This is a genomic window from Acidovorax sp. GW821-FHT10E04 (genome assembly GCF_059415185.1).
In genome coordinates this window covers 169,615-224,013 of record NZ_JBWKMT010000002.1, presented here as the reverse complement: position 1 = coordinate 224,013, position 54,399 = coordinate 169,615, and the positions used below count along the sequence as shown (strand labels likewise).

Sequence of the window (54,399 nt, the reverse complement as noted above, 5' to 3'; positions counted from 1 at the left end):
AGTTCCGCAACTTCCGGGCCATGGCATTCGATGCGGCGGATCGCCTGCACGTTCTGGGCCTCGACAATTCTGGCTATCCGACCATCCGGCGGATTGACAGCAATGGGACCGCTACGACCCTCGTTCGAGCTCAGTCCTGCACCGTCCAAACCGGCATTGTTGTTGGTGACCCAGGGACCCTGTGCACCGCGAACCAGATGGTGATCAAGGCCACTGGCGAGTTCCTCGTGGCCGAATATGGTTACTACGCTGACTCTTCCCAGCTCGTCCAGCCCTTCAAATACGCGCAGTTGCGCAGCTACACGCAGCAAGGCACCTCCACCGTGGTGGCCGGAAGGCCTTCCGGCGAGGGCGCAGACGATGGACAAGGCAGCGGCGCGCGATTCAACAGGCCAGGTGCGCTGGCCTTCAGTCCATCGGGCGCACTGTACGTGCGCGACAACGGCAACAACACCATCCGGACCGTGCAGGCGGACGGCCTGGTGCGCACCCTGGGCAAGCCAGGCGGGCACTGCACAACGGTCACTGGCATGGACAGCGAATTCCTGGCACTGTCGGGCCCGAACAGCGGTGCACTGCGATACAACAACGGCCCGCTGGCCACCGATGGCGCAGGGAACCTATACACCGTCAATGAGGAGCGCGTCCTCAAGATGAAAGACTGCCAGGTCACGCTCCTGGCAGACCTGAATCCGCTGCTGACAACGTCCAATTACATCTTTATGCCCAACAACGCATCGGGCATAACAGCTGACAGCAAGGGTAACGTCTATGTATCCACCCTCAAGGGCGCCATTTTCAAGATCGACAGCAAGGGCGAAGTCACGCTGTTCGCGGGTAGCGTGGGCAAGGTGGGGCATGTGGATGGGCAAGGCGCAACGGCACAATTTGCAGCACCGGGGTACATGACCACCGATGCGGCAGACAACCTCTATGTGGTCGACGGCCTCTCCGCCGTCATCGTGAAGGTGGGGCCTACCATTCGCAAGATCACGCCGGCCGGGCTGGTCAGCACTCTGGCGGGCAACCCCAACGCAGCCGTCGGCTACGCAGATGGCTCTGGCGCAACCGCGCTGTTCAATGCGGGCGAGGTCAACTCCAGAGAGACCGCCAGCCTCGCTGTCGACAACAAGGGGAATGTGTACGTCGCCGAGCCCGCCAACAGCGTGATCCGCAAAATAACGCCAGACGGCCAAGTCAGCACACCCGTGGGCCAAGCATGGCGGTACGGGTTTGCAGCAGGTGATCTGCCAGGCAGCATCAACCGGCCGACTGGCATTGCCGTCCGCGATGCCATGCTGTACATCAGCGTCCCGAACGCTGTCATTCAGGTCAAGCTCCCCTGATACGAGAGGCAAGGTAAAGCACTCGGACGCCAGGCATTGACACTGCCTCCGGGGGGCTTTTTTCGCCTGTTTAAGGCTAGGCCCGTTCTATTGCAGCCCGGCCCGCGCCACGCGGGCAATGTGTGCCGCATCGACCCCAAAAAACGCCCGCAGCGCCGCCCGAGTATCGCTGCGCCCAAAACCGTCCGTTCCCAATGTCATGAATCGGCGTCCTCCAGGCACGAACGCGCGCACGGTCTCCGGCACGGCGCGCACATAGTCGGTGGCGGCAATCACCGGGCCGCGTGTGCCCGCCAGTTGCTGCGTCAGCCACGCCACGCCGGGCCGCGCCTCCCCCTGCAGCGCACGCTGTTCGCAGGCCACGCCGTCGCGGGCCAGCTCGCTCCAGCTGGTCACGCTGAGCACGGTCACGTCCACGCCCTCGCCTGCCAGCAGTTCGGCTGCCTTGACCACCTCGGTCAGGATGGCGCCGGAGCCCATCAGGGTGACGCTTTTGGATGAAATTGGCCCTTCACGGCCGTCCATCAAGCGCGGATAGCTCCTGAAAACATAGCAACCTCGCAGCACACCTTCTGCCGCATCGGCAGGCAGGTCGGGCTGGGCGTAGTTCTCGTTCATCAGCGTCACGTAGTAGAAGACGTCGCGCTGCTCGGTCACCATCTCGCGCATGCCGGCGTCGATGATCACGGCCATCTCGCCCGCGTATGCCGGGTCGTAGGCCTTGCAGTTGGGGATGGTGGCGGCTACCAGGTGGCTGGAGCCGTCCTGGTGCTGCAGGCCCTCGCCGCCCAGCGTGGTGCGGCCCGAGGTGGCGCCCAGCAGGAAGCCGCGCGCACGCTGGTCTGCGGCGGCCCAGATGGCGTCGCCCACGCGCTGGAAGCCGAACATCGAGTAGTAGATGTAGAACGGCAGCATGGCCAGGCCGTGCACGCTGTAGCTGGTGGCCGCGGCCGTCCAGCTGGCGATGGCGCCGGCCTCGCTGATGCCTTCTTCCAGAATCTGGCCGTCCAGCGCCTCGCGGTAGCTCAGCACCGAGCCGATGTCCTCGGGCGCATAGCGCTGGCCCACGCTGCTGTAGATGCCGACCTGCTTGAACAGGTTGGCCATGCCGAAGGTGCGCGCCTCGTCGGCCACGATGGGCACGATGCGCGGGCCCAGCGTGGCGTCCTTGAGCAGGCTGCCCAGCATGCGCACGAAGGCCATGGTGGTGCTCATCTCCTTGGCCTGCGGCTGCAGCGCGAACTGCGCGTAGCCCTCGATGGCGGGCACGGGCAGCGCGTCGCAGGTGGTGTCGCGGCGCGGCAGGTAGCCGCCCAGGTTCTGGCGGTGGCCGCGCAGGTAGCGCATCTCGGGGCTGTCTTCGGCGGGCTTGAAGAACGCGAGGCTGGTGGCCTGCTCGTCGGACAGGGGCAGGTTGAAGCGGTTGCGGAACTCGATGAGGTCCGTCTCGTCGAGCTTCTTCTGGCTGTGCGTGGTCATCTTGCCCTGGCCGGCCGTGCCCATGCCGTAGCCCTTCTTGGTGTGCGCCAGGATCACGGTGGGCTGGCCCTTGTGGGCGCTGGCTGCAGCGTAGGCGGCGTGGATCTTCACCAGGTCGTGCCCGCCGCGTTTCAGGCGGTCGATCTGCTCGTCCGTCATGCCCTGGGCCAGGGCCGCGAGCTCGGGGTTCTGGCCGAAGAAGTTGTCGCGGTTGAAGCGCCCGTCCTTGGCGGCAAAGGTCTGCATCTGGCCGTCCACCGTGCCTTCGAGCGTGCGCACCAGCGCACCGGTCAGGTCGCGGGCGAACAGGCCGTCCCAGTCGCTGCCCCACACGAGCTTGACCACGTTCCAGCCCGCACCGGCGAACAGGCGCTCCAGCTCGTCGATGATGCGGCCGTTGCCGCGCACCGGGCCGTCCAGCCGCTGCAGGTTGCAGTTGACCACCCAGACCAGGTTGTCGAGGCCCTCGCGCGCGGCCAGGGTCAGCGCGCTCATGCTCTCGGGCTCGTCCATCTCGCCATCGCCGAACACGCCCCAGACCTTGCGCGCCGAGCAGTCGAGCAGGTTGCGGTGCGTGAGGTAGCGCATGAAGCGCGCGTGATAAATGCTGCTGATGGGACCGATGCCCATCGACCCCGTGGGGAACTGCCAGAAGTCCGGCATCAGCCAGGGGTGCGGGTAGCTCGACAGGCCCTGCGCACCCGCGCCCGGCGCCGTGAGCTCCTGGCGGTAGTGTTTCAGGTCCTGCTCGGACAGGCGGCCTTCGAGGAACGCCCGCGCATACACGCCCGGCGCGCTGTGCGGCTGGAAGAACACCAGGTCGCCCCGGTGCTGCCCCTCGCCCAGGCCTTCACGGGCGCGGAAGAAGTGGTTGAAGCCGCTCTCGAAAAGATCGGCCGCGCTGGCGTAGCTGGCGATGTGGCCGCCCAGTTCGCCATAGGCCTGGTTGGCGCGCACCACCATCGCCAGCGCGTTCCAGCGCACGATGGAAGCCACGCGCTCCTCGATGGCGAGGTCGCCGGGGAAGACGGGCTGGTCCTGCACCGCCACGGTGTTCACATACGGCGTGTTCAGGTCCGGCTGCCAGCCGATGCGCTGCGCGCGCGCCAGGCGCACCAGTTCCTGCAGCATGTGCCGCGCCCGCTCCGGGCCTTCGGTGGCGACCAGCGCCAGGAAGGCGTCGCGCCACTCGGCGGTTTCTTCGGGGTCCGTATCGGCCAACGGTGCGGCCGATGCCGGCGTGAGCAGGTGGTGGTGTGCGGTGGGGGCGTTCATGCCGCAACTGTAGCCATTGCCGCCCCGAATGGGATGCCGTTGTAGCCCACCAAAGCGCCCATCACAGCATTTCATGCGGCCAACAGCCTACACTGCAGCACATGAAGCTGGATACCCTGGATTTGCGCATTCTGGCCGAGCTGCAGGCCGACGGTTCCCTGTCCAACGTGGAGCTGGCGCGGCGCGTGCACCTCTCGCCCTCGCCGTGCCTCGCGCGCGTGAAGGCGCTGGAGGCCGCGGGCGTCATCAGCCGCTACGTCGCACTGGCCAGCGCGGCCGCCCTGGGCCTGGGGCTCAACGTGTTCATCAGCATCAGCCTGAAGACGCAGAGCAAGGAGGCGCTGGGCGACTTCGAGCAGCGCATCGCCGAGCACGACGAGGTGATGGAGTGCTACCTGATGAGCGGCGACAGCGATTACCTGATCCGGGTGGCCGTGCCCGACATCGGGGCGCTGGAGCGCTTCATCCTGGAGCGCCTCGCCCCCATCACCGGAGTGGAAAAGATCCGCTCGAGCTTCGCGCTCAAGCAGGTGCGCTACAAGACGGCGCTGCCGCTGCCCCGGGCGTAGGGCCCCTTTTTTTCACTCCGCCCGCGCAGTGCTCGGCGGGTGGCCAATGATGCGCTTGTACGCCCGGCTGAACGAGGCCTCCGACTCGTAGCCCAGCCGGTGGGCCGCCACGGCCACGCGCATGCCGTCGCGCGCGATCCAGCGGCGCGCCTGCGACATCTTCACCTTGGCCACGTAGCGCGCCGGGCTCTCGCCCATGGTGCGCGTGAACGATTCGGAAAAGCTCGAGCGCGAGGCGCCCATCAGGTCGGCCAGCAGCGGCACGTTCCAGTCGCGCTCGGGCTCGGCGTGGATGGCGGCGATCACCTTGCCGATGCGCGGGCAGCGCACGGCGGCGATCCAGCCCGTGGGGTTGTTGCAGCTGCACTCCACCCAGGCGCGGATGATGCTGGCGGCCAGCGCATCGGCCAGGCGCGCGAGGATCGCGCAGGCGCCCATGCGGTCCTGCTCCACCTCGCGCTCCATGGCGTCGAGCAGCACCGGCACGGTGGTGTCGCGCCGGGCCAGGTCGCCGGCCATCATCACCGCCGGCATCATGGCCATCAGCGGGTGCAGCGGGTCGAGGTTGAAGCGCAACGCGCCGCTGAACAGCACGTCGGGGGCCAGCGGCGGAGGTGGCGCGACGGGGGCCCCCAGGGGCGCGTGGCCCGCATCGCGGCCGTCCACCAGGTAGATGTTCTCGGACACGGGCTTGCGCGCCAGCGAGTCGATGTCCACCGGCGGCACGTCGGGCGAGCTGGCCAGCACGTGGAAGCTGCCGTGCGGCAGCAGCACCGCGTCGCCCGGGTTCAGGCGCTGCCAGTCGGTACCCGGCGTGCGCAGCCAGGCTCCGCCATGGCCCACGAAGTGGAAACGGGCCGAGCGCTGCGCCGGGAAGGCGATGGCCCACGGCGGCTGCAGCACGCAGCGGCCATACTCCACGCCGTCCAGGCGCAGGCCGAGCAGGATCTGGGTCAGCAGGTCCGGTGGCTCAGCGAACGGCTGCTGGGGGATCTGGTTGAAGGGTTTGGACAAAAAGTCAAGCATCTCGGCTTTTACGGCATGGAAACGCCGCCATCTTATCCCTACGATGGCTTTCCATCCATCCCTAGGCCTTTCCCGTGTCTTCCTCTCCCTCCTGCTCCGCCTGCCTTGATGCGCCCACTGGTGCCGTCGTTGCCGAGGCTACGCCCGCCCCGCATTCCACCCCCGAGCCCACCGAGGCACGCTGGGCCGCCGTGGCCTCCATGGCGCTGGGTGTCTTCGGACTGGTCACGGCCGAATTCTTGCCCGCCAGCCTGCTCACCGCCATGGCCAGCGACCTGCGCGTGAGCGATGGCGCCGCAGGCCAGGCGGTCACCGTGACGGCGCTGGTGGCGGCGGTGGCCGCGCCGTCGCTGCCGCTGCTCACGCGCCGCATCGACCGGCGCTTGGTGATGATCGCCTTCACGCTGCTGCTGGTGCTGTCCAACGCGATGTCGGCCTTGGCCGGGAGCCTGGCCACGCTGCTGGTGGCGCGGGTGCTGCTGGGCGTGGCGCTGGGCGGCTTCTGGTCCATGTCGGCCGCGCTGGCCATGCGGCTGGTGCCCGCCTCGCTGTTCGCGCGGGCCATGTCGTTCATCCTCACCGGGGTGTCGGTGGCCACGGTCTGCGCGGCGCCCATCGGCGCGTGGATGGGCGACCTGTGGGGCTGGCGCAGCGCCTTCATAGCGGCCGGCGGCATCAGCCTGATCACGCTGGCCGTGCAGCTGGTGGCGCTGCCCGCCCTGCCCCCGCGCGACAACCCCAACCTCAAGGTACTGGGCGAGCTGCTGCGCCGCCCGCCCGTGCGCGTGGCGCTGCTGGCCGTGCTGCTGGTCATCTCCGGCCACTTCGCAGGCTTCACCTACATCCGCCCGCTGATGGAGCAGGTCACGCACCTGTCGGTGGCCACCATCACGGCGGTGCTGCTGGGCTATGGCGTGGGCGGTTTCTTCGGCAACTTCGTGGGCGGCTGGATCGCCGGGCGCAGCGAGCGCCAGGCCATCGTGGCCGGCGGTGCCGTCATCGCCGCGCTGGCCGCCGTGCTGCTCGTGGCCGGGCAGTCGGCGGCCATCACGGCCGTGGCCGTCACGCTGTGGGGTTTTGCGTTCGGCGCCTTCCCGGTGGGCTTCCAGACCTGGATCGTGCGCGCCGCGCCCGACCAGGCCGAGGGCGCGGGCGGACTGCTGGTGGCGGCGTTCCAGATCGCTATTGCCAGCGGCGCCATCTTCGGCGGCCTGATGGTGGACCATGTGGGCGCGCTGGGCGGGCCGGCGTTTGCGCTGGCGGCGCTCACGCTGGGCACTCTGCTGACCCTGCGGCACGGGCCGCGCCCGGCAGCCGCCTGATCGGCCCCCACGACCCGGCAACGGGCCGGGTGGTCCCGCCGCCCCCTCACTGCGCGGGTTTGCGTGCGATCTCGCCGGTCGCCACGCGCTTGCGCAGATCGCGGATCAGCGCCTTGGCGCGGGCCTCGTTGGCGGGCCCCATGCGCACCAGGATCTTCTGTCCGCTGGATAGCGATTCCAGCGCCGGGTCCACGAATTCGTAGCGCACCCAGGGGCGCAGGTTCGGCACATCGGTATTCACCGGCGTGAGCTTCACGCGCAGCGGGCCCTGGGGTTCGGGCGCCAGCAGCAGGTGGTCCAGCACGGCCACCAGGCGGTCGTTGAAGTAGCGCCTGGGGTAGCCCAGTTCTTCATACGCCTGCTGGAACAGCGGATACAGCCGCGCATACAAGGCCACGGCGGACTCCATCGACACGGCCTCGGCAAAGGCCAGAAAAGCGCTGTAGCGCGCGGCATTGGCGGCCGCGATGGTGGTGGGCGCTTCGCCTGTGCCGTCCACCGCAAACCGCTGCGGCATGGGTTGCACGGGCCACATGCGCGAGGGGGCCTGGGCGCGGCCCAGGTTGTCCACCGTGGCCACCAGGCGGCGGACAAAGCCGTCGGTGATCAGGAACGATGCGAGCTTGTCGCGTCCCACCAGTCCAGACAGCAGCTCGACGACGCGCGCGTCAGATTCGGCCAGCGCGGGCAGGGCCGTTTCTGCCGGGGCCAGTGCATCGACCGGGTTCTGCGGCCCCGAGGCTTCGGGCAGGGGCGGTGGAGCCGCGGGCGCTTCGGGCGCGGCGGCCGCCACGGGGGGCGGCACAACCGGCGCTTCCGCCGTGCGCAGCCAGTACCACCAGGCAGCTGCGGCGGCCACCGCGCAGGCCAGCACGGCGGCAATGATCCAGGGAGGGGAGGATGTGCGCTCCGGCGCGGGGCGGAACTCGGCAGTCTCTTGATCGGGCATCGGATCTCCTTCAAAACAGGAACAACCCTTGTCCGAGCGGCTTCGGCGCCGGGCGTTCCCTGTCCATCCCACGTGGGGATGGACTTGATTGGAAACCCGCGGGACACCGCGCCGGTAACGCGATGTAGGCCGCCCGCCGAAACCCGCGCTTAAAACGCCGTGGGGGTGGTGGACAGCGACTCCAGCCACGCCACCGTGGCCGCCAGCTCGGAGGGCCGGATCTCGTGCGCGCTGGGGAACTCGTGGTACGCCACCGTCACCGGCAAGGGCGCCATGTGGTGGGCGATGGCCTGTGCATGGGCCAGCGGGATCACGTTATCGTGCGTGCCGTGGCTCAGCCACAGCTGTTTGCCGCGCAGGGCATCGGGCGGCGCCGCCAGGGGCACCACCTGCGCCAGCAGGCGGCTGTGCCAGACCATCGCCGCCTGCATGAGCGCTGGCCGGGTGAGCAGCAGCGACAGCGCCATGATGCCGCCCTGGCTGAAGCCCCCCACCACCACGCGTTCGGGCGGAATGCCCAGCTGCTCGGCGGCCGATTCGATGGTCTTGGCGACCAGCGCGCGGCTTTCGGCCTCCTGCGCTTCGTTGATGGTGCGTTCCCCGCTGGGCTCGATGGAAAAGTCGAACCACGCATGCGAGCCCGGCCCCATGCGAAACGGTGCACGCAGGCTCAGCACATGAAAGCGCTCGGGAACATGGGGCGCCAGGCTGAACAGGTCCTGTTCGTTGCTGCCCACCCCATGCATCAGCACCAGCAGCCAGGGGCGGGGCGCGGTGGCGGCAGCAGGGCGCTGCAAGAAGGTGAGCGGTAGGTTGAGCATGGACAGGCGCCTCGGGCAGTTTTTATGGAGAACGGATGAAAAAACCTGCGGGTCAATGCGCCGGTTCCAGGGCGAACGCGTCCATCGACAGCATGCTGTACATCACCTCGCGGCTCAGGTAGTGGGCATGCAGGTCGTCGCCCGCGGCGCCCAGCGCAAAAAAGATGGGCAGGAAGTGGTCTTCGGTCGGGTGCGCGCGGCTGGCATGCGGGGCCTGGCTGCGGTAGTTGAGCAGCGCGCTGACGTCGCCGCGCGCCAGCGCTGCTTCGATCCACCGGCTGAACTCCAGCACGTACGGCGCGGGCTCGCGGGCACCGCCAAAGAACTCGGCCAGGTTGTGCGTCATGCTGCCCGAGCCGACCACCAGCACGCCCTGGCTGCGCAGGCCGCGCAACGCAGCGCCCAGTGCATACACCTCGGCCGGGCCGGCGCCCACGGGCAGCGCCACCTGCACCACGGGCAGGTCGGCCTCGGGAAACAGGTGCATCAGCGGCACCCAGGCCCCGTGGTCAAACGGACGGGCCGCGTCGCCCTGCGCGGCCATGCCCGCGGCCTGCAGCAGGCCCAGCACCTCCTGCGCCAGCGCGGGGGAGCCGCTGGCGGGATACTGCAGCTGGTACAGCGCGGGTGGAAAACCGCCAAAGTCGTGCCAGGTGGCGGGCTGCGGCCCGGTCATGACCTGCAAGGAGCGCGCCATCCAGTGCGGCGACATGATCACCACGCCGCGCAGGCCGGGATATTGCCCCTTCAGGCTTTCGCCCCACTGGGTGAGCGCAGGGCCGGTGGTGCCGGCGTCGATGGCAAACAAGGGTGCCCCGTGCGACACGAACAGCGCGGGAATGGCGCCGTGGGGCGCGGCAGTGGCGGGGGTTTGGGCTGTGGCAGACATGGCAACTCCATCCGGTAATGCCTTGAATGTAGGACCGATGGGCCCCGCTACCAAGCCCTATACGCCAGACAGATTGTTCTACCCATGGTGCCAATGCGGCGAGACTCCGCTCACGAACCATCCCCCCCACCGCGCACCCTGCCCCGCAGCGCCTTGGTCTCGCCGCGCTGGGTCTTGCCTTCCAGGCGCCGCTGTTTGGACCCATAGGTAGGCTTGGTGGCGCGCCGCACACGGGGCGGCACCGCGACGCTGTTGACCAGCGCGTTCAAGCGCTCCAGCGCATCATTGCGGTTTTGGTCCTGGCTGCGGTACTGCTGGGCCTTGATGACCACCACGCCTTCCTGTGTGATGCGGGTGTCGCGCAGGGCCAGCAGGCGCTCCTTCACGTCCCCGGGCAGTGAGGAGGCGCCCACGTCAAAGCGCAGGTGCACCGCGCTGGAAACCTTGTTGACGTTCTGTCCGCCCGCGCCCTGGGCACGCATGGCGGTGATCTCCACCTCGTCCTCGCGCACCTCAAGCGGTCGTGGCGCCATGTTTGCCCTGTCTTGCCGGAGCCGGAATGTGCGGTTAACGCGGGAACGGCAGAAGAAGAGTGAACTTCACGGCGGCTCAGGCCGCGGGCGGCTGCTGCGCCAGCAACTGCGCCAGGCCGTCGATGGCCAGTCCGTAGCCCAGCACGCCAAAACCGCACATCACCGCCTTGGCCGCAGCCGCCATGTACGAATGGTGGCGATAGGCCTCGCGCGCGTGCACATTGCTGATATGCAGCTCGATCAGCGTGATGCCCGTGCCCTTGGTGGCATCGTGCAGGGCGATGCTGGTGTGGGTGTAGGCCCCGGCGTTGATGACCACGCCCGCCAGTTCGCCCGCCGCGTGCAGGCGGCCGGCCTCGTGAATCCAGTCCACCAGCGCGCCTTCGTGGTTGCTTTGATGGAACCGCAACGCGAAGCCGTGGCGATCACACGCGTCGGCGCAGAGCTTTTCCACGTCGGCCAGCGTGGCTGCGCCATACACGGCGGGTTCACGCGTGCCCAGCAGGTTCAGATTGGGGCCATTCAGGACAAAAACGGTTTTTTTCTTCACAGACATGCAGCACTCCGGGGCTAGGCACCTGCCACGCTGGCGGGCCAGAGTGCGCGATTATGCGGCGGCCCGCAGGCGCCGGCCCCTTCAGGTACGCCCCACGAGAAAAGCGGCCCCGAAGGGCCGCTGTAAAAGGCAGCCTGTGCAAAGACGCTGCCTGTGAGCGACTGGCGCCCAAGAGGTTGGTTGCAACAATCAGCAGACGGGCCCGCGGGCCCGTCGCCGATCAACGGTCCCAATGGCGATTGTGTCCATGGCCACGATAGCCGTGGTCATGGTGTCGATGGTGGCGGTACCCACGGTCACCGTAGTACACCACGGGTGGCGGGGCGTAATACGCTGGGGGCGGCGTGTAGTACACGGGCCGGGGTGGCGCGTAGTACACGGGCGGCGGGGCCACGTACACCGGGGCGGGTGCGTAGTAGCCATTGCTGGCCCCCACCACCACGCCGGGCACGCCGATACCAACCGACCAATTCACGTCGCCGCGGGCCTGGGCTGCGCCCGTGCCGGCCAGCAATGCCAGCGCCACGCCAGCCGAAGCGGCCATGGCATAGATAGAACGGGTTTTCGTCATGGAAATCTCCTGTTTGAGCGAGGGCAGCCAGCCAAATGGACTCACCTCACCGGTACATAACGCACCAAGTAGCCGAAAGGATGGCATAAAACTGTCTTTACGTTGTGTCTGGACGTATACGCGCCTGTTTCCATGCGTAAACCTTCACGAAACCGGCGCCTAAAATGACCCAATGAGCACCCCAAACCCCGCCAATCCTGCCGCCGGCACCCCCGGCGCTGCCCCCGCAGCATCCCTGGAAACCGCCAAGCCCAGCAACTTTCTGCGCCAGGTCATCGAAAACGACCTGGAAAAAGGCACCTATGCCTCCCGCCGCTGGGGCGGCAGCCCGGGCGACGCCGCCCACCACGCCATCGGCCAGCCCGACCCCGCCAGGATCCGCACCCGCTTCCCGCCCGAACCCAACGGCTACCTGCACGTGGGCCACGCCAAGAGCATCTGCATCAACTTTGGCCTGGCGCGCGACTACGGCGGCGTGTGCCACCTGCGCTTTGACGACACCAACCCCGAAAAAGAAGACACCGAATACGTCAACAGCATCATCGACGCGGTGAAATGGCTGGGTTTTGACTGGAACGGCCACCCCAGCGCCCCGCCCTACCAGGCGAGCGACTATTTCGACTTCATGTACCGCGCGGCGGAGTACCTGATCGAGGCCGGCCACGCCTACGTGGACGAACAGACCGTCGAGCAGATCCGCATCAACCGCGGCGACTTCAGCAAGCCCGGCACCGACAGCCCCTTTCGCAGCCGCACCCCGGCCGAAAACCTGGCCAAGTTCCGCGAGATGAAGGCCGGCCTGCACGAAGACGGCTCGATGGTGCTGCGCGCCAAGATCGACATGGCCAGCCCCAACATCAACATGCGCGACCCGGCCATCTACCGCATCCGCCGCGCCACGCACCACAACACCGGCGACACCTGGTGCATCTACCCGATGTACACCTACGCGCACCCCATCGAGGATGCGCTGGAGCAGATCACCCACAGCCTGTGCACGCTGGAGTTCGAAGACCAGCGCCCGTTCTACGACTGGCTGCTGGAGCGCCTGACCGAAGGCGGCCTGCTGGCCAGCCCGCCCCCCCGCCAGTACGAATTCGCGCGCCTGAACCTCACCTACGTCATCACCAGCAAGCGCAAGCTCGCGCAGCTGGTGTACGACCACAAGGTCAGCGGCTGGGATGACCCGCGCATGCCCACCATCGTGGGCCTGCGCCGCCGGGGCTACACGCCCGAGGCCATCCAGACCTTTGCCGAACGCATCGGCGTGACCAAGAGCGACAGCTGGATCGACTACAGCACCCTGGAAGGCTGCCTGCGCGAAGACCTGGAGCTCAAGGCCTTCCGCGGCATGGCTGTGCTCAACCCCGTCAAGCTGGTGCTCACCAACTGGGACGACGTCATGGGCGCGGGCCACCTGGAGCCCTGCACCCTGCCCTCCCTGCCCCACCCCCCTGAAGGCGTGGAAAGCCCCGAGCGCCACTTCACCATCGGCAAGGAAGTCTGGATCGAACGCGAAGACTTTGAAGAAGTGCCCCCCAAGGGCTACAAGCGCCTGTTCCCGGGCAACAAGGTGCGCCTGAAGGGCGGCTACGTCATCGAATGCACCGGGTGCACCAAGGATGCCGCTGGCAACATCACCGAAGTGCTGGCCACCGTGGTGCCCGACACCAAGAGTGGGACCCCCGGCGCCGACAGCGTGAAGGTCAAAGCCGCCATCACCTGGGTGGGCGTGGCCGACGGCGTGAATGCCGAAGTGCGCATGTACGACCGCCTGTTCCTGGACGCCCAGCCCGACGCAGGCGGCAAGGACTTCATCGAAAGCCTGAACCCGAACAGCCTGAAGGTGGTGACAGCCATCGTGGAGCCGTCATTGGCCAATGCACGGCCAGACGACAAGTTCCAGTTCGAGCGGCATGGGTATTTTGTGGCGGACCGGGTGGACCATGCGGCGGGGAAGCCGGTGTTCAACTTGGCGGTGGGGTTGAAGGATTCCTGGGGGAAGTAATTTCTCTGTGAACAAAGAAGGGCCAGCAGACTGTGAGGTCTGCTGGCCTTTTGCTTTTGGACTGATGACAGCTTGGGGCCCAACGCTGTCATATTCGCTTTTTGAAAGCAGACGCTAAGAGGACACGCATCGTCAATCACCAGACTTCAGGGACGCCGACAACCGCTTGACGACCTCCTCCTCTGCAAGGCCTTCGTCGGAACCTGCGTGAAAGACAGCACAAGTCGCCGTGTTAGAACCGTTGGCTCTGCGATAGACGGCCACCACGCTGCCCGGCCCAGCACCGGTGTGCCCACACAATGTCGGCCCCGTATGCAACACGCCTTGCATCAGCCCGAGGCCGTATGCCGGCGACTTCCATGGGCGCCCAGGAAGAGGTCCGCCAAGGGCGCGTGCAGCTTGCATCTCCTGCACCAGCAAATCAGGCAGAAGGTGTCCAGCCATCAGGCGGTCTAGAAAGAGGGCAGCGTCGGAGAGAGAGCCAACAAGCAAGCCGTGATAAACCCATCTCGGGTCATAAGTCGAAATGGCCCCCATGCACACGCCTTCCAAGTCAGCTGGCGTCTTTGCGCTACGAACTCTCAGCAGGCCCAAGGGCGCCAACGCTTGTTGCATAAGCGCTTCCTCAAGTGCGAGACCTGTCGCACGCTCGATAAGTCTCGCTACGTACAAGTAGCCGACGTTCGAATACTGCCACCCCACTCCAGGGGCGTAACGCAACCTCGTGGCATCGAGGCGTTGCAACATTTCATCCGCCTGCCAGGGCGCATCGCCGCGAGCAACGGCAGCGTGGTACTCGACAAGTTCACCGTAGTCAGCCAGCCCGGCTTCATGTCTCAGCAGCTGACGCAACGTGAACGGACCTTCAAGGACTACGTCATCGAGTCGAACAATCCCATCACGCACCAGTGACAGAGACGCTGCCGCTAGAACTGTCTTCGTAAAGCTCCACCAAGGAACCATCACATCTTGTTCTCCGTGCCGCACTAGTGAACCGTTTGATACGAGAGAGAAATATGTCAAGGGGCGCATTGGACTGAAGAATTGGGTTGACGCATTGAAGGTCCGATCCTGGCCGTTATGAGCCAAACTACCGAAAGATATGGTCTGCGAATTGGCGCGACCTACATTGGGTTGAAGCTATGCCTGAATATCAATGGTCTTGCTTATCCTGCGGGGCATCGAACAGCCCTGCAGCCTTGGAATGCATCGCATGCAGTTGCCCTGCAGCATGTAACTCTGATGAGCTACTGAAATATCGAGAGCAATATGTTCAGCAAGGCGGTATCGTTGGGCCCGCCGCTGCCCCCACCTTGGATGCAACGGACTATGCCGCACTAAAGGTACTTCTGTCCCTTCCACTTTTTTTGCTAGGTTGGTGGCCATTTGGTCAGCAAAAACGGAAGACAAAGTAGCGTTTCAGCGTCTAACCCACCACTCAAGCGAACCAACATTCTGCGGGCCGCTAGCTCAGTTCATTGAGCATCCGCTTTCACGATTCACCACCGGCAGCTTCTGGCCGTAGACAGACTTCTGCCTGCCGATTCCCCGCACGGCACCAGGCGGTGGGCGCCGCGCTTTTACGGTACAAACACCGCCATGCCTCACACCCAGCCCTTGTCGGCCACGTTCACTCCCACCTTCGCCCACGTGCCGGCCGGCCCGGTGGCGGGCCCCTTGCAGTTGTTGCCGCTCAACGCCGGGGTGGTGTCAGTGCACACCGCCGATGGCGCGCATGTGGGTTCGCTCAAGCTGGTCGGCGGGGTCTGGAAGTTCAAGGCCATGGGCTACAGCGCTGCCGGTGGCATGGAACCCGGCCACGGCCCGCTGACCGATCAGCACAACATGCAATTCGCCACGCCCGATGCCGCCGAGGTGAGCGCCCGGTTGCTGGGCGCTGTGGGAAGCCCCCCGTAAGAAACCAACAGGCGAGGCCTGCGTGAGTGCCGAAACGCTCAGTCCGGCGCGTCGGCCAGAACATCCCCCAACCCCAACCGAGCACACCACCGCCACTCGCTCCTCGATGCACTGCTCGGGCTTGGCTCGCGCGGGGAGGTTGTCCAGGTAAGCCAGCGGCATGAACACCAACGTGCGCAAGCACGACTGGCCGACTGTTCCGTGTGGGTGGATGCCAGGCCATCGTGGAGCCGCCATGGTCCGATGCGCGGCCGGATGGCGCTCCAGGTTGAGCGGCACCCCGGGTATTGGCTGGCCGGCCATTTTTTTCTTCAGGGGCGGGCGCCGCTTCCGCGCCCCTTGCGGACATCAATGAGTGCCATCGTTCGTCTGTTTTCCCGTCAATGCGGAGCAAATCAGCTCCACGGCGAAGGCAAGCCCCAGGACGACCCCGCCTGCGGTTGAAGACCCCAGAAAGAGCAGCGCCAGCCCCAGGACGAGCGCAGCCAGCGAGAACCAATGGATGGATTTCATGTGATGTGCTTTCCTGATTTGCCGTTCTTCAACTCGCTTCTGGCTGGATTCTGCCCCAGTGCACCGCGCGCGCAAGGTGGCCCGCGCCGCTGTGGGGATGGCTCCATGCCGCTGGGCCGGGACGAAAAAAAACCGGCTCCGCGGAGCCGGTTTTTCAGAGGAAGCTGCCGGGTTCAGTAGCGCCCGCCGCCGTAGCCACCCGTGCCGTAGCCGATGTCCGAGCGCTTGCTGGCACTGTAGCCGCCCGCGCTGTAGCCACCCGAGCCGCCACCCTCTTCGCGGGGGCGGGCGAGGTTCACGACAATCGCGCGCCCATCGACGGACATGCCGTGCAGCGCGGTGATGGCGGCCTGGGCGACTTCGGCGGACGCCATTTCCACAAAGCCGAAGCCCTTGGAGCGACCGGTTTCGCGGTCCATCATGACCTTGGCGGAGGAAACCCGGCCAAACTCGGCAAAGTTGCTTTCCAGGCTGGAATCGGTCACGGAATAGGGCAGGTTGCCCACGTAGATCTTGGTGCTCATGGAGGAGCCTTTCTGAAGGAGGGCGCGCAACGCAGGGCGCACCGTTGGGACAAGGGTGTGCGGACCGGATGTCCGCCACAACGGGGAAGCGTGGATGGGGTCTGCGGTGGGCAGGCCATCCATCAGCACACGGGGGGATGCGGCATGCACGTTTGCAGCCAGCCCTGGGTAACGGCAAAGAGCCGGGCGGCTTCGCGCGAGGCAAAGGCTTTGTCGAAACGGAAGACACGGCAGTAGCTGCCGTTGCCTTGGGAACGATGGACCGAGAAGGAGGCGCGGAAGCGGCCGCAGTCGGTCGGGTGTGTCGCGGGCGAAACGACGTACTGGCCCATGGAAATGGCGGTCTTTGAAATCTGGTTCATTCAGGATCGCAGGCTTGGAAATCGACCTGCGTGAGCATCGAGGGACTCGGTGGGCTGCAGCTCTACAGACCCACTGGGCGACAAAGGTCGCAAAAGGCGGCTGGCCTGGGGCGGATGGTCGCCACAGAGCAGGCGTTGCGGTGACGGCACGCGTCAAGGGCCGTGACTGCAACCCACTCAGTATATATCAATTCGCATTTGAATTTGAATTAATATTCTTTTTGGTTTTAAAAGGCGCGAAATTGGGCAGTGCCGGAGCATCCGCGCCAGCAATGCGCCGGGTTTTGCTACGCTTGCCGGCGCTGCCTGCGCGTGTTCCCGCTGCGCCGGTGGTTCTTTTTTCCTCCTGTCGCTCCATGCCCCGCCGCAAACTCCACCACCACGTCTATGTCGTCGAGCTTTCGAAGGACGTGCTGAACGAGCCCCGCTTTCGCAAGAACAATCCCGGCTACATCGACGGCAAACCCTGCGTGTACGTGGGCATGACGGGCTTGGACCCGGACGTGCGGTTCGACAAGCACAAGGCAGGCATCCAGGCGAACCGGTTTGTACAGCAGTACGGCCTGCGCCTGCTGCCCGACCTGTACGAAGGCTTCAACCCCATGAGCTACGAAGACGCGGTGGACCGGGAGATCGAGATCGGCATCGACCTGCGCTCGGCGGGGTTTGGGGTGTGGCAGGCCTGAACCGGTGCCCGCGCGCGCAGGGGCCGGTGCGTCCTTCTTCCTGGAATCTGTTGCGCTTCAGTTTTGATAGCTGCCAGCGCTTATCCATCCAGCGCCAGCAGCCCATTTCACTGAAATCTCAGCGCGCTGGCCAGAAGGCCACAAGCCAGCCTCAGTGCACACGCCCCCGCACAAACTGCAGCGTGGTGTGGGCCACGCGTGCCCCCAGGTACCGGGCCGTGGCCAGGTCTGCCTCTGGCGGCACCACGTCGGCACCCTGGTCGGTGTTGGACTGCGCCGCGGCGCCCAGCCAGAAGCCCAGGCGGTTCAGGTCTTCCTCCGACCCGGTGGACGAGCAGTTGCCCGGGGGCAGCGCCAGGTTCACCCAGTGCATGCCGTGCTGCGCGGCGAACAGGGCCATCTGCATCAGGGTGGAAAGCTTGTCCCCCGAGCGCGAGCCCGAGTTGGTGAAGCCCGCGGCGATCTTGTCCTTCCAGCCGAGGCCTTTGGCCATGACCACGTTGGACGTGGCTTCCTGGAAGGCCTTGAACTGCGACGAGGCGCTGGCGACATAGGTAGGCGCGCCGAAGATGATGGCGTCGGCGGACGCGAGGTCATTCCACCGTGAGGGCGCTTCTTCCACGGTCATGAGGAGGGGCTCGGTGCCCTCCACCTGCGCCACGCCTTCTTTCACGGCCTGGGCCTGCCGGGCCGTGTGGCCATAGCCGCTGTGAAAGACGATGGCAATGCGCACACCAGGGGCGCGGGTGGGTTGGGGAGTGGGCGTCGTCAGGGTCATGTTCATGCTTGAGTTCATGGGTTGAGAAACTGTGGGTGAGGGATATGAGGGAGGTTGGCTAGGCCGTGGCAGGCTGGCGTTAGGGGCCTTCGCGGCTGTGCACCACCTGCTCCAGGCGCTCCAGAATGCGCGGCCACAAGCCGCCCATGCGCTCGAAGCTGATGCCATCGTTGGGCCGGAAACCCGCCTGCTCCATGCGCAGCAGCGTGCCGCCGCCGTGCTCCTGCAAGGTCCAGGTGATGTGGGTGATGAGCCCATTGGCCGACTCGGTGCCGTTGCCCCAGCGATAGGCGAGCTGGCTGGGCTCCTCCACCAGGGTCACCTCGCAGTGCGTCACGCCCGACCAGCCCGGCAGCGGCTGCGCGCGCACCGTGAAGCGGTGCCCCACCTCGGCCACGAAGTCGTTTGGCATGAGCCACTCCTGCATCAACCAGGACTGGGTGAGCGCGCGCCAGACCTTCTCGCGCGGGTGGGGTAGCTGCCGCTCGAACACCAGGGACCGGGTGCCTTGCGCCGTGGGGGTGGGGCCATGGGATCGGGTTGCGTCAGCCATGGCGCACCGCCTGCAAGGTGAGCCTGACGGCGGGCACGAGGCTCAGAGGGTGGTGGCGGTTCTGCATGGTGTTTTTGCCGCAGTAGTGGAGTTGCGCGGTCATTGGTCCATGCGTCCGAGCAGGTTCTCCAGGTCATCCAGGCGCTGGTTCCAGAAGCCGGCATAGACGCTCATCCAGTCCACCAGGGGCGCCAACCCTTCGCGCCGCACCTGGTAGTAGGTTTCGCGCCCGGCACGGCGGTCTTCCACCAGCCCCGCGCGCTTGAGCACGGCCAGGTGCTTGGACACCGCAGGTTGCGAAATGTGGGAATGCCCCGTCAGCACGTTCACGGTCTGCTGCCCCTCCCGGGACAGCTGCTGGAAGATGGAACGGCGCGTGGGGTCCGACAACGCCGCGAAGGTCAGGTCTTCAGGGGATTTCACAGGATATAACTCATTGGTTATGAATGACGAATAATAACCAAACGGCTATGGATTGGTCAATCCTTCGTAAAAAGATTCAGGCGCGCTGCGCGGGACACGGGATCGTTTGTGCGGCCCACCGGGTGGCACGACAATGCAGGCCCACACGATCCATCCATTCGCTGCGGGCCGGGGAATCCGCCCGTGGCACCCACCCTTTGTCCTTGCCCATGAATTTCGCAAACCGCCTTCAGCAGCTTCCTTCCACAAGCCACCTCGCCGCCCTGCACCTGCTGGACGCGGGCGGCCAGGTGCTGGCCACCATCGAGAACAAGCCCGGCCAGACGGGTTCGCTGGCCGTGTATGCCGCGCTGGCGGCGCTGTATGGCGGCCGCATCACGCCCGCGGCCGCCACCCTGGGGCTGGAGTGGTACGCCGAGCATGTGGCCGACGCGCAGGCCTTCCCGGGCAAGCACCCCAACATCGACCGGCTGCTGGCCTGGGCCCAGGGCAGCGAGAGTTTTGGGGCCCGCACGGTTTCCGCCTGAAACGAAAAAAAGCCGCGGTGGCAGCGGCGGCTTGTCGAAAACGCGCGGGCCCGTTCGTCGTCAGGGTGTGAACACGTTGAATGAGCGATATGGTTGAGCGGCTCACGCCTTCATCCACCCTGATGTCCACCCCCAAGGAGACCCCAGCATGACCACCAACACCACCCCCACAGGCACCGTCACCCTGCACCGCGTGCTGCGCGCACCGGCCGAGCGCATCTACCGCGCGTTCCTGGACCCCGACGCCATGTGCAAGTGGCTGCCGCCCCATGGGTTCACCGGCCGGGTGCTGAGCCTGGATGCCCGCGTGGGCGGCACTTACCGCATGCAGTTCACCAACTTCAGCAACGGCCAGACGCATGCGTTTGGTGGCGAGTATGTGGAGCTGGTGCCGGGCGAGCGCATCGTGCACACCGACCGGTTCGACGACCCCAACCTGCCGGGCGAGATGCGCACCACCATCCAGCTGAAAAAAGTGATCGTGGGCACCGAGGTGTCCATCGTGCAGGCGGGCATTCCTGCCGTGATCCCCGCCGAGGCGTGCTACCTGGGCTGGCAGGAGTCGCTGCAGCTGCTGGCGCTGCTGGTGGAGCCGGAGATTCCGGCGGAGTAAATCGGTGCCGGCCGGGCCATGCACACGGCCCCGGCGGCGGGGTGAACGGCGGCGCACCGGCAGGCGGTGCCGCGCCACGCGCCCGCCGCCCCAGCCCCTCCCCATCCCTCAATTCACATCACATCACTTCACTTCAGCCACTTGTCGGCGGCTTGCTTGATGGCGCCCCGGCTGTCCACCAGGCCCCACACGAAGCCCATCACGCGCACATAGTCGGCATCGTCGGTGGGCAGCATGAAGCCCAGGTAGTTCTTGAGCGTGAGCGGTGCATCCACGAACGCGGCGTGCAGGCGCGGGTCGGCCTTGGCATAGTGCAGGGCCTCGTACGTCTCGGTGATCATCACGTCGCCCTTGCCCTCGGCGATCAGCGCGGGGATCTCGGCGTTCTTGTCGTGCGTGCTGACCTGGGCTGTTTTCAGGTTGGCCAGCACATAGGTTTCGTTGGTGCCCCCGGGGTTCTTGATGACACGCACCGTGGGCTGGTTCATCGCGTCCACGCTGGTGTATTTGGCCTTGTCGGCCGCGCGCACCAGGGCCACCTTGCCGAAGGGTGCGTAGCCGGGCAGCATGTCAAAGATGCGCATGCGGTTGACGTTGCGCGTGATGCCGCCCACCGCCACATCGAACCTGTCGCCCTGCAGGTCCTTCACCAGGTTGGGCCAGGTGGTGGGCACGTATTCGATCTTCACACCCAGCTCCTTGGCCATGGTCTCGATCACGTCGATGTCATGGCCCGAGTAGCCCGCGTCGGTCTTCATGGCAAACGGGCGGTAGTCGCCGGGCGTGCCCACGCGGATGACCTTGGCCTCCATGATCATGTCGAGCCGGGGGCCGGCCTGCGCGGCCTGGCTGAAGGCAAGGCTGGCCACCACGGCGGCTGCGGCAAGGGCGAGGATTTTCTTGGGGATCATTTCGAGGTTCTCCAGTGGGTGAAAGGTGGCTTGGCGAAGGGTGTGGCAGCACGGTGCACCGGCCACGCGGGCCGCAGCGGCCGGCACACCCCGTCGCCGCAAACATTACAGCAGGCCCGCGGGCAAAAGCCAGGGGCGTTCATCCGGGGTGGTGCCAGCGGCGCAGGACGGGCATTGCACGCGTGCATGGATGCGCGTTGACGGCAGCGTTTGCACAACACCCCAGCGTCGCAAGCGGCGTGCCATGCAGGCCCGCACCGCGCAGGGGCCGGCATACTCAGGCTCCGTCCACGGCCCATGCTCTATTTTTTATAGCATATTGCGCTTGTCCAACAAGCGCTACACGCCCATTTCTTGTCAAACTCGGTTACCCTGCCCGGTTCAGCAACAAGGACTCGCCATGAAAAAACTCAACGTCACCATCCAACTCGAAATGACCGTGCCCGATGACTGGGAGCTGGCCGATACCTCCGAGGGCACGCCCGTCATCAAGCTGCCCGATGGCAAGTACATGGACATCGCCATCGAACCGCTGTTTGCGGCCGACCCCGAGGACCTGTGGGCCAGCACCGACGACGAGGACGTGCTGGACGACATCCTCGACATGGTGGACAGCGAAGCGGTGACGTACGAGTTTGTGACGCACTGAGCGGTGGGACAGGGGGCAATGCCGGCGTGGGGAGCCCCCGCCCCACCCCGCATTCAAAGCAGAGAACTACACTTTTGATAGCGGCCGGCGCTTTCACCATGAGCGCTGGCGCCCTATTTCACTCAAGCACCGTTACAGCTGCGAACGCAGCCAGCCCGTCAGTTTCTCGTGCGCCTTCTCCCGCAGCGGGCGGTCCCGCCAGGCCTCGTACGTCACGCGGCGTGACCGCCGGATGTCGTCTTCAAACACCGCTGTCTGGCGCCTGGCGAATGCCGTGTCGTACACGTTGAGGTTGGCCTCGTCGTTCAGGCGGAACGAGCGGTTGTCGAAATTGGTGGAGCCCACCGACACCAGCAGCTGGTCCACGATCATGACCTTGCAGTGGTACATGGTGGGCGTGTACTCATAGATCTCGGCCCCGGCCTGCAGCAGCTCGCCCCAGGTGGCGCGGGATGCGGCTTTCACCGTCTCGGTGTCGGTGTGTTCGCCGGGGGTGACCAGGCGCACGCGCACGCCGCGCGCCAGGGCGTCCATCAGCAACTTGCGGGTCAGTTCATCGGGCACGAAGTACGCCACCGACAGGTCGATGCTGCGCTCGGCCGCCGTGATGGCCAGGTGGTACATGAGCTGCATGCTCTCGCTGCCGCTCGAAGGCGAGCTGGAGAACATCTGCGCCTTTTGCGTGCCCGCCGGCGCGATGGCCGGGAAGTACGCCTCGCCATGCAGCACCTTGCCGGTGACCTTGAGCCAGTTGTCCAGAAATGTGGCCTGCATCTGCGCCACGGCGGGGCCGCGCACCAGGTAGTGCGAGTCGCGCCAGTGGTCGGGGTCTTGCGCGTGGCCCGTCCACTCGGGCGCTATGCCCACGCCACCGGTGAACGCCACCTGCCCGTCCGCCACCAGCAGCTTGCGGTGGGTGCGGTTGTTCAGGCGCGCCAGGTTGTACCAGTGGGGCTTGTGGAACTTCTCGATCTGCACGCCCGCCTCCTTCATCTCGGCCAGGTAGCTCTCTTCCATCTTGGCGCTGCCCACCCAGTCGAGCAGCACATGCACCGGCACGCCAGCGCGGGCGCGCTCGCTCAGGGCGTCGGCAAACTGCTTGCCGATGTCGCCCGACCAGTAGATGTACGTCTCGAACGTGACGCTTTTTTGCGCTGCCTGGATGGCCGCCAGCATGGGCGGAAAGATCTGGTCGCCGTTGAGCAGCTCGGTCACCGCATTGCCGCCCACGATGCCCGGGCCCAGCAGGCTGCCCAGCGCGCGTTCGAACTGCGGGTGGGCGGTGCTGTACAGGCGCGGCAGTTGTTGCTGCACCTTCTTCTCGCCGGCCGTGAAGTTGAGCGCCAGCAACACCAGCGCGCCCGTGGCCAGGGCCGTGAGAAAAACCGTGAGCAGGGTGGAAGGGCGGCGGCGGTGGGCGGCTTTCGGCATGGCGCGATGGTAGGTGGCGGCCCGGCGGAGCAATGTAGGCGGACACCGCCAACACCGGGGGCACAATCGCTGGTGCGGGTCGCGACAGCGGCCGCATCGCACCGTCTCCCCAAACACACACCACTGCGCTTTTTATCCCTGCCCTGCCGTGTCTGAATCTGCCCGCCCTGCCCTCGTCCACCCCGCCCTCCCCATCAACCGTCGCAGCGCCCTGGTGGGAGCGGCGGGTCTTCTGGCGCAGCCCGCCATGCTGGGGCTGCTGCACGCCAAGCCCTTGCCACCCGCGCCCACCGTATGGCCCCAGGCGCTGCAGGTGCCGGGGGGCGTGGCGCGGCTGTCGCTCGGGCCCGCGGCCACGCGGCCGGTGGCGCAGGTGCGCCAGGGCGATGTGGATGTGCCGCTGCGGGTGGTGGGCGATGCCATCGAATGGACCGCCCTCGTGGGCATCCCGCTGGCCGCCGCGCCCGGCGATGCGTTCATCACCGTGCTGGCCGAAGGCGGCGGCAGCCCGCGCCTGGTGCACTACACCGTCGCGCACAAGCAGTACAAGGAGCAGCACCTGCAGGTGTCGCCGCGCACGGTGGACCTCTCGCCCGAGGACCAGGCACGCTACGAGCGCGAGCGCGAGCACCAGGCCGGGGTCATGGCCACCTTCACCGAGCAGCCCGCGGGCCAGGCGCCGGCATCGCCGCGCATGCGCGTGCCGGTGCCGGGGCGGCGCTCCAGCTCGTTCGGGCTGCGGCGCGTGTTCAACGGCCAGCCGCGCAACCCGCACAGCGGCATGGACATCGCCGCGCCCACGGGCACGCCCATCGTGGCGCCGCTGGCGGGCCGGGTGATCGACGTGGGCGACTACTTCTTCAGCGGCGGCACGGTGTGGCTCGACCACGGCCGGGGCCTACTCACCGTGTACGCCCACCTCAGCAGCAAGGATGTGCGCGTGGGCGACGTGGTGAACGCGGGCGACGCGTTCTGCAAGGTGGGCGCCACCGGCCGCGTGACCGGCCCGCACCTGCACTGGGGCGTGATGCTCAACCGCACCATGGTGGACCCGGCGCTGTTCGTCCCCGCATAGCTATTATTTTGATAGCTTCTTGCGCTTGATGGACAAGCGCCAGCGGCCAATTTCATTCAAACACAATTCCCCGCATGACCTCGAGCCTGATCCGCTTCAACAAACCCTATGGCGTGCTGAGCCAGTTCACCGCCGAAGGCAAGTGGCAGGGCCTGAAGGACTACATCGACCTGCCCGGCGTGTATGTGGCGGGGCGGCTGGACGCCGACAGCGAAGGGCTGCTGCTGCTGACCAACGACGGGCCGTTGCAGGCCCGCATTGCCGACCCGCGCTTCAAGATGGAGAAGACCTACTGGGTGCAGGTGGAAGGCATCCCGGGCGAAGCCGCGCTGGCCGCGCTGCGCAGCGGCGTGGTGCTGAACGACGGCCCCACCCTGCCCGCCCGCGCGCGCCTGCTGGAGCCCGCGCCTGCCGTGTGGGCGCGCAGCCCGCCCATCCGCGAGCGCAAGGCCGTCCCCACCGCGTGGATCGAACTCGTCATCCGCGAAGGCCGCAACCGCCAGGTGCGGCGCATGACGGCCGCCGTGGGCCACCCCACGCTGCGGCTCATCCGCGCGGCCATCGGGCCCTACACGCTCGACGGGCTGGCGCCGGGCACCTGGGCCGATTGAATCGAGGCAGCTACGCCGCCACCGCGTCCATGCGGCGCGACAGTGCCGAGCCGCGCGCCCGCAGGAACACGCGCAGCCCTTCGGCATAGTCCGCACTGACGGCCTGCTGCACCGAGGCGCGCGCGGCCAGCGCTGTGCGCCAGCGCAGCACACGTGACAAGCCTTGCCAGAGACCCAGGCCGTCCACGCCCGGCAACGTGTCGATGACGTCGAAGTACCGGAACACGGGGCCGAACACCACATCCACCATGCCGAAATCCGGCCCCGCAAAGTACGGCCCCGCGCCGCTGAACGCACCCAGCGCTTCTTCGAGCTGCACGAAGCGGCCGCGCAGCTCCTGCGCGCGGGCCCGCAGCGCGGCTTCATCCGGCGCGGCGTAAAAAGCGCCGATGGTGTTGAGCACCGTGGAGCCAAACTCCATCCACGCACGGTGGCGGGCGCGCTGCAGCGGGTCCTGCGGGTGCAGTGTGGGCATGGCGACCTCGTCCAGGTACTCGCAGATCACCGCCGACTCGAACAGGCTCTGGCCGCGCACCTGCAATACCGGCGTCTTGCCCAGCGGCGAGAGGGCCAGGAACCAGTCGGGCTTGTGGGCGAGGTCGATGGTGCGGCGCTCGAACGCCAGGCCCTTCTCGCGCAGCACGATGGCCACGCGCTGCACATACGGGCACAGCGCGTGCGAGACCAGCGTGAGCGCGGGCGCGCCAGCCGCTGCTGCGCTCACGGTGCCAGCCCCTCGGCGCGCAGCGCGGCCTGCACCTGCGGGCGGGCCGCCACGCGTGCCATCCAGGCCTGCAGATGCGGGTAGGCCGTGAGCGGCATGCCCAGCAGGTGGGCCCAGTTGACGATGGTGAAGCCATACGCATCGGCCACGCTGTACGCGCCCGCCAGGAAGTCGCTGCGCGAGAGCACGGCATCCAGCTCCGCAAAACGCGCGGCCAGCTTGGCCTTGGCCGCCTGCCGCGTGGACTCGGCCGTTTCCTTGTGCCACAGCCAGGGGCTGAAGCCCTTGTGCAGCTCGGTGCTGACGAAGGTGAGCCACTCCAGCACGGCCAGGCGCTCGCGCGAGCCGGGCTTGCCGATCAGCGCCTGCGCCGGGTCCAGGTCGGCCACGTACTGCAGCAGCGCCGCGCCTTCGGTGTGGCGCGACTGGTCGTCCAGCTCCAGCAAGGGCACGTAGCCGCGCGGGGAGATGTCGAGGTAGCTGGCACCCGTCTCGGTGGTGTGGTGCGCCAGGTCCACCTTGGTCAGGTCGAAGGGGACGCCGACCTCGCGCAGCGCGATGTGGACGGCGAGCGAGCAGGCGCCGGGGGCGTAGTAGAGCTTCATGGCAGTGGCGGGCTTTCTATGCAAAAAAAAGGGGTTGGGAGCATCGCCGCTGTACACAGCGGTGGCACGGGCGACAGACAGAATTTATGATTGCATTTGCGCAAACAAAATACGCATCTATGAAAACATCCATTGCACCAGCGCAATACCGCCTGGGCGCCGCCGAGCTGGAGGTGCTGCTGGCCATGGTGCGCACCGGCACGCTGGCGGCGGCCGGTGAGCGGCTGGGCGTGGATGCGTCCACCGTGTTCCGCGCCATCCAGCGCATCGAGCGCGGGCTGGGCCAGCCACTGTTCGAGCGCTCGCGCGCGGGCTACCGCGCCTCGGAGCTGGCCCAGGCCCTGGCCGAGCAGGCCGAGCGCGTGGAAGCCGCGCTGGAGGCCGCCCGCACCGCCACGCAGGCGCAGCCCGAGCAGGTCTCGGGCACGGTGCGCATCTCCACCACCGACACCATCCTGCAGGGCCTCATCGCCCCCGCCCTGCAGGTGCTGCAGCCCCGCCACCCGGCCCTGGTGTACGAGCTGCATGCGGGCAATGAACTGGTGAGCCTCACGCGGCGCGACACCGACATCGCCGTGCGCGCCACCAGGCGCCCGCCGCAACACCTGGTGGGCCGGCAGCTGGGCATGATCCGTTCGGCGTTGTACACCGCAGCCTCGAACCCGCTGGCACTGTCCGACGTGGAGGCGGGCCGCGCGGCCTGGGTCGCGCCCGACGATTCCATGCCCGGCCACCCCTCGGTGCGCTGGCGCAAGAAGCAGTACCCCAGGGCGCAACCCACCTACCGCGTCAACAGCCTGCTCACCGTGATGGAACTGGTGGCCCGGGGCGCGGGCGTGGGCGTGTTGCCCACCTTCCTGGCCCAGGGCCGCGGCGACCTGCGCCCGCTCACCGGCTCGCTGCCCGAGTGCGACAACGGGCTGTGGCTGCTCACGCACCCCGAGTCGCGCCACCTGCGGCGCATCGCGGCGGTGTACGGGCACCTGGCGGACACGGTGCAGCTGCCCTGAGGGACTCCGGCGGTTCCTGCGGCCCGGCCCATTCCGCCGGCCGGCTCCAGGGCTTTTGGCCCGGCCTGTTGATGGGCGCGCAGGCCGGGTAGCTTCATGCCCAAGGAATTTTGTACTAATACAATTATTTTTCAAAAGTACAATTTACCTCCACCACCTGCCCTGCAGACAGGTGCGAGGAGTTCACATTGCCCGATACCCTCTCTCCCCCAGGCACGGGCTGGAAGGCGCGCAGCCTGGCCGGCTTCATCCAGCACGCGGGGCCGCTGTGGGCCCAGCGGGAAGACCATGGCTGGGCCTATGGCTTCGCGGTCGGACCGCAGCACCTCAACCCCGCGGGGGCGGCCCACGGCGGCGCGCTGATGACCCTGATGGACCACGCCCTCAGCGCCGTGGCCTGGGAAGCCTGCGGCCGCAGCCCCTGCATCACGCTGCAGCTCGATTCCCATTTCGTGAGCCCGGTGCGGCCCGGCCAGTTCGTCGAGGCGCGGGCCGAGGTGATCGAGCGCACCGGCAGCCTGGTCTTCATGCGCGGCGAGCTGCGCGCGGGCGCGAGCCTGGTGCTGACGGCCCATGCGCTCATGAAAGCCATGAAATGAAGCCGGCCAGCCCCGCACCGGCATCTGCCCGCCGCCACGCCGTGGCCGAAATTCCTTTGTACCCCGACAAGGAGCGCGCCCTGGACATTCCCGCCCACCACAGCCTGATGGCCCTCTTCGGCGCCTGGCCGCACCACGGCGCTGCAGCCGACGCGGCCACAAATGGGTTTACGCTTGCCGGTTTGAAGCTCCAGAACCCGCCCATGGCCTCCCGCTCCAAGCCCGCCCCGCCCCCCGCCGACACCAAGCCGACCAAAGGCGTGCGCGTGCGGCCCGTGCCCGCCGTGACACGCTCCATCGCCATCCTGCGGCTGCTGGGCGAGCACAAGCAGCCGCTCACGCTGAAGACGGTGGCCGAAGCCTTGCACCTGGTGCCCAGCACCTGCCTGCACATCCTGCGGGTGCTGGTGGCCGAAGACCTGGTCACGCTCGACCCGTCGACCAAGCGCTACGCGCTGGGCACCGGCATGATCAGCCTGGCCCGCAGCGTGCTGGAGGGCGGCGGCTTCACGCAGCTGGTGCAGCCGGTGCTCGACCGCCTGGCCGCGCAGTTCGGCGTAACGGCCATGGGGGTGGAGATCACATCGCGCCAGACGGTGATGGTGCTGGCGCTGTCCCGCTCCAGCCAGCCGTTTCGGGTGCACACCGATGTGGGCAGCCAGTTCGAGACGCTGGTCAGCGCCACGGGGCGGCTGATCGCGGCCTACAGCGGCGAAAGCTGGCCCGCGCTCAAGGAGAAATTCGCCCGGGTGGTGTGGGACAAGGCCCCCACGTACACCACCTGGAAGAAGGAGGTCGAGCTCACGCGGTCCCGGGGCTGGAGCCTGGACCGCGACAACTTCATGGCCGGCATCACGGTCGTGGCCGTGCCCGTCTTCGCGCCGGGCGGACGGCTGGTCCATACCCTGGTGGTGGTCGGGCTCAGCAGCCAGATGGGTGCCGCCGTGGTGCAGCAGCTGGCCCAGGTCATGCAGCGGGAGGCGGCCGAGCTGTCTCGCCTGCTGGGCGGGAGCTGACCATGCCGGCGCCCGGTACCGCGGCGGCACAGACCCTGCTCAAGACCATCACCATGCCCGCGGACATCGATGCCAGCGGCCAGGTGCCCACGGGCTGGCTGCTGGCCACCATGGACCTCGCGGGGGCCGTGCTGCCGGGGCAGCATTTTGGAGCGCCGGTCGAGCTGGTGGGGCTGTCCGACGTCACGCTGCTGGCCCGGCCCCGGCTGGGCCAATGTGTGACGTTCACGGGCCGCCTGGTGTCCAGCAGCGGCGAGGATGCGTGTGTGGCCATCGAGGCCTGGTGCGAGGAGCGCGGCCGGACGGGGGGCACCCCGCTGATGCGCGCCCAATTGCGCTATGTGCCCGCCACCATCGAAGTGCCCGGGAATCTCTTCCCGGGCACGTTCCAGGCGGGCTCCTGAGCGGAGCCTTGCGTCAGTCCGCGCGGATGCCCGCGGCCTTGATGATGGGCGCCCAGCGCTGGCGCTCCTTCCTGGCGAACTCGATCAGGGCCGCGGCCGCTCCCCCCGCGGGCTCGAAGCCCAGTTCCAGCAGGCGCTGGCGCACTTCGGGCCGGGCCAGCACCTTGTTGACCGCCGCATTGAGAACACCGGTCACCGCCGCCGGCGTGCCCCTGGGCGCATACAGCGCGTTCCACGCCACGAACTCGAAACCCGGATGGCCCTGCTCCGCGATGGGCTTCACGCCGGGCGCCAGGTTGCTGGCGGTTGCCGACGTGACGCCAATGGCGCGCAGCTTGCCGGCCGCGATGTGGGGCCGCAGCGCCAGGGGCGTGTCGATGACCGCCGGCAGCTGGCCACCCAGCACGTCGGTCACCGCGTTGCCCGAGCCTTTGTAGGGCACGCCGAACAGCGGTGCCGACGAGCGCTCCTTCAGGAACTCGACCACCAGGCGCGCCGAGGTGCTGGGCATCGCGATGTCGGCCGAGCGGGGGGCGCGTTTCACGGATTCGAGCAGTTCCGCCACGGAATGGTGGGGGGCATTGGCCCCCACCGCCAGCACCATGGGAAACGTGCCCACCATGGCGATGGGTTCGAAATCCTTCTCGGGGTCGAACGCCAGCTTCGCATAGAGAAACTGGTTGAGCACATGGGTGGCGTTGGTGCCCATGGTCAGGGTGTAGCCGTCACCCGGGGCCTGGGCCGCGAGCTCGGTGCCCAGGTTGCCACCGGCACCGGCCCTGTTCTCGACGACGATGGGCTGGCCCAGTTCCCGGCCGAGCTGCTCGCCCAAAAACCGGGTGGCCACATCGGTGCCCTGCCCCGCGGCATAGGCCACGATGATGCGGATGGGCTTGGTGGGATAGCTGGGGTGCTGGGCCTGGGCCTGCGCGTGGGCAGCGGGCATCGCCCACAGCAAACTGGCAGCGGTCATGATGGCAGCGAAGGTTCGCATGCTTGTCTCCTTTATTTTTCGTGCTCTGCAGATCAGAGAGGGCGAGTGCGCGCGACACCCCGGGTATACAGGTCCCGCCTCTGGGCGTCATTGAATCCGAGATCGGCCAGCACCTCGTCGGCATGCTGGCTGAAAGCCGGGGGCGGCGCTCCCGGCAGGGCCGGGGTGCCGTACAGCCGCGCCGGTCCGCGCAGCGCCGTGAACGCGCCCTGCCGGATGATCATCTCGCGGTGCGCGCAGTGCGCCTGGGCCAGCGCCTGCGGCACGTCGTTCACCACCCCGGCGGGCACCCCCACACGCATCAGCGCCTCGCACAGCGGCTCGCAGTCTTGCGTGGCAATCGCGGACTCGATGATGTCCTTGAGCGCCTGGCGGTGCGCGATGCGGTCTGCGTTGGCGTGGAACCGGGGATCCTCGGGCAGGCCCGGGCAACCGATGTGCTGGCTGAAACGGCGGAATTGACCATCGTTGAGGATACCGATGAACACATGCCCGTCGCGCGCCCTGAACTTGTCGTACGGGGCGATGTTGGGGTGCGCGCTGCCCAGCAGGCCCGGGGCCTTCTTCGACGCGAACCAGTTCGATGCATGCGGCAGCAGCAGGCTCAGCGCCGTGTCGTAGAGCGTGGCCTCCACCCGCTGCCCGGCACCGCTTTCGTGCCGGCTGCACAAAGCCATGAGGATGCCGGTGAGCGCCACATAGCCCGTCAGATGGTCCACGATGGGAATGCCCATGCGCGTGGCGCCCGTGGCCGATTCGCCGTTGATGCTCATCAGGCCGCACTGCGCCTGCAGCACCGCGTCGTAGCCCGGCAGGCCGCCCAGCGGCCCGTCGCGGCCAAAGCCCGAGATGGCGCAGTAGATGAGGCGCGGGTAGCGTTCGGCCAGCACGTCTTCGTAGCCCAGGCCCCATTTCTCCATGGTGCCGGGCAGGAAGTTCTCCACCAGCACATCGGCATCCCGCAGCAGGCGGTGCAGCACCTCGTGCGCGTCGGGCTGGCTCAGGTCCAGGCTGATGGCCTTCTTGCCCCGGTTCAGCGCGGCAAAGTACGCGGAGTGGCCCATGTCGTCGTATGGCGGTCCGAGGTGCCGGGTCTCGTCGCCCCCTGGCGGCTCGATCTTGACCACCTGGGCGCCATTGTCGGCGAGCATCTGGGTGCATAGGGGGCCTGCGAGCACGCGGGTGAGGTCCACCACCCGCAGGCCTTCCAGCGCCGGGGCGCTGAAGCTTGTCATGCTGCTATTCACCCGCGGCGGGGCAACACCACCACGCCACCGCCAAGCACCGACAGCTCGCCGTCCTGGTTGTGCGCCTCCTGTGCGATCTCGACCAGGTGCTTGCCGCCCTCCTCGAACTTGCGCGTGACCTTGCCCTTGATGAAGAGCATGTCGCCCTCGGGGTTGTGGCGGCGAATCTTGCAGCTGGCCTTGTGCAGGAAACCCGTGTCGCCCATCCAGTTGGTGAGGTGGTGCGTGAGCCACGAGGTGCGCTCGGGGCCGTAGTCGTACGCGCCGGGCGCGCCCACTTCGAGCGCGAAGTCTTCTTCCCAGTGCACGCGCTCGGGCACGTCCGGGATGCCGAAGCGGTTCTTGATGCCCACGCCCGGGTGCGCGTCGATCAGCTTCCAGGCCAGCTTGTTGGCGCGGATGTACAGGCCGCCCCAGCCCTGCGCGTAAGCGATGAAGCCGGTCACGGTCATCGGCCCCTTGAACATGGTGGGCAGCTCGTCGCCCACGTTCACGTCGTCCCAGTAGCGGGGCGTGGCGCCGCGCACTTCCTCGTTGCGGTAGAGCTTGTAGGCCTCGTTCAACTCTTCGTCGGTGTACTGGCGCGGGCCGCGTTCGCGCACGTTCTGGTATTTGCTGCCCTGCTCCCGCGCATGGTCGCGCTCGGTGCGAAAGCACCAGCTGTCGGCCTCGGCCACCTTGTCGCCGTCCTGGTTGAAGAAGTCCACATGGTAGATCTGCTGGATGGCCCGGCCGGCAAAACGCGTCTGGTGCTCGATCAGGTCCTTGAGCGAGGCCTCGGTCGAGATCACGTCGTTGCGGCGCACGGGCTTGTGCCAGGTCCAGTCCGCACCCGACCACATGGCGTGCACGCCCGGCAGGCCGCCCACATAGCCCGACACGATGCGGCTGGTGGCGAACAGGAAGCTGGGCAGCGCGACGATGCCGCCGTAGTGGCTCCTGGCCGCGTAGTCGGGGTCGCACCACAGGGGGTTGTCGTCGCCGATGCCGTGCGCGTAGTGGCGGATGTTGTCGCGCGTGGCCTCGTGGCACCAGGGCTCGGCGGTCTGGCCGATCTTGATGCCGATGCGCTCGCGCAGTTCATCGAGGCCGCTGTCGGTGATCTTGGGAAAGCTGCGCTGCGGGGTGGTGGCAATGGACATGGGTGGAGTCTCCTTGGGGTGGTGGTGGTGGTGGTGGTGAATGAATGAATGGATGGACGGACAGACGGAGGGAAGAAGGGACCGCGGGTGGCGGGGTGCTCAGGCGCAGGCCACCGCTTCGCGCTCCCGCAAGACCTTGCGGTGCACCTTGCCGGCGGGGGTCTTGGGCAGCTCCGCCACGAACGCGATGTGGCGCGGGTATTCGTGCTGGCTGAGCTTGGTCCTGACAAGGTTCTGGATCTCGTCGATGAAACCCTCGCTGCGCTCGCGGCCTGACACGACGAAGGCCTTGACGACCTGCCCGCGCAGTGCGTCGGGCACGCCGATCACGGCGGCTTCGAGCACGTCCTCGTGCATGAGGATGACGTTCTCGATCTCCACCGCGCTCATGGTCCAGCCCGCGGAAATGATCACGTCGTCGGCACGGCCGCCGTGGAAGAAATAGCCGTCCTCGTCGGTGCGGCCCAGGTCCTTGGTGGGTATCCACTGGCCGCGCCGCAAGACCATGAGCTGCCCCGTGGTGCCCGGCGGGCAGATGTGCCCCTGCGCGTCGTGCACCTCGACCCGGGTGCCGGGCACGGCCTTGCCGAGCGAGCCGCGCTTGACCGGGAAGTCGCTGGCGCCGGGGTAGCTCACCAGCACCACGCCGATCTCGGTCGTGCCGTACATGCTGCACACCTCCAGGCCAAAGCGCTCGTGCACGAAGTCGGCCGTGTCGTCGTCGATGGGCTCGCCGGTGAACGACAGCTTCGTGAAGTGATAGGCGTGGTCGCCCGCCTTGCCGCAGTTCTTCATCATGCGGTAGTGCGTGGCGGCGGCCGACATGTTGTTGAAGCGGTGGGCCGACAGCGCCTGCAGCAGCCGCTCGGCGTTGAACCGGCCGCTGTAGCTGCCGATCGTCAGGCCTAGCGCCAGCGGCGCCAGCGTGCCATGCCACAGGCCGTGCCCCCAGGCGGGGGACGACGGGCACATGAAGCGGTCGCCGGGGCGCAGCCCCGTGCCGTACAGCGCGGCCACCATCAGCGTGACCAGCGCCTTGTGGGTGTGCTTCACGGCCTCGGGCAGCTCCCGCGTGGTGCCGGACGTGTACTGGAACACGGCCAGGTCGTCGGCCCGCGACGTGCTGGCGTAGGTGGCAGGCAGCGCCTGCAGCTGCTGCCACAGCGCGTCATCGAAGACCTCGAACGCGGTGGTGCCCAGGCCCTCGACGACCCCGCGTTTTTCCTCGTTGGTAATGAGCAGGCTCGGCTTGCAGTCGCCCACCCGCAGGCGCACGCCGTCGGGGCCGAACAGCGTGAACAGCGGCACGGCGATGGCGCCCCGCTTGATCACGCCGAACATCGCCGTGTAGAACGCCCGCGAGGGCTCCAGCATGATCGCCACACGGTCGCCGCGCTGCACGCCCCGGCCTTCGAGGAAGTGTGCGAAACGGGCCGAATCCCGCGAGAGTTCGTCGAAGGTGATGGTTTCGTCCACGCCATCGGCGCGGCAGACGATCACCGCATCGCGGCCCGCACCGGCATGGCGGTCCACGCACTCATGGGCGATGTTGAACGCAGCGCGGTCCCCATCGAAAAGATCCCACAGGCGCTCGGTCGCGAAGTGGCTCTGGGTATCGGCGTAGCTGGCGTAGTCGGTCAGGCGTTTCATGGCTGCATGGGCTCTGTGTGTCGGTGCATGCAGTCTCGATTCTTCGAAATTTATTGTCAAATACGACTATCAATTGTCTCAATACAATTTTTAAAAATGCACTCCATCGGCTCCTCGCGCTATTCGCGTGCCCGCGCGAACGGGGTTTCAAGGGCCCCGCGAGGCCGCGCGCAACGCACCATTGCTGCCAGTACGCTGTCACCAGCGCGCACTACAGTGCAGGGCCACCCACCGACCGGAAGGAATCCGCGTGACCACCCAGTTCTATGGCGCCTCCAGCCTCGACGGCTTCCTCGCCACGCCCGACCACGACCTCGGCTGGCTGCTGCAGTTTGGCGAGATCGAGGGCTCCAGCTACCCCGCTTTCATCCGCGATGTGGGCGCGCTGGCCATGGGCTCGCACACCTACGAATGGATGCTCAGAAATGCCATCGACGCGGGCCAGCCCTGGCCCTACCCGCAGCCCACGTGGGTGTTCAGTTCGCGCAGGCTGCGCGCGATTCCCGGTGCCGACGTGCGCTTTGTGCAGGGCGACGTGCGGCCCGTGCACCAGGCCATGGCGCGGGCCGCAGCAGGGCGCAATGTGTGGATCGTGGGTGGCGGCGAACTCGTGGGGCAGTTCCATGACGCGGGCCTGCTGGACGAGCTGATCGTGCAGATCGCACCGGTCACGCTGGGCGCGGGCGCGCCGCTGTTTCCGCGGTCCATCGTGCAGCCCACGCTGCGCCTGAAGTCCGTGACCACGCTGGGCGGCATCTTCGCGGAGCTGCGCTACGAGGTGCCGCGGCCGTAGAGGCAAGATTTGCTATATTTTATATAGCAACCTAGATTGATACTGCAAGCGCCGCAAGCCGTCCCGTCTTGCACGTCCCCTCACGCCAGCGGCACCGCCTTGTGCACGGGATGGGACAGCACCAGCGATGTCGACACGCTGCCATGCGCCGCCAGCGCATCGACCACGCGCTCCAGGTCGGCGGGCTGGCCGAAGGCGCAACGCACCACGAAGCAGTCCTCGCCCGTCACGCGCACGGCATCCAGCACTTCGGGCATGGACTGGAACAGCTGCACGTAGCGCTTGATGTGCTCGTGCGTGGTGCGCACCCGCACCACGGCCTGCAGGCCCAGGCCCACGGCGGCCAGGTCGATGCGTGCCGCGTAGCCCGAGATCACCCCCGCGTCCTCGAGCTTCTTCACGCGCTCGCTCATCGCCGGCTGCGACAGGCCGACCTTCTTGCCCAGCGCCGACAGGCTCTGCCGCGCATCGTCCTGCAGGGCCATGAGGATCTGCCGGTCTTTCTTGTCCAGTTCCACGGGGGTGGTTCCTTTGCGATGATTTCAAGGTTTGGGGGCGCGCTTTCCGATGAAGCCCGCTGGCCGCGGCGGCATGATTTTCCTATCGTCGGGGGGCAGTGATGGATCTGCTTCACGACAAGGAACACCAATGGCGACGCGACCTGTTTTGCTCATTCCCGGCATCCACAACTCCGGCCCCGGGCATTGGCAGTCATTGTGGCAAACCCGGCGCGCGGACGTGGCGCGCGTGGAGCAGGCGGACTGGGATCACCCCGTGTGCGACGCGTGGGTACAGGCGCTCGACGACGCCATCGCGGCGGCGGCGCAGCCCCCCATCCTGGTCGCCCACAGCCTGGGCTGCCTGGTGGCGGTGCACTGGGCCGCACGCCACCACCGGCCGCTGCACGCCCTGCTGCTGGTGGCCGTGCCCGACCCCGAGGGCCCGGCGTTTCCAGCCGATGCCCGGGGCTTCTTCCCGCTGCCCGCCGCGCTGCCGACGATGGACAGGCTCATGCTGATGAGCAGTACCAGCGATCCCTACTCCACCCCCGGTTTTTCGGCGCGGTGCGCGGGCGCGTGGAACGCCGAACACGTGGTGCTGGGCGCGCTCGGCCATGTGAATGCCGACAGCGGCCTGGGCGACTGGCCCGCGGGATGGGAGCAGGTGGCGCGCTGGCGCGGGCAGTGAGGCCGCCGCCCGGCTTCGCCAGGCCCCGCGCGCATCCCGCAAGGGGCCTCAGCCTCCGGCCGCCTGGGCCTGGTCGATCGCCAGGTACCGTTTGACGAGGTCAAAGAAGCTCTCGTAGAACGTGTCCTTGGAGATGGTCTCGCTCCCCACCTTGACCAGCGATTCGCTGCTGGCGGAAAACGGCAGCGAGACCGAGCCGATGGCGCCCACGCCCACGCTGGCGGAGTTGTTGGTCTTGCGCAGCGCATAGGTGTCCTGCAGCGCGGTCACGAACCCCAGGCTCACCTTGCCATCGCTGGCCTCCGGCAGGCACACCACGCGCACCACCATCTGCAGGTGCGACTCGGCCTCCGGCTGGAAGCTCTTCTTGCCTTCCACCAGCTCCGTCTGGTGGGTGGAGATGATGTAGCCCTGGCTCAGCAGCGCGCGGCGCGAGGCCTCGCAGGTCTGCTGCGGGGTGGCATCGAACAGGCGCGAGTAGGTGGCCACCGATCCGAAGTTCTCCGGCACGGCGAAGGTCTTGGCACCCGTGGCCGAGCAACCTGGCAAAGCCAGCGCCGCGGCTCCTGCCGCCAGGGCCGCCACGAAAGTCCGGGCGCGGCGCAGAGCCGGTGCCCCGCCGGGAAATCCGCGGGAGGAAGGCGCGCCCAGGGCGCCTGGATCAATGGGGGTGGTCGAAGGAAAGCTCAAACCGGCACTCCTTTTGTGTCATGGATCATCATCGGCCGCGCCTGCCCGCAAGCGGGCGCCAGCCCAAGAGGTGGTGTGACGGGCCAGGCCGCCCGCGGTTCCCTTGCGCGAGGCAACGGGGTCGCCGGCGGCGGCCCATTGCGATGGCTTCGCAGTATGGCCCGCATGGCGGGGTGGCGATGTCAGCGGGCAGCCCGTTCCCCCGCACACAAGGTATCAAATTGCTGCGCCCTGGTCCGCACCGCTGCGCCCGCGCCTCAGGGCCTGGCCTGGGAGAGAAGCTTTTCCAGCCGCTGCAGGCGCTGGGCCATGGCGGCCAGTGCCTCCTCCTTGACCTGCAGGTCCTTCTGGAGCGCATCGATCCTTTGCTGCTGCGCCACCGTGCGCTTGTCCAGCGCCTGAACACCCGCCAGCGCCACGCCGTCAGGATCGATGGTGGCAATTTTCGTATCGCTGTCCCCCAGGCGGAAAGCGGCGGAAAAATCCTGCGCCATGGGCCCCATGTGGCGCACCGCTAGGCCTTCTGTCTTGTAGTTCCAGGTGGTCACCGGCACCGCGCGCAGGCGCCGCAACACGTCTTCACCATCGACCGCCGCAAAGTTCTCCTTGAGATTGCGGTCGGACACGGAGGACCACGAGCCGCCCCCCGCGCCCACCGTGACCCCGGCCGCCAGGCCCGCGTCGGTGTAGATCGTGAAGCCGCCCGAGGACCGGAAGATGGCCTGGTTGGTGCCCGACGGGGTGATCGCGGCATCGCTGGAGCGGTCGGTCCACACAAAGCTGCCGTAGAAGTTGGACCCGCCGGTGGACAGATAGCTCATGCGCAGGCCGGTGGTGGCCGCGGCATTCGTATACAGGTTCACGCCGCCCGCGGCCCGCACATTGAAGGAATTGTTCACCCCCGCGCGGAAGTAGGTTTCTGGCGAGCAGGACACGCCGCCGTCGCAGAAGGTGGGAAACGAACGGTCGGCAAAAACGAACGAGCCCTGCCGCGCGTTGGTATGCGCGCCCATCCCCAGCGCCACCGACGCGAAGCCGGAGGCGACGTTGTACAGCCCCATGGCCACGGAGTTGCCGTTGGCCGCCACCGTACCCTGCCCCACGGCGAAGCCATAGTCGCCCGAAGCCCTGGCGTTGTAGCCGAACGCCGTGGAATACATGCCGATGTTGGCGTCGTCCCACTGGGTGCCGTCGATCTGCCCGGCGCGCAGGGACGCTTTTTGCGGATACCACAGGAACCGCGTGCCCGGGCCTTCGGCCGGCGCGCCCCCCATGCCGTTGGAAAAGTCGCCCACCGACAGGATGGCGCCGTCGTTGTCCACACGCACACGCTCCTTGTCGTGGTTTTGACCATCCAGGTACAGGCCGCTGGCAGACAGCGACAGCAGTGGCGTATTGCCGGCCGAACCCAGCGTGGCGGCACCGACCAGCTTGAGGTTGACGAGCGCGCTGGCCGTGGTGGCAGCCTGCTGCCCAGCGGGCGCGAACTGGACGGCCCCCGTTAGGTCGCCCGTGGCGCCAGTGGCTCCCGTCGCGCCGGTGGCCCCGGCCGGGCCCGTGGCTCCCGCGGGACCGGCCGCACCCGCTGGCCCGGCCGCGCCAGCCGCCCCTGCGACGCCGGCGGAGCCGGTGGCGCCCGTCGCTCCCGTGGCGCCAGCCGCGCCTGCCTGCGCCACCAGCGCCCAGACGGCGGGGCTCACGGAGGGGTCGGCGTTGATCGAGTCCGAAGCCGAGACCTGCAGGTAGGTCGAGCCGCCCTGGCTGACCAGCGTGCCGGGGACATACGCCGTGGCCGCGGACCAGGCACCCATGTAGCTGCCCGCAAACGAGCCGGCCGCCCCGGTGGCCCCCGTCGCACCGGCGGGGCCCGCGGTGCCCGTGGTTCCTGCCGCGCCTGCGGGCCCCGTGGCCCCCACAGGCCCCTGAAGCCCCTGAGGCCCCGCACCGCCGGCGGCGCCAGTGGCCCCCGCGGGCCCCTGGGGCCCGGTCGGCCCCGTGGGGCCGGTGGCGCCCGTGGCCCCCACGGCCGAAGCCTGGCACGGACCGAGCACGCCGGCCGCTCCGTAGCACACCCGGTTGGCCACCGCCGGAGAAGCCCCGATCCCCGGTGCGGCGATGGCGCCGCCCTCATCCACGCGAAAGCGGATCTGCGTTCCGCTGGCGTCCTTGACGGCAAACCCCGAGCCCGCCGCCGGCCGGATCGTGACGTCCGCCGCCTGCGCGGCAGGGCCCCACATCGCGGCCGCAAGCAGGCTGAGGAACAACGGGCTGGCATGAACGCGCGGGGAGGACATGGTCGGAAGCTCTTTCTTCGGTGATTTCTTGCCTTGCGGCGACGGGGGATGGCGGCCGCGCGGGCACACCATTGCAGCGGGGCGGCACACCCCGCCTGGAGGGCGGCCGTGGCAGGCTTGCGCCCTCGCCCACCGGCCCGGCCGCGCAGGTGGGCGCTTGCGTGCCGAATCACGGTCGCAGGCCCTGGCCCCACGGGTGAAACATTTTCTCACAATGACCACCCAAAACCCTGCCTGAACCCCGCCCCGGCGGTTCAACGGTGGCGCGTTGATGCGTGCCCGCCACAGCGGCCACCGGACGGGCAAAGACGACGCACACGCAGCCGCCACCGGAGTGGGAGCAGAGTGCCGGAAAGCTACACTATTGATAGCTAGAATCCATTGAATATCAAGCGCCACCCTCCGGTCCGTCCATCAAAATGGCAGGAGGGTGAGCACCGCCGCCGCCCCCTCGGCCCGACCCGCTTCCCCGCTTCGCTCCATCCATGCCGCTCGCCACCCTTTTGTGCCTGGTCGTCGCCATCAGTGACGGCGACACCCTCACCGCGCGCTGCGGTACGCCCGGCGCCTACCGGCAGGTCAAGGTGCGCGTGGCCGCCATCGACGCACCCGAGTCGCGCCAGGCCTTCGGACAGAAGTCCCGCCAGAACCTGGCGCGGCTGTGCTTCAGGCAGCGCGCCACCTTGCAGGCCTTGGACCGGGACAGCTATGGCCGCACGGTGGCCAATGTGCGCTGCGCAGGCACCGACGTGGCCGCGGCCCAGGTGCGGGCCGGCCTGGCCTGGGTGTACACGCCCTACGCCGCCAGCCACCCGCACCTGGCGCCGCTGCAGCAGCAGGCGCGGGGCGGCGGCGCGGGCCTGTGGTCCCAGCGGCGCCCGCTGGCGCCCTGGGACTACCGGCACCGGCACGGCCGCTGAAGCCTTCCGCGCCCCCTGGGCAAGGCGCACGCGCGACACGGCGGAGGATGCGGCGGCGCGGCCGGCCCAGCACGGCGCCACTTTGAGGGATTTGCGCGGCGCGGGCCCGGGCGGCGCCGCACAACCGGTAGCATCCAGGGTCCTTCGCACCAGGCCTGGCGGCGCATTGCACCGCACCGGGCCGATCCGTCACCCCTCCCCCGCCCATGTCCACCCCTGAGCCCACGCCCATGGCGCCCGCCGCCAGCGTCTACCGCCATTCCGGTTTTGTTTCCTTTCTGATCGCCCGCGTGGTGGCCGTCGTGGCCACGCAGGTGCAGGCCGTGGTGGTGGCCTGGCAGGTGTACGACCTCACGCGCGAGCCCCTGGCGCTGGCCTATGTGGGCCTGGCGCAGTTCCTGCCCATGCTGTGCCTGCTGCTGCCGGCGGGCGACCTGATCGACAGGTTCGAGCGCAAGCGCATCCTGGCCATCAGCTGGAGCGTGGGCGGGCTGTGCAGCGCCCTGCTGTGGTGGCTGTCGGGCCACGGGGCCAGCGGCGTGGCGGGCATCTATGCGGTGCTGGTGCTGTACGGCTGCTCGCGCGCGTTCTCGGGCCCGGCCATGCAGAGCCTGCTGCCGCAGATCGTGCCGCGCGGCCAGCTCGCGCAGGCCATCGCGGCCAACAGCATGCTCATGCGCGTGGCCAGCATCGGCGGGCCGCTGCTGGGCGGGCTGCTGTATGCGCTCGGCGGCGGCGAACTGACCTACGCCGTGTGCTGCGCCTGCTTCGGGCTGGGCGTGGCGCTGCTCCTGCGCGTGGTGGTGGCGCACGCCACGGCGCCCGGGCCCACGCAGGGGACGATGTTCGAACGCTTCGGGGCGGGCATCACCTTCATCCGCTCGCGGCCGATCATCCTGGGCACCATTTCGCTGGACCTGTTCGCGGTGCTGCTGGGCGGCGTGGTGGCCCTGCTGCCCATCTATGCACAAGAGGTGCTGCACGTGGGCCCCGCGGGCCTGGGGGCGCTGCGCAGCGCCATGGCCGGGGGCGAGGTCGGCGCGGGGCTGTACCTGAGCATGCGCCCCTTCAACCGCCATGTGGGACGCACCATGTTCATCGCCGTGGCGGTGTTTGGCGCGGCCAACCTGGTGTTCGCGCTCTCCAGCTGGTTCTGGCTGTCGTTCGCGGCGCTGATGGTGGCCGGCGCGGCCGACATGGTGAGCGTGTACATCCGCGGCGCGCTGGTGCAGTTCTCCACGCCCGACACCATGCGCGGGCGGGTGAACGCGGTGAACATGCTGTTCATCGGCTCGTCCAACGAACTGGGCGAGTTCCGCGCCGGCACCAGCGCGTCGTGGCTGGGCGTGGTGCCGGCGGCCGTGGTGGGCGGCCTGTGCACGCTGGGCGTGGTGGGCGGCTGGATGCTGGCGTTCAAGACGCTGCGCACGGTGGACCGCTTCGAGGAAGCCGCGCAGGCCACCGGCGCTGCGCCCGCGGGCGCGCGGTAGCAGGCGGGCGGAAACCAATCGACACATCCTCCGGGCCGTTTGTGTCGCGCAGGTAAAACCCGCCGCACAGGCTTGCGCGGCGGTGCGGGGCGGCGCACCATGCGCCCACTTGCACCTGGCCTGCCGCCCAACCTCTTCATGACCTCGCCACCACGCCCCGCCCCCTTGCGCCGCCGCACCGTGCTCGCGGGCTTGCTGGGCGCGGCGGCCGGGACGCTCCCCGGCATGGCTTGCGCGACGGGGATGGAGGCATGGAGCACCGCCGACGAGCCCACCCTGGCCCGCCTGCTGGACCGCGTCACCTGGGGCTGCACCGCCCAGGGCGCGCAGGCGCTGGCCCCCCAGGGCGCGCAGGCCTGTCTGGCCGCCCAGCTACGCCCCCCGCCCGCCGCGCTGCCGCGCGAAGCCCAGGCCCGCATCGACGCGATGACCATCTCCCGCGTGCCCGCCGAGGCGCTGGCCCTGGAAATGGACGCACGCCACCGCGCCGCCAAGGCCCTGCCCACCGAAGACGCGCGCAAGGCCGCGCTCAAGGCCTGGCAGCAGGACATGCGCGCCCTGCAGCAGGAGGCGGCCGAGCGTTTCGTGCTGCGCGCGCTGTACACGCCCGCGCAGCTGCGCGAGAAGATGACCTGGTTCTGGATGAACCACTTCAACGTGTTCGCGGGCAAGGGCAGCCTGCGCGCGCTGGTGGGCGACTACGAGGAGCGTGCCGTGCGCCCCCATGCGCTGGGCCGCTTTCGCGACCTGCTGGGCGCCACCGCGCGCCACCCGGCCATGCTGCGCTACCTGGACAACGCGCAGAACGCAGCCGGCCGCATCAACGAAAACTATGCGCGCGAGCTGATGGAGCTGCACACGCTGGGCGTGGACGGCGGCTACAGCCAGCAGGACGTGCAGGAGCTGGCGCGCGTGCTGACCGGCGTGGGTGTATCGCTGCGCCCGCCCGGCGAAGAGCCGCCGCGCATGAAGCCCGCACTGCGCCGCCATTACGTGCGCCAGGGGCTGTTTGAGTTCAACCCCCAGCGCCACGACTGGGACCCCAAGACGCTGCTGGGCCAGCCCTTGCGCGCCGAAGGCCTGGCCGAGGTGGACGAAGCGCTGGACCGCCTGGCCCGCGCTCCCGCGACCGCGCGCTTCGTCACGCGCAAGATCGCGCTCTTTCTGGTGGGCGACAACCCGCCTCCCGCGCTTTTGCAGACGCTGGCCCGCACCTTCGAACGCACCGATGGCGACATCGCCGCCGTGCTGGAAGCACTCTTCAACGCCCCCGGATTTCGCGCATCGCTGGGCCAGCGTTTCCGCGACCCGGTGCACTATGTGCTGGCCGCCCTGCGCCTGGCGCAGGGCGACGCCGTGCTGCCCGGCGCGGAGCCCGCGCTCGCCTGGCTGCAGCGCCTGGCCGAGCCCCTGTACGGCCGCGCCACGCCCGACGGCTACCCGCTCGATGCGGCCGCGTGGTCGGGCTCCGGGCAGATGTCCACGCGTTTCGAGATCGCCCGGGCCATCGGCGCCGGGGCCGCCACGGCCCCCGCCCCGCGCGAGGACGGGATGGCCGGGCCAGCGGCACCGCAGCGCACACCCCCGCCGCTGGCGCAAAGCGCCTACGTGCGCGCCCTGCAGCCCGCCTGGTCCACCGCCACGCGCAACGCGCTGGCCCAGGCGGCGTCGCCGCGCGAATGGAACCTGCTGTTCCTCGCATCACCCGAATTCATGCATGGATGAGGAGAACACCATGCAACGCAGACACCTTCTTCAGGCCCTGGGCGCCAGCGCGCTCGGCGTCGCCAGTGCAAGCGTTCTGGCCGCCCCGCGCGCGCAGGACGTGCGGTTTCTGCTCGTGTTCCTGCGCGGCGGCTACGACTGCGCCAGCCTGCTCGTGCCCACGGCCAGCAGCTACTACTACGAGACGCGGCCGAACATCGCCATCGCCCGCCCCGGACAGGACGGCGGCGCGCTGGCGCTCACGCCCGACTGGGGACTGCACCCCGCGCTCGCGGATTCCATGCTGCCGCTGTACCAGAAAAGCCAGCTGGCCTTCGTGCCCTTCGCGGGCACCGACGACCTCTCGCGCAGCCACTTCGACACCCAGGACAGCATGGAACTGGGCCAGCCCGTGGGCGGGCGGCGCGACTACCGCTCGGGCTTTCTGAACCGGCTGGTGGCCGAACTCGCCGCTCCGGCGGCCGGCGCAGCAGCCACGCCGCAGCCCATGGCCTTCACCAGCACCCTGCCCCTGGTGCTGCGCGGCGCGGTGGACGTGCCCAACACCCTGCTGAGCGCGGTCGCGGGCCGCAGCGGCGTGGACGCGCGGCAGGCCCAGCTCATCGAATCCATGTACCGGGGCACCCCGCTGGCCACGCCCGTGGCCGAGGGTTTTGCCACGCGCGAGGAAGTGGCCCGCACCATGCAGGGCGAGATGGAGGCCGCCAGCCGCAACGCGCTCAGCACCAAGGGCTTCGAGGGCACGGCCCGGCGCATGGCGCGGCTGATGCAGACGCGCTACCAGCTGGGTTTTGTGGACGTAGGCGGCTGGGACACCCATGTGGCCCAGGGCGCGGCCACGGGCGCACTGGCCAACCGCTTCGAGGAGCTGGGCCGGGGCCTGGCCGGCTTTGCCGACGAAATGGGCCCCGCATGGAAATCCACCGTGGTCGTGGTGGTGAGCGAGTTCGGCCGCACCTTCCGAGAAAACGGCAACCGGGGCACGGACCACGGCCACGGCACCGTGTTCTGGGTGCTGGGCGGTGGCGTGAATGGCGGGCGCATCGCGGGCGAGCAGCAGGCCCTGAGCGCCGCCACGCTGTTCCAGAACCGCGACTACCCGGTGCTCAACGACTACCGCAGCGTGCTAGGCGGGCTGTTCGCGCGGATGTACGGGCTGAACGCCGCCGCCGTGGCACGGGTGTTTCCGGGGGCAAAGGCGGCCGACTTGCGGCTGGCGTAGCCTCGGGGGTCAATGGCACTGGCCCGACGATGCCCCAGAGCTGCGCAGGGCGTTTGCACACGCCCGCCCTGGGCCGGGAGAGATCCGTGCAAGGGCCGCCCCGCCGCACTGGCTGCGTTTCCCTTCCCGCATCGCGGAGCATTCGAGAGAAGGGGGAAGGCGCGAAGCGACCCAGGGGCGTGGCCCCGGCCTCAGGCGTTGAAGGTGCCCGTCAGCAGCTCGGGCAGGCGCTCCACCTTCATCTTGAAACCGCAGGCCTGCGCATGGCCGCCCCCGCCCATGCTCTCGGCCAGCGCGATGCAGTCGAAATTGCGCTGCGCGCGCAGCCCGGCCTTCACGCCCTTGGCGCCCGCGCTCCACATCAGCGCGAAGGTCCCCGTCTTCGCCGACAGCATGTCGCCCACCAGGCTGTGGAACATGCCGGGGGCGTTCACCATCAGGCCCTCGATGCCGTTGAAGACCAGCGGCTGCGCGCCCTCGGCGATGTCGGCCGCGAGCTTGCGGTACTTTTCATCCATGGCCGCGCCCCGCGCCATGAACAGCGTGAGCTCTTGCGGCGTGAAGGATGCGATCTCGCGCCAGCGCTCGAAGGTCTGCGCCTCCATGTCGAGCGCCGACAGGAAGCCCGCGCTCTCGGCGAACTCCCACTTCCAGATGTCGCGGTCTTCCACGTACTGCAGCAGCGCCGGGACGGGTTCGTGCGGGTGGAAGAACTCCCACGCCAGGCGCGCGCCCGACTTGCCCATGTCGAAATGCACCACGCCGCAGCGGCAGGCAAAGCCCGTGAGCTTCTCGGCCGCGCTCTTGTGGTGGTCCAGCATCACCAGCTTGGCCGCGCGCTCGTCGATGGCGCGCAGCACCTCGGCCGAGAAGGAGAAATCAAGGATGTAGACCGCGCGGCCCGCGACGGGCGGCAGGTCGTCCACGGTGTTGACATCGCCATGGTCCAGCCCCACGTACTCGGCGCTGTCGCCGTAGTAGAGCCAGGCGGCCAGCGCGGCGCCAAAGCCGTCGGGGCAATAGCGCCCGTGGTACAGGACCAGGGGCGAGGGATCATTCTTGGCGGGGGCAACCAGCAGTTGCAGGGGGAGTATGGTTTTCTTCGTCATGGCCCCCAATTGTCGCCGGGGTGGTGGCGGGGGGCGAGCACTGTATCGCCACGGCGGCCGTCCGCCCGGCCGCACCAGGGCGGGGGAACCAAGACCGCCCGTGCGACCTCCATCCATCCTGCATGCCGCGGCCCCATCGAAAGCACCCTCCATGTTCCAGACACTCAAAGACCTGCTCGACAGCCTGATGCAACCCCCGGCAACCCCTTCCGCCCAGGAGCAGGCCCACGCCGTGCAACTGGCCGCTGCCGTGCTGCTGGTGGAGGTGGTGCGGTTCGACGCGGCCATGGATGCGGCCGAACGCACGGCCATGGTCACCGCCCTGCGCGGCAAGTTCGCGCTGGCCGACGATGAACTGGATCGCCTGCTGGAGCTGGCCGTCGACACCTCCCGCAGCGCCTACGACTACCAACGCTTCACGGGCAGCCTGAACGATCACTTCACACAGCCGCAGAAGGTGCAACTGGTCGAGGCCATGTGGCAGGTGGCGTACGCCGACGCGCGCCTGGACGAGAACGAGATGCACACCATCAGCAAGGTGGCCGGCCTGCTGCATGTCACGCACGGCGAATACATCGCCGCCAAGATGCGGGCCAAGGAGTCTGCACGCCTTGCCTGAAGACCTTGGAGGGCCGCCAGCGGCGGGCAGACAGTCCTGGCATCCGGACACGGCCGCCGCACGCGGATCGGCGGGCCCCTTCGCCGCCGCCGGCGGCTGACCGGCGCCGCTAGATGGGCAGCCAGCGCCACCAGAACGGCTTGCGCTCTTCCTTGCCGCCCCGGGCCCGCAGCAGCGGCACGAACTCGGTGCGCCCGTGGCGGCGCGCGGCCTCCAGCGGCGTCATGTCGTCGAAGTCGGACCTCAGCCCGGCGTCGGCGCCGTGGGCCAGCAGGTAGCGCGTGATCTCGGCATGCCCGTGGATCAGGCTGGCCACCAGGGGCGTGCACAGGATCTCGGGGTGCTGGTAGTTGGGGTTCACGCCCGCACCGATGTGGTAGCGCACCAGCGCCAGATCGCCGGCCACGGCGGCGGCGTACATGTCCTTCCAGTCTCCAGCCGACATACCACTGCATCCTTTGCATGAACGGGATCGGCGCAGTGTAGAGCGCGCGGCGTGCTGCACAATGCGCGCCTTCCCTACCCGGCCCGCGGCACAGGCCACTTTTCTTTCCATGCACCCTCCCCTGCACATCCTCTGGCGCGACGAGCACCTGGTGGCCGTCTACAAGCCGGCCGGCTGGCTGGTGCACCGCACGGGGCTCGATGCCGGCGAAACGCGCTTCGTGATGCAGGTGCTGCGCGACCAGCTGGGCCAGCATGTGTTCCCCGTGCACCGGCTCGACAAGGGCACCTGCGGCGTGCTGGTGATGGCGCTGCACAGCGATGCGGCGCGCGCGCTGTCGCAGGCTTTCGAGCAGCAGGCCACGCACAAGCGCTACCTGGCCATGGTGCGCGGCTGGGCGCCCGAGGCCGTCGCGGTGGACCACGCGCTCCGGCCCGACGACGCGCCGGCCGATACGGCCGTGCAGGAGGCGCACACGCGCTTTCGGCGCCTGGCGCGGCTCACGCTGCCCGAGGCCAGCGACCCCCGCTTCGCCTCCACGCGCGCCTCGCTGGTCGAGGCCGTGCCCACCACGGGCCGGCGCCACCAGATCCGCCGCCACCTCAAGCACCTGGCCCATCCGATCATCGGCGACGCCACGCACGGCAAGGGCCCGCTCAACCGCTGGTGGGCCGAGCGGCTGGGCCAGCAGCGGCTGTGGCTGCACGCCTGGCAGCTCACGGTGCCGCACCCGGCAACGGGCCTGGCCACGACGTTCGAAAGCGGGCTGCCATGGCCCGTGGCCCCGCAGGGCGGCGCGGGCCCCGCGCCGGGTACCGGGGACGGCGCGCAGGCCACGGGGCCCACGGCAGACTGGCAGCGCCTGCTGGCGCGGTTGCCGTGGCAGGACTGAGGGCCCCGCCTACCCCGCCTTGGCGCCGAGCGCCTGCATGCGCGCCGTCCACTTGGCCACGCCGTCCTCGCCCAACTGCTCCACGCTGCCCACCAGCGTTTCATGCACCGGCGCAATGCCCACGAAACCCAGGATGTTGCGCTCCAGCGACTTCACGCTGTGCGCGCGGAAATACCAGCGGTAGACCATCGCGGGCATGCCCATGGTCACCACCACCCGCGCGCTGCGGCCCGTGAGCCCCTTGCGGCCGAACGGGTTGCTGCCCTCGGTGGTGAACGCGAAGCCGGGCCGCGCCACCTGCTCCAGAAAACCCTTGAGCAGGGCCGGCATGTCGCCCAGCCACAGCGGAAAGAACAGCACGATGTGCCGGGCCCAGCTGATGTCGTCCTGGGCGGGCCTGAGCCTGGCGGGCAGCAGGCCCAGCTCCCACTCATGCTGGCTGCGCAGCAGCGCGAAGTCAATGGCGGCCACGTCGATCTGCCGCACCTCGTGGCCAGCGCCGGTGGCCCCCCGGGCATAGGCCTGCGCCAACGCATGGCACAGGTGCGGCGCGCTCGCGTCGGGATGTCCCTGGATCAGAACAATGCGCTGCGGGGTCATGGCGAACTCCTCACTGGGCCGCGCCTGCCCCGTGGCGGCGGCCCGGGCAAACGGTGGCGTGGGGGGCCCGGAGCAAATCGTGACACGCGCCACCCTTGCGTGCAAGCGGCCCGTGGCACAGGGACGGCGCCGGTTCCGGGCGGGGGTCCAAGGTCCGTTCATCGCCACGCCATTTACTACGATTTTCATAGCTATTGGCGCTTTTCCATCAAGCGCTTCATGGCATTTTCATCCTCATTTCAGTGGCCGCCACCATGGCGTGGCAAGGCGTCGCGTCGGCAGCGTCCTACCCCCGGGCCCGCCCGCCGCCGGTAGGCACGGCCTGGCGCGGGCGGCACAGTCGTGAACCAGCACCATCGCTGCCGCACCACCTGCCTGCCCACCATGCCAACACTCCGCACCTCCAGCCACCGCCGCGCGGCGGCAAGCGCCCGTCCCGCCACCGGCCACCGGGGCATGCCCCATGGCTGACCTCTGGCAGGAGATCGCCGCCGCCGTGGCGTCCGAGTTTTCGGACGTCTCCGACGCCGCGCAGGCCACGCGCATCGTCGTGCGGCTGACAGTGGCCGCGGTGCTGGGCGGGCTGCTTGGATGGGAGCGCGAGCACGCGGGCAAGGCGGCCGGCGTGCGCACCCACATGCTGGTGGCCATGGGCGCCGCGCTCTTCGTGCTGGTCGCGCAGCAGGCCGGCATCGCGCCCGCGGACAACAGCCGGGTGCTGCAGGGCATCATCGCGGGCGTGGGCTTCCTGGGCGCGGGCACCATCCTCAAGGGCGACGCCGAAAACCAGGTCAGGGGCCTGACCACCGCCGCCGGCATCTGGCTCACGGCCGCCATCGGGGTCGCGGCGGGCCTGGGGCGGGAGACCACGGCCGTGCTCAGCACGCTGCTGGCGCTGCTGGTGCTGTGGGCCGTGCCGCTGGTGCACGACCGCATGGCGCGCGCCAGCACCCGGCCGCAGCACAAGCCGGACTGAGCGGGCGCAGCCCGGGCCAGCCATTTCCGGCACCGCGCGTGCGCTACACTTTTTGGCCCTCAGCCACCTGGGCCCGCGGCGCCACCAGCATGCCGTCGGCATCGCACATGCACACCCCACCCGCGCAGCCTTTTCCCCCGCCCTGCCGCAGCCCGGCGCCCGCACCTCGCGCGCGCCGCTCCCACCTGGCGGCCCGCCCATGACGCAGGCCGGCCCCCCCCGCGCGCCCACGGCGGCGCACACGGCGGCCACGGGCAACCTGCGCGGCATCGTCGCCATGGTGGCGGCCGTAGGCTTTTTCTCCCTGATGGACGCACTGCTCAAGACCCTGTCGGCCAGCTACCCGGCCATGCAGGTGGCGGCGCTGCGCGGCTGGGCGGCGCTGCCGCTGGTGGCGCTGTATGTGCTGTGGCGCGGCGAGGCGGGCCGCCTGCTCCAGGTGCGCTGGCCCCTTCACCTGCTGCGCGGCGTGCTCAACGTGACCATGCTGGGCCTGTTCACCTATGCGCTCAAGGAACTGGGCCTGGCCGAGGCCTACACGCTGTTTTTCATCGCACCGCTGCTGATCACGGCGCTGTCGACCGTGGTGCTGCGCGAGAAGGTGCGCGCCGCGCACTGGGTGGCGATCGCGCTGGGCATGGTGGGCGTCGTCGTGGCCCTGCGGCCGAGCCAGGAGGCCTTCTTCACCCTGGGCGCGCTGGCCGTGCTGGGGGCGGCGTGCGGGTACGCCGTGTCGGCCATCACGGGCCGCGTGCTCAGCCGCACGGACTCCAGCGCCAGCCTGGTGTTCTGGACCACGGCCTTCCTGGCGCTGGGCGCGGGGGCCCTGGCCTGGCCCCGCTGGGTGGGTGTGGCGCAAGCGCACTGGCCGCTGGTGGCGGGCCTGGCGGTCACGGGCTTCCTGGGCCAGCTGGCGATCACCGAGGCGTTCCGGCACGGGCAGGCATCGGTGGTGGCGCCGTTTGAATACACGGCGCTGGCCTGGGGCATGGGCCTGGACTGGGTGCTGTGGCAGACCGTGCCGGGCTATTCCACGCTGCTGGGCGGCGCCATCATCATCGGCAGCGGGCTGTACCTGGTGCGGCAGGAACGCACGCAGGCCGTGCTGCCGCCCTGACACCGGGCACGAGGGGTCCGGGATGGGTGGATCTGGGCCACGGCCCGCGCCGATGCACGGCATGGTCTTACAGCGCGGCGGCGCGCTTGGCGGTCCAATGAAGCGACCAGTATTGCGGCGGCACCCCGCCAAAGGAGATCGCATGACACAGCACGCCACCATCGCAGGCCACGTTACCTACACCCCGGGTGACGGCGCACCGCTCACCATACCCAAGGGCCCCGTGGAAATCGAGCCCGCCAAGGACAGCACCACCCTGAGCTGGACGGCCGACAATGACGCCGTGGGTTCGGCCGCCATTCCCCGCGACCAGTTCAACCAGTACGTGCGGGATGGCAAGATCCGCCTGGACAAGGAAACAGGCAAGTAAGCAAGCCATCGACTGCAAGGCACCCTCCCTGCCAGGCCTGCGGCGAACATGCGCGCATTGCATCCATAGCACCCCAGGCACCACGCTCCGGCGCCTGCTGCCCATTCCATCCAGAGAACGCCCCATGCAAGCCGAAGACGTCCTTCATTTCTGGTTCGAAGAACTCACGCCCGCGCAACACTTCGCCCAGGAAGATGCACTGGACGCCACCATCCGCGAACGCTTCGGCGCCACCTGGGAGGCCGCGCGCCTTTGCGAGCTGTGGACGTGGCGCAGCACGGCGCGCGGGCGCCTGGCGGAAATCCTGGTGCTCGATCAGTTTTCCCGCAACATCCACCGCGGCTCGCCCCTGGCGTTCGCACAGGACGCGCAGGCGCTGGCTCTCGCCCAGGAACTGGTGGCCGGCCGGCATGACCGGGACCTGCCCACCGCCCAGCGCGCCTTTGCGTACATGCCCTACATGCACAGCGAGTCGAGCACCATCCACGCGCAGGCGATGGCGCTGTTCGACCAGCCCGGCCTGGAAGACGACCTGCGGTTCGAGCTGCGCCACCGCGACATCATCGCGCGCTTTGGCCGGTATCCGCACCGCAACGTCGTGCTGGGGCGCCGCTCCACCGCGCAGGAAACCGCTTTTCTCGCGCAGCCCGGCTCATCGTTCTGAGCCGGCGGGGGCGCCCGAAGACCCTCAGACCGCGAGAGGCCGCGTGAGGTACACCGCCTCGCGGCCCACGATAGGTTCGCGCGTGGGCATCAGCACCGTGCAGTCATCACAGAGCGCGCGGATCTCGTGCGGACCATCGGTGGCGATGACTTCGTCCTTCGCGAACACCTCGAACCCCTGCACCGGCCGTGTGAACCGGAAACCGGGCGTGCGCACCATGCAGGTCTCCAGCAGCTCGTAGCGGCGCTGGGGACCGGGCACGGGCCGGCCCGCAGCTGCCTCGATCAGGCCGAAGTGCGCCAGGAAATCCAGTGCCACCGCCGTCGCCATGTCGGCCGCCGACTGCAGGAAATGCTGGCCGCACTCCACCACCAGCGCCACCCCCTGGCTGTCGGCCAGCCCATGGCGGCCGTGCTGGATGAGCGGCGTCCCCGACCCCAGCCCGCTGGGCATGACCAGGTGCACGGGCGGGCGTCCCAGGGCCAGCGCCACGTCCGCGTTGCGCGGGTAGGCCGGGTACACCCAGAAGGGCTCCACGTCCTGGCTGGTCGAATGGATGTCGAGGATGTGGTCCGCCGCGGCCACCACGGGGCGCAGGGCGCGCGCGCGCAGCAGCTCGGGGCTCTCGTCCGTGCCGTCGAGCTCGCCGGCCGACCAGATGCGGTTGAGGTTGTGCACGAGCTGGCGGCTTTCGAAGGGGCGCGCCTGGTCGAACGACTCGTACGCCGCCACGTTCGCGAAGCTGATGGTCAGGGTGCCGATGCGCGGACGCACGCCCGTGTCCAGCAGGTGCGTGGCGGCGACCATGCCGCAAATCTCGTTGCCGTGCGTGAGCGCATTGATGAGCACATGGGGGCCGGGCTGGCCAGATTCGAAACGGTGCACGTAGTCGATGCCCACGTTGCCCTGGCGGTAGGCGGACAGGTCGCGCGGCAGCACTTCGAAGGCGGGGGGATTCTGTGTCATGGCGGTCCATTGATAAGACAACACATGATTGTCCGCGCAAAGCAGGAACCGTGCAGGGCGCGGTGTACGATGCCCGCCGGACGCCCTCCTCCCGCACCGATGCACATGCCCCCCGCCCGACTCTGTACGCTGGCCGATGTGGCCGACCGTCTGCCCGCCGACAGCTGGATCGCCGGGCGCCTGGCGCAGGACCCGGCCGCCCTGGCCGCCGAAACCGTGCTCTGCATCGCGGGCGATGTGCAACTGACCGCGCTGCACCTGGATGCGGCCCTGGCCAGCGGCAGCCCGCTGCGGACGCTGCTGCAGGGTGGCGGCGCGCACCCGGCCCACCCCGCCCTCGCGGGCCAGCCCTTTCTGATCCTGATCGAGGGGTGCCTGCAGATCGACGGCGCGCTCACCTGCGACGGCACCGGGGGCGCCGCCCACCTGGCCGTGCTGGGCGATGCGAGCCTGCGCAACGCCGTGGTGGGTGGCCAGCGGCTGCATGTGCAGGGCGCGCTGCGGGTGGCCGACCTGCTCTGGGGCGACGGCCGCCATGGCGGCCTCGCCGTGCGGGGCGGCGTGCAGGCCCGGGTGGCGCTGTTCACGGATGCCTATCCCGTGGACATCACCGGCCCCGAGCAGGTGGAGTTCCTCATGGACGAGGTGCGCGGCATACCGCACCGGGCGGAGTTCTCCAGCGAGATCGCGGGCATCGTGTTCCCGCCCGTGTTCCATGACGGCACGGACGATGGCGAGAATGGCATCGGCTGCATGCTCGACCGGCCCCGCGTGGTGGCCGCCGTGCGCGCGGGCGAAAGCGCCACGCGCGGCAGCGACGACATCCATGCCGCCCTGCCCCTGGAGGCGGGCCTGTTCGCCGATGAAGCGGTCAGCGTGCGCAACATCCTGGGCGCAACACACACGCCGGTGATCGGCCCCAAGGAGCACACGGCCACGGGATGGTTCCGGCAGACCGATTTTTCGCTGTGCCAGCGGCATGTGGACGCGGAGGGCGACCAGCGCGATGACAACGTGTTCATCACCGTGTGGAAGACCTGGGACTTCTACCTGTCGGTGTCGCAGGTGCCCGAGCGCCAGGGGCTGCTGGCACGCCTGGCCGCCGCCGTCCTGGGCCGCAAGGTGCCGACCACCGCGCGGCCCACGCTGGTGTACCGCGCCTACCGCGAAGGCGAGCCCGGCGAGTGGCTGCCCCTGGCCCCCGACACCGCCCCCGAGGCCTGGCGGGCCTGCACGCAGGCCTGGCGCGGCGTGCTGGACTACCTGCGCAAGGCCGTGGGCCAGCACCGCGCCCGCTACCCGCTGCACCAGCGCCTGGTGGCCGCGCTGACCGCAGAACGCATCGAGGACTTCACCAGCCTGCCCGTGTTCACCGAGCGCTACAACGACTGGTGGGACAGCGACCGCAACGGCTGGTGGGAAGGCGACGTGTGGGTGGGCGCGCGCCAGCCCTGCATGCACGGCGGCGAGCCCTGGGGCCGCGCCTTCAAGCTCAGCTGGGAAAACGGCGAAGGCGCCCCCGGCGACGAAGAAGACAACGCCCACAGCGCCTACCAGATCAATGTGGAGCCCGCGCTGGACGGGCCCGCCGTGGTGGAGTTCACCTACGCACAGCGCCAGAGCGATGCCCGCGCCCCCTTGCCCCGCGGCGCGGCCGACCACATCGCGCGGCTGCTGCGCTTCGCGGGCGGGGTGGAGACCCGTGTGCGCGCGCGCCACGAACAGGAACAGGCCCGCCAGGCCGAGGCCCAGCGCATCGCGGCGGCCGTGCACCTGCTGGCCGCGCCGCCGCTGGCGCCTGATGCGCCCGATGCGGCGGTCTTCCCCGCCGAGTTGATGGCCCTGTCCGGCCAGTGGCAGGCCGACGGACAAGGCTATGTGGCCGCCATCCGCGCCCACCAGCGCGCCCTGGATGCGGCCGCTGCGCAGAAAGGCCACGGCGGCAACCCGGCAGACGGCGACCGTGACGGCGAAGGCGAAGGCGATACCGAGGAAGACAGCCACCTGCCCT

58 protein-coding genes (2 of these 58 cut by a window edge) are annotated in these 54,399 nt (G+C 68.6%); 28 read left to right on the top strand and 30 right to left on the bottom strand.

From position 1 onward, the window contains the following. Window positions 1-1,346 carry the 3' portion of an NHL repeat-containing protein gene (locus AC07OC_RS05925; RefSeq protein WP_218340736.1) on the top strand. The gene continues 910 nt to the left of window position 1, outside the view, so 1,346 of the gene's 2,256 nt are visible here — the last part of the coding sequence; its start codon lies beyond the left edge, outside the window; its stop codon occupies window positions 1,344-1,346. 87 nt (window positions 1,347-1,433) lie between these two features. On the opposite strand, the gene mdeB is transcribed toward AC07OC_RS05925, so the two are convergent. Next, window positions 1,434-4,100, bottom strand: a complete 2,667-nt coding sequence (gene mdeB, locus AC07OC_RS05920; RefSeq protein WP_218340735.1) for an alpha-ketoglutarate dehydrogenase — start codon at window positions 4,098-4,100, stop codon at window positions 1,434-1,436. 101 nt (window positions 4,101-4,201) lie between these two features. Here mdeB and AC07OC_RS05915 point away from each other — a divergent pair, with 101 nt between their 5' ends. After that, a complete protein-coding gene (locus AC07OC_RS05915) occupies window positions 4,202-4,669 on the top strand; it encodes an Lrp/AsnC family transcriptional regulator (protein ID WP_218340734.1) in 468 nt (155 codons plus the stop codon). Window positions 4,670-4,681: 12 nt separating this feature from the next. On the opposite strand, the gene AC07OC_RS05910 is transcribed toward AC07OC_RS05915, so the two are convergent. Then, on the bottom strand, window positions 4,682-5,695 hold the full coding sequence (locus tag AC07OC_RS05910) for an AraC family transcriptional regulator (protein WP_218294017.1): 1,014 nt from the start codon (window positions 5,693-5,695) through the stop codon (window positions 4,682-4,684). Window positions 5,696-5,769: 74 nt separating this feature from the next. On the opposite strand from AC07OC_RS05910, the gene AC07OC_RS05905 reads away from it, so the two are divergent. Next, window positions 5,770-7,017 (top strand): MFS transporter, encoded by a 1,248-nt coding sequence (locus AC07OC_RS05905; protein ID WP_218340733.1) that lies wholly within the window; start codon window positions 5,770-5,772, stop codon window positions 7,015-7,017. A 46-nt stretch (window positions 7,018-7,063) separates the two neighbouring features. Here the strand turns inward: AC07OC_RS05905 and AC07OC_RS05900 are convergent, their stop codons facing one another. The 6 genes from AC07OC_RS05900 to AC07OC_RS05875 form a co-directional block, all read right to left on the bottom strand. Continuing rightward, window positions 7,064-7,966 carry a DUF3014 domain-containing protein gene (locus AC07OC_RS05900; RefSeq protein WP_494600494.1) on the bottom strand — a complete coding sequence of 301 codons (903 nt, stop codon included), beginning with the start codon at window positions 7,964-7,966 and terminating at the stop codon, window positions 7,064-7,066. 149 nt (window positions 7,967-8,115) lie between these two features. Then, window positions 8,116-8,787, bottom strand: a complete 672-nt coding sequence (locus tag AC07OC_RS05895; protein WP_218340731.1) for an alpha/beta hydrolase — start codon at window positions 8,785-8,787, stop codon at window positions 8,116-8,118. 52 nt (window positions 8,788-8,839) lie between these two features. Next, window positions 8,840-9,676, bottom strand: a complete 837-nt coding sequence (locus AC07OC_RS05890) for a DODA-type extradiol aromatic ring-opening family dioxygenase (RefSeq protein ID WP_218340730.1) — start codon at window positions 9,674-9,676, stop codon at window positions 8,840-8,842. 110 nt (window positions 9,677-9,786) lie between these two features. After that, entirely contained in the window at window positions 9,787-10,209 is a 423-nt protein-coding gene (gene arfB, locus AC07OC_RS05885) for an alternative ribosome rescue aminoacyl-tRNA hydrolase ArfB (protein ID WP_218294012.1), read from the bottom strand. A gap of 76 nt (window positions 10,210-10,285) precedes the next feature. Then, on the bottom strand, window positions 10,286-10,765 hold the full coding sequence (locus AC07OC_RS05880) for a type II 3-dehydroquinate dehydratase (protein WP_218294011.1): 480 nt from the start codon (window positions 10,763-10,765) through the stop codon (window positions 10,286-10,288). Window positions 10,766-10,985: 220 nt separating this feature from the next. Then, entirely contained in the window at window positions 10,986-11,336 is a 351-nt protein-coding gene (locus AC07OC_RS05875) for a hypothetical protein (protein ID WP_218340729.1), read from the bottom strand. Window positions 11,337-11,508: 172 nt separating this feature from the next. Between AC07OC_RS05875 and AC07OC_RS05870 the strand changes: the two genes are divergently transcribed. After that, window positions 11,509-13,344 (top strand): glutamine--tRNA ligase/YqeY domain fusion protein, encoded by a 1,836-nt coding sequence (locus AC07OC_RS05870; protein ID WP_369641961.1) that lies wholly within the window; start codon window positions 11,509-11,511, stop codon window positions 13,342-13,344. A gap of 132 nt (window positions 13,345-13,476) precedes the next feature. On the opposite strand, the gene AC07OC_RS05865 is transcribed toward AC07OC_RS05870, so the two are convergent. Next, on the bottom strand, window positions 13,477-14,307 hold the full coding sequence (locus AC07OC_RS05865; protein ID WP_494595113.1) for a serine hydrolase domain-containing protein: 831 nt from the start codon (window positions 14,305-14,307) through the stop codon (window positions 13,477-13,479). Between the two features lie 636 nt (window positions 14,308-14,943). Here AC07OC_RS05865 and AC07OC_RS05860 point away from each other — a divergent pair. Continuing rightward, on the top strand, window positions 14,944-15,261 hold the full coding sequence (locus AC07OC_RS05860; RefSeq protein ID WP_494594652.1) for a hypothetical protein: 318 nt from the start codon (window positions 14,944-14,946) through the stop codon (window positions 15,259-15,261). Window positions 15,262-15,609: 348 nt separating this feature from the next. On the opposite strand, the gene AC07OC_RS05855 is transcribed toward AC07OC_RS05860, so the two are convergent. From AC07OC_RS05855 to AC07OC_RS05845, 3 genes are all read right to left on the bottom strand, one after another. Continuing rightward, the gene (locus AC07OC_RS05855; protein WP_218294007.1) at window positions 15,610-15,774 is read right to left on the bottom strand and encodes a hypothetical protein; all 165 of its coding nucleotides are present in this window, start codon (window positions 15,772-15,774) and stop codon (window positions 15,610-15,612) included. A 173-nt stretch (window positions 15,775-15,947) separates the two neighbouring features. Next, window positions 15,948-16,298: an RNA-binding regulator gene (rbp, locus tag AC07OC_RS05850; protein WP_218294006.1), complete on the bottom strand. Its 351-nt coding sequence runs from the start codon at window positions 16,296-16,298 to the stop codon at window positions 15,948-15,950. Window positions 16,299-16,420: 122 nt separating this feature from the next. Beyond that, window positions 16,421-16,660 carry a hypothetical protein gene (locus AC07OC_RS05845; RefSeq protein ID WP_218294005.1) on the bottom strand — a complete coding sequence of 80 codons (240 nt, stop codon included), beginning with the start codon at window positions 16,658-16,660 and terminating at the stop codon, window positions 16,421-16,423. A 356-nt stretch (window positions 16,661-17,016) separates the two neighbouring features. Here AC07OC_RS05845 and AC07OC_RS05840 point away from each other — a divergent pair, with 356 nt between their 5' ends. Then, window positions 17,017-17,346, top strand: a complete 330-nt coding sequence (locus AC07OC_RS05840; protein ID WP_218294004.1) for a hypothetical protein — start codon at window positions 17,017-17,019, stop codon at window positions 17,344-17,346. Between the two features lie 151 nt (window positions 17,347-17,497). Here the strand turns inward: AC07OC_RS05840 and AC07OC_RS05835 are convergent, their stop codons facing one another. The 3 genes from AC07OC_RS05835 to AC07OC_RS05825 all read right to left on the bottom strand — a co-directional run bounded on the left by AC07OC_RS05835 (window position 17,498) and on the right by AC07OC_RS05825 (window position 19,100). Then, window positions 17,498-18,124, bottom strand: coding sequence for a flavodoxin family protein (locus tag AC07OC_RS05835; RefSeq protein ID WP_494600991.1), 627 nt, complete (start codon window positions 18,122-18,124; stop codon window positions 17,498-17,500). A 79-nt stretch (window positions 18,125-18,203) separates the two neighbouring features. Next, the gene (locus AC07OC_RS05830) at window positions 18,204-18,677 is read right to left on the bottom strand and encodes an SRPBCC family protein (RefSeq protein WP_218340725.1); all 474 of its coding nucleotides are present in this window, start codon (window positions 18,675-18,677) and stop codon (window positions 18,204-18,206) included. A gap of 99 nt (window positions 18,678-18,776) precedes the next feature. Beyond that, on the bottom strand, window positions 18,777-19,100 hold the full coding sequence (locus AC07OC_RS05825; RefSeq protein ID WP_057272387.1) for an ArsR/SmtB family transcription factor: 324 nt from the start codon (window positions 19,098-19,100) through the stop codon (window positions 18,777-18,779). A gap of 209 nt (window positions 19,101-19,309) precedes the next feature. Between AC07OC_RS05825 and AC07OC_RS05820 the strand changes: the two genes are divergently transcribed. Together AC07OC_RS05820 and AC07OC_RS05815 are read left to right on the top strand one after the other, a co-directional pair. Next, window positions 19,310-19,627: a DUF2322 family protein gene (locus AC07OC_RS05820; RefSeq protein ID WP_494600493.1), complete on the top strand. Its 318-nt coding sequence runs from the start codon at window positions 19,310-19,312 to the stop codon at window positions 19,625-19,627. A 148-nt stretch (window positions 19,628-19,775) separates the two neighbouring features. Continuing rightward, the gene (locus AC07OC_RS05815; protein ID WP_218294001.1) at window positions 19,776-20,240 is read left to right on the top strand and encodes an SRPBCC family protein; all 465 of its coding nucleotides are present in this window, start codon (window positions 19,776-19,778) and stop codon (window positions 20,238-20,240) included. Between the two features lie 128 nt (window positions 20,241-20,368). Here AC07OC_RS05815 and AC07OC_RS05810 read toward each other — a convergent pair whose 3' ends face one another. Continuing rightward, the gene (locus tag AC07OC_RS05810) at window positions 20,369-21,151 is read right to left on the bottom strand and encodes a transporter substrate-binding domain-containing protein (RefSeq protein ID WP_494600492.1); all 783 of its coding nucleotides are present in this window, start codon (window positions 21,149-21,151) and stop codon (window positions 20,369-20,371) included. Window positions 21,152-21,551: 400 nt separating this feature from the next. Here AC07OC_RS05810 and AC07OC_RS05805 point away from each other — a divergent pair, with 400 nt between their 5' ends. Further along, window positions 21,552-21,800, top strand: coding sequence for a hypothetical protein (locus AC07OC_RS05805; RefSeq protein ID WP_218293999.1), 249 nt, complete (start codon window positions 21,552-21,554; stop codon window positions 21,798-21,800). A gap of 132 nt (window positions 21,801-21,932) precedes the next feature. On the opposite strand, the gene AC07OC_RS05800 is transcribed toward AC07OC_RS05805, so the two are convergent. Beyond that, the gene (locus AC07OC_RS05800) at window positions 21,933-23,231 is read right to left on the bottom strand and encodes a phospholipase D-like domain-containing protein (RefSeq protein WP_218293998.1); all 1,299 of its coding nucleotides are present in this window, start codon (window positions 23,229-23,231) and stop codon (window positions 21,933-21,935) included. 148 nt (window positions 23,232-23,379) lie between these two features. Between AC07OC_RS05800 and AC07OC_RS05795 the strand changes: the two genes are divergently transcribed. Both AC07OC_RS05795 and AC07OC_RS05790 read left to right on the top strand, forming a co-directional pair. Continuing rightward, complete coding sequence (locus AC07OC_RS05795) at window positions 23,380-24,306, top strand: peptidoglycan DD-metalloendopeptidase family protein (RefSeq protein WP_494600491.1); 927 nt, start codon at window positions 23,380-23,382, stop codon at window positions 24,304-24,306. Window positions 24,307-24,380: 74 nt separating this feature from the next. Then, window positions 24,381-24,917, top strand: coding sequence for a pseudouridine synthase (locus tag AC07OC_RS05790; protein ID WP_494600490.1), 537 nt, complete (start codon window positions 24,381-24,383; stop codon window positions 24,915-24,917). 10 nt (window positions 24,918-24,927) lie between these two features. Here the strand turns inward: AC07OC_RS05790 and AC07OC_RS05785 are convergent, their stop codons facing one another. Then, window positions 24,928-25,641 carry a glutathione S-transferase family protein gene (locus AC07OC_RS05785; protein WP_494600489.1) on the bottom strand — a complete coding sequence of 238 codons (714 nt, stop codon included), beginning with the start codon at window positions 25,639-25,641 and terminating at the stop codon, window positions 24,928-24,930. Then, a complete protein-coding gene (gene gstA / locus AC07OC_RS05780; RefSeq protein WP_369641954.1) occupies window positions 25,638-26,246 on the bottom strand; it encodes a glutathione transferase GstA in 609 nt (202 codons plus the stop codon). The genes AC07OC_RS05785 and gstA overlap by 4 nt, the downstream gene beginning before the upstream one ends. Window positions 26,247-26,365: 119 nt before the next feature. On the opposite strand from gstA, the gene AC07OC_RS05775 reads away from it, so the two are divergent. From AC07OC_RS05775 to AC07OC_RS05760, 4 genes are all read left to right on the top strand, one after another. Beyond that, the gene (locus AC07OC_RS05775; protein WP_218340716.1) at window positions 26,366-27,256 is read left to right on the top strand and encodes a LysR family transcriptional regulator; all 891 of its coding nucleotides are present in this window, start codon (window positions 26,366-26,368) and stop codon (window positions 27,254-27,256) included. 188 nt (window positions 27,257-27,444) lie between these two features. Beyond that, a complete protein-coding gene (locus AC07OC_RS05770; RefSeq protein WP_494600488.1) occupies window positions 27,445-27,855 on the top strand; it encodes a PaaI family thioesterase in 411 nt (136 codons plus the stop codon). A gap of 41 nt (window positions 27,856-27,896) precedes the next feature. Next, complete coding sequence (locus tag AC07OC_RS05765; protein ID WP_494600487.1) at window positions 27,897-28,871, top strand: IclR family transcriptional regulator; 975 nt, start codon at window positions 27,897-27,899, stop codon at window positions 28,869-28,871. Between the two features lie 2 nt (window positions 28,872-28,873). Further along, window positions 28,874-29,275, top strand: coding sequence for a hypothetical protein (locus AC07OC_RS05760; protein WP_492254925.1), 402 nt, complete (start codon window positions 28,874-28,876; stop codon window positions 29,273-29,275). Between the two features lie 13 nt (window positions 29,276-29,288). Here AC07OC_RS05760 and AC07OC_RS05755 read toward each other — a convergent pair whose 3' ends face one another. The 4 genes from AC07OC_RS05755 to AC07OC_RS05740 all read right to left on the bottom strand — a co-directional run bounded on the left by AC07OC_RS05755 (window position 29,289) and on the right by AC07OC_RS05740 (window position 34,308). Then, entirely contained in the window at window positions 29,289-30,269 is a 981-nt protein-coding gene (locus AC07OC_RS05755) for a Bug family tripartite tricarboxylate transporter substrate binding protein (RefSeq protein WP_494600486.1), read from the bottom strand. Between the two features lie 32 nt (window positions 30,270-30,301). Continuing rightward, on the bottom strand, window positions 30,302-31,504 hold the full coding sequence (locus AC07OC_RS05750) for a CaiB/BaiF CoA transferase family protein (protein WP_494600485.1): 1,203 nt from the start codon (window positions 31,502-31,504) through the stop codon (window positions 30,302-30,304). A gap of 8 nt (window positions 31,505-31,512) precedes the next feature. After that, window positions 31,513-32,652 carry an FAS1-like dehydratase domain-containing protein gene (locus AC07OC_RS05745; protein WP_218294456.1) on the bottom strand — a complete coding sequence of 380 codons (1,140 nt, stop codon included), beginning with the start codon at window positions 32,650-32,652 and terminating at the stop codon, window positions 31,513-31,515. A 105-nt stretch (window positions 32,653-32,757) separates the two neighbouring features. Next, a complete protein-coding gene (locus AC07OC_RS05740; RefSeq protein ID WP_218340711.1) occupies window positions 32,758-34,308 on the bottom strand; it encodes an acetate--CoA ligase in 1,551 nt (516 codons plus the stop codon). 250 nt (window positions 34,309-34,558) lie between these two features. Between AC07OC_RS05740 and AC07OC_RS05735 the strand changes: the two genes are divergently transcribed. Further along, the gene (locus AC07OC_RS05735) at window positions 34,559-35,101 is read left to right on the top strand and encodes a dihydrofolate reductase family protein (protein WP_218293987.1); all 543 of its coding nucleotides are present in this window, start codon (window positions 34,559-34,561) and stop codon (window positions 35,099-35,101) included. Window positions 35,102-35,181: 80 nt separating this feature from the next. On the opposite strand, the gene AC07OC_RS05730 is transcribed toward AC07OC_RS05735, so the two are convergent. Next, window positions 35,182-35,619 (bottom strand): Lrp/AsnC family transcriptional regulator, encoded by a 438-nt coding sequence (locus tag AC07OC_RS05730; protein ID WP_218340710.1) that lies wholly within the window; start codon window positions 35,617-35,619, stop codon window positions 35,182-35,184. Window positions 35,620-35,749: 130 nt separating this feature from the next. Here AC07OC_RS05730 and AC07OC_RS05725 point away from each other — a divergent pair, with 130 nt between their 5' ends. Then, a complete protein-coding gene (locus AC07OC_RS05725; RefSeq protein ID WP_218340709.1) occupies window positions 35,750-36,289 on the top strand; it encodes an RBBP9/YdeN family alpha/beta hydrolase in 540 nt (179 codons plus the stop codon). A gap of 48 nt (window positions 36,290-36,337) precedes the next feature. Here the strand turns inward: AC07OC_RS05725 and AC07OC_RS05720 are convergent, their stop codons facing one another. Together AC07OC_RS05720 and AC07OC_RS05715 are read right to left on the bottom strand one after the other, a co-directional pair. After that, window positions 36,338-36,874, bottom strand: a complete 537-nt coding sequence (locus tag AC07OC_RS05720; RefSeq protein WP_370627835.1) for a DUF2242 domain-containing protein — start codon at window positions 36,872-36,874, stop codon at window positions 36,338-36,340. A 362-nt stretch (window positions 36,875-37,236) separates the two neighbouring features. Continuing rightward, window positions 37,237-39,273, bottom strand: coding sequence for a tail fiber domain-containing protein (locus tag AC07OC_RS05715; protein ID WP_218340708.1), 2,037 nt, complete (start codon window positions 39,271-39,273; stop codon window positions 37,237-37,239). 485 nt (window positions 39,274-39,758) lie between these two features. On the opposite strand from AC07OC_RS05715, the gene AC07OC_RS05710 reads away from it, so the two are divergent. The 4 genes from AC07OC_RS05710 (at window position 39,759) to AC07OC_RS05695 (ending at window position 44,630) form a co-directional block, all read left to right on the top strand. Continuing rightward, window positions 39,759-40,193 carry a thermonuclease family protein gene (locus tag AC07OC_RS05710; RefSeq protein ID WP_218293983.1) on the top strand — a complete coding sequence of 145 codons (435 nt, stop codon included), beginning with the start codon at window positions 39,759-39,761 and terminating at the stop codon, window positions 40,191-40,193. Between the two features lie 206 nt (window positions 40,194-40,399). Beyond that, window positions 40,400-41,683, top strand: coding sequence for an MFS transporter (locus tag AC07OC_RS05705; RefSeq protein WP_218340707.1), 1,284 nt, complete (start codon window positions 40,400-40,402; stop codon window positions 41,681-41,683). A gap of 138 nt (window positions 41,684-41,821) precedes the next feature. Then, complete coding sequence (locus tag AC07OC_RS05700) at window positions 41,822-43,408, top strand: DUF1800 domain-containing protein (protein ID WP_218340933.1); 1,587 nt, start codon at window positions 41,822-41,824, stop codon at window positions 43,406-43,408. Window positions 43,409-43,418: 10 nt separating this feature from the next. Continuing rightward, entirely contained in the window at window positions 43,419-44,630 is a 1,212-nt protein-coding gene (locus AC07OC_RS05695) for a DUF1501 domain-containing protein (protein WP_218340706.1), read from the top strand. Between the two features lie 191 nt (window positions 44,631-44,821). On the opposite strand, the gene AC07OC_RS05690 is transcribed toward AC07OC_RS05695, so the two are convergent. Continuing rightward, window positions 44,822-45,739, bottom strand: a complete 918-nt coding sequence (locus AC07OC_RS05690; protein ID WP_218293980.1) for a DHH family phosphoesterase — start codon at window positions 45,737-45,739, stop codon at window positions 44,822-44,824. Between the two features lie 151 nt (window positions 45,740-45,890). Between AC07OC_RS05690 and AC07OC_RS05685 the strand changes: the two genes are divergently transcribed. Next, on the top strand, window positions 45,891-46,358 hold the full coding sequence (locus AC07OC_RS05685) for a tellurite resistance TerB family protein (RefSeq protein ID WP_218340705.1): 468 nt from the start codon (window positions 45,891-45,893) through the stop codon (window positions 46,356-46,358). Between the two features lie 109 nt (window positions 46,359-46,467). On the opposite strand, the gene AC07OC_RS05680 is transcribed toward AC07OC_RS05685, so the two are convergent. Next, on the bottom strand, window positions 46,468-46,803 hold the full coding sequence (locus AC07OC_RS05680; protein ID WP_218340704.1) for an ankyrin repeat domain-containing protein: 336 nt from the start codon (window positions 46,801-46,803) through the stop codon (window positions 46,468-46,470). Between the two features lie 109 nt (window positions 46,804-46,912). On the opposite strand from AC07OC_RS05680, the gene AC07OC_RS05675 reads away from it, so the two are divergent. Next, window positions 46,913-47,695 (top strand): pseudouridine synthase, encoded by a 783-nt coding sequence (locus AC07OC_RS05675; RefSeq protein WP_218340703.1) that lies wholly within the window; start codon window positions 46,913-46,915, stop codon window positions 47,693-47,695. Window positions 47,696-47,704: 9 nt separating this feature from the next. Here AC07OC_RS05675 and AC07OC_RS05670 read toward each other — a convergent pair whose 3' ends face one another. Next, the gene (locus tag AC07OC_RS05670) at window positions 47,705-48,295 is read right to left on the bottom strand and encodes an NAD(P)H-dependent oxidoreductase (RefSeq protein ID WP_218293976.1); all 591 of its coding nucleotides are present in this window, start codon (window positions 48,293-48,295) and stop codon (window positions 47,705-47,707) included. A 463-nt stretch (window positions 48,296-48,758) separates the two neighbouring features. On the opposite strand from AC07OC_RS05670, the gene AC07OC_RS05665 reads away from it, so the two are divergent. The 4 genes from AC07OC_RS05665 to AC07OC_RS05650 all read left to right on the top strand — a co-directional run bounded on the left by AC07OC_RS05665 (window position 48,759) and on the right by AC07OC_RS05650 (window position 51,422). Continuing rightward, complete coding sequence (locus AC07OC_RS05665; protein WP_218293975.1) at window positions 48,759-49,271, top strand: MgtC/SapB family protein; 513 nt, start codon at window positions 48,759-48,761, stop codon at window positions 49,269-49,271. 199 nt (window positions 49,272-49,470) lie between these two features. Then, window positions 49,471-50,388: a DMT family transporter gene (locus AC07OC_RS05660; RefSeq protein ID WP_494600484.1), complete on the top strand. Its 918-nt coding sequence runs from the start codon at window positions 49,471-49,473 to the stop codon at window positions 50,386-50,388. Between the two features lie 142 nt (window positions 50,389-50,530). After that, on the top strand, window positions 50,531-50,758 hold the full coding sequence (locus tag AC07OC_RS05655) for a hypothetical protein (protein ID WP_218293973.1): 228 nt from the start codon (window positions 50,531-50,533) through the stop codon (window positions 50,756-50,758). 124 nt (window positions 50,759-50,882) lie between these two features. After that, window positions 50,883-51,422, top strand: a complete 540-nt coding sequence (locus AC07OC_RS05650; protein WP_218340701.1) for a DUF924 family protein — start codon at window positions 50,883-50,885, stop codon at window positions 51,420-51,422. Window positions 51,423-51,446: 24 nt separating this feature from the next. Here the strand turns inward: AC07OC_RS05650 and AC07OC_RS05645 are convergent, their stop codons facing one another. Next, a complete protein-coding gene (locus AC07OC_RS05645) occupies window positions 51,447-52,388 on the bottom strand; it encodes a M14 family metallopeptidase (RefSeq protein ID WP_218340700.1) in 942 nt (313 codons plus the stop codon). A gap of 99 nt (window positions 52,389-52,487) precedes the next feature. Here AC07OC_RS05645 and AC07OC_RS05640 point away from each other — a divergent pair, with 99 nt between their 5' ends. Further along, window positions 52,488-54,399: the 5' portion of a YncE family protein gene (locus AC07OC_RS05640; RefSeq protein WP_370628115.1), read on the top strand. 1,229 nt of this gene lie beyond the right edge of the window; 1,912 of the gene's 3,141 nt are visible here — the first part of the coding sequence; its start codon is at window positions 52,488-52,490; the stop codon falls past the right edge of the window.

Bases quoted from the DNA above. Each gene is read 5' to 3' on its own strand.
- AC07OC_RS05695 (WP_218340706.1), top strand. From the start codon at position 43,419: ATGCAACGCAGACACCTTCTTCAGGCCCTGGGCGCCAGCGCGCTCGGC.
- AC07OC_RS05810 (WP_494600492.1), bottom strand. From the start codon at position 21,151: ATGATCCCCAAGAAAATCCTCGCCCTTGCCGCAGCCGCCGTGGTGGCC.
- AC07OC_RS05675 (WP_218340703.1), top strand. From the start codon at position 46,913: ATGCACCCTCCCCTGCACATCCTCTGGCGCGACGAGCACCTGGTGGCC.
- AC07OC_RS05890 (WP_218340730.1), bottom strand. From the start codon at position 9,676: ATGTCTGCCACAGCCCAAACCCCCGCCACTGCCGCGCCCCACGGCGCC.
- AC07OC_RS05875 (WP_218340729.1), bottom strand. From the start codon at position 11,336: ATGACGAAAACCCGTTCTATCTATGCCATGGCCGCTTCGGCTGGCGTG.
- AC07OC_RS05670 (WP_218293976.1), bottom strand. From the start codon at position 48,295: ATGACCCCGCAGCGCATTGTTCTGATCCAGGGACATCCCGACGCGAGC.
- AC07OC_RS05800 (WP_218293998.1), bottom strand. From the start codon at position 23,231: ATGCCGAAAGCCGCCCACCGCCGCCGCCCTTCCACCCTGCTCACGGTT.
- AC07OC_RS05870 (WP_369641961.1), top strand. From the start codon at position 11,509: ATGAGCACCCCAAACCCCGCCAATCCTGCCGCCGGCACCCCCGGCGCT.
- AC07OC_RS05685 (WP_218340705.1), top strand. From the start codon at position 45,891: ATGTTCCAGACACTCAAAGACCTGCTCGACAGCCTGATGCAACCCCCG.
- AC07OC_RS05690 (WP_218293980.1), bottom strand. From the start codon at position 45,739: ATGACGAAGAAAACCATACTCCCCCTGCAACTGCTGGTTGCCCCCGCC.
- mdeB (WP_218340735.1), bottom strand. From the start codon at position 4,100: ATGAACGCCCCCACCGCACACCACCACCTGCTCACGCCGGCATCGGCC.
- AC07OC_RS05855 (WP_218294007.1), bottom strand. From the start codon at position 15,774: ATGAAATCCATCCATTGGTTCTCGCTGGCTGCGCTCGTCCTGGGGCTG.
- AC07OC_RS05900 (WP_494600494.1), bottom strand. From the start codon at position 7,966: ATGCCCGATCAAGAGACTGCCGAGTTCCGCCCCGCGCCGGAGCGCACA.
- AC07OC_RS05915 (WP_218340734.1), top strand. From the start codon at position 4,202: ATGAAGCTGGATACCCTGGATTTGCGCATTCTGGCCGAGCTGCAGGCC.
- AC07OC_RS05820 (WP_494600493.1), top strand. From the start codon at position 19,310: ATGAATTTCGCAAACCGCCTTCAGCAGCTTCCTTCCACAAGCCACCTC.
- AC07OC_RS05715 (WP_218340708.1), bottom strand. From the start codon at position 39,273: ATGTCCTCCCCGCGCGTTCATGCCAGCCCGTTGTTCCTCAGCCTGCTT.
- AC07OC_RS05680 (WP_218340704.1), bottom strand. From the start codon at position 46,803: ATGTCGGCTGGAGACTGGAAGGACATGTACGCCGCCGCCGTGGCCGGC.
- AC07OC_RS05830 (WP_218340725.1), bottom strand. From the start codon at position 18,677: ATGGCTGACGCAACCCGATCCCATGGCCCCACCCCCACGGCGCAAGGC.
- AC07OC_RS05650 (WP_218340701.1), top strand. From the start codon at position 50,883: ATGCAAGCCGAAGACGTCCTTCATTTCTGGTTCGAAGAACTCACGCCC.
- AC07OC_RS05910 (WP_218294017.1), bottom strand. From the start codon at position 5,695: ATGCTTGACTTTTTGTCCAAACCCTTCAACCAGATCCCCCAGCAGCCG.
- AC07OC_RS05815 (WP_218294001.1), top strand. From the start codon at position 19,776: ATGACCACCAACACCACCCCCACAGGCACCGTCACCCTGCACCGCGTG.
- AC07OC_RS05760 (WP_492254925.1), top strand. From the start codon at position 28,874: ATGCCGGCGCCCGGTACCGCGGCGGCACAGACCCTGCTCAAGACCATC.
- AC07OC_RS05880 (WP_218294011.1), bottom strand. From the start codon at position 10,765: ATGTCTGTGAAGAAAAAAACCGTTTTTGTCCTGAATGGCCCCAATCTG.
- AC07OC_RS05655 (WP_218293973.1), top strand. From the start codon at position 50,531: ATGACACAGCACGCCACCATCGCAGGCCACGTTACCTACACCCCGGGT.
- AC07OC_RS05805 (WP_218293999.1), top strand. From the start codon at position 21,552: ATGAAAAAACTCAACGTCACCATCCAACTCGAAATGACCGTGCCCGAT.
- AC07OC_RS05835 (WP_494600991.1), bottom strand. From the start codon at position 18,124: ATGACCCTGACGACGCCCACTCCCCAACCCACCCGCGCCCCTGGTGTG.
- AC07OC_RS05860 (WP_494594652.1), top strand. From the start codon at position 14,944: ATGCCTCACACCCAGCCCTTGTCGGCCACGTTCACTCCCACCTTCGCC.
- AC07OC_RS05645 (WP_218340700.1), bottom strand. From the start codon at position 52,388: ATGACACAGAATCCCCCCGCCTTCGAAGTGCTGCCGCGCGACCTGTCC.
- AC07OC_RS05665 (WP_218293975.1), top strand. From the start codon at position 48,759: ATGGCTGACCTCTGGCAGGAGATCGCCGCCGCCGTGGCGTCCGAGTTT.
- AC07OC_RS05845 (WP_218294005.1), bottom strand. From the start codon at position 16,660: ATGAACCAGATTTCAAAGACCGCCATTTCCATGGGCCAGTACGTCGTT.
- AC07OC_RS05725 (WP_218340709.1), top strand. From the start codon at position 35,750: ATGGCGACGCGACCTGTTTTGCTCATTCCCGGCATCCACAACTCCGGC.
- AC07OC_RS05705 (WP_218340707.1), top strand. From the start codon at position 40,400: ATGTCCACCCCTGAGCCCACGCCCATGGCGCCCGCCGCCAGCGTCTAC.
- AC07OC_RS05660 (WP_494600484.1), top strand. From the start codon at position 49,471: ATGACGCAGGCCGGCCCCCCCCGCGCGCCCACGGCGGCGCACACGGCG.
- AC07OC_RS05865 (WP_494595113.1), bottom strand. From the start codon at position 14,307: ATGGTTCCTTGGTGGAGCTTTACGAAGACAGTTCTAGCGGCAGCGTCT.
- AC07OC_RS05840 (WP_218294004.1), top strand. From the start codon at position 17,017: ATGCCCCGCCGCAAACTCCACCACCACGTCTATGTCGTCGAGCTTTCG.
- AC07OC_RS05710 (WP_218293983.1), top strand. From the start codon at position 39,759: ATGCCGCTCGCCACCCTTTTGTGCCTGGTCGTCGCCATCAGTGACGGC.
- AC07OC_RS05895 (WP_218340731.1), bottom strand. From the start codon at position 8,787: ATGCTCAACCTACCGCTCACCTTCTTGCAGCGCCCTGCTGCCGCCACC.
- gstA (WP_369641954.1), bottom strand. From the start codon at position 26,246: ATGAAGCTCTACTACGCCCCCGGCGCCTGCTCGCTCGCCGTCCACATC.
- AC07OC_RS05790 (WP_494600490.1), top strand. From the start codon at position 24,381: ATGACCTCGAGCCTGATCCGCTTCAACAAACCCTATGGCGTGCTGAGC.
- AC07OC_RS05755 (WP_494600486.1), bottom strand. From the start codon at position 30,269: ATGCGAACCTTCGCTGCCATCATGACCGCTGCCAGTTTGCTGTGGGCG.
- AC07OC_RS05700 (WP_218340933.1), top strand. From the start codon at position 41,822: ATGACCTCGCCACCACGCCCCGCCCCCTTGCGCCGCCGCACCGTGCTC.
- rbp (WP_218294006.1), bottom strand. From the start codon at position 16,298: ATGAGCACCAAGATCTACGTGGGCAACCTGCCCTATTCCGTGACCGAT.
- arfB (WP_218294012.1), bottom strand. From the start codon at position 10,209: ATGGCGCCACGACCGCTTGAGGTGCGCGAGGACGAGGTGGAGATCACC.
- AC07OC_RS05750 (WP_494600485.1), bottom strand. From the start codon at position 31,504: ATGACAAGCTTCAGCGCCCCGGCGCTGGAAGGCCTGCGGGTGGTGGAC.
- AC07OC_RS05775 (WP_218340716.1), top strand. From the start codon at position 26,366: ATGAAAACATCCATTGCACCAGCGCAATACCGCCTGGGCGCCGCCGAG.
- AC07OC_RS05740 (WP_218340711.1), bottom strand. From the start codon at position 34,308: ATGAAACGCCTGACCGACTACGCCAGCTACGCCGATACCCAGAGCCAC.